The sequence below is a fragment of the Paenibacillus sp. FSL H7-0942 genome, from assembly GCF_045040715.1.
Taxonomy (GTDB): domain Bacteria; phylum Bacillota; class Bacilli; order Paenibacillales; family Paenibacillaceae; genus Paenibacillus; species Paenibacillus amylolyticus.
This window is the reverse complement of sequence record NZ_CP150279.1, coordinates 980412-1038082: the sequence shown is the minus strand read 5'-3', so window position 1 is coordinate 1038082 and position 57671 is coordinate 980412. Positions and strand designations below refer to the sequence as shown.

The following is a 57671-nucleotide window of genomic DNA, read 5'->3' as shown; positions in this document are numbered from 1 at the left end:
CGCAGGGGTGGCGGAACTGCGCGCCGCAGGCATCGCAGTTCCGATTGTGGGTATCGGCGGCATTACGCCCGATACCACGACCGCCGTGATGGCGGCTGGAGCCGACGGAGTAGCCGTCATCTCCGCCATCGCGGGCGCGGCCGACGTGCGCGCAGCGGCTGCGCAGTTCGCTGCGGCAGTTCGCGGGATGCAGGCGTAGCCCTGCTCTCCCTGCACTGCCAGCCCCGTGGGCTGCACCGCATACATGGTGCAACCCACAACTGCTCACGCTCCTCTCCATAACAGAGGAGCCTCAAAACACCCCCGCGGCGCGGCAGCAACCCATGTCTTCGACATAGAAGCACAGCCGCTCCCCTACAGTGACTGTATAACACAATAATCCAGTCACATCCAGCCACATCTAGTCACCCAATCCATGATCAAGATGTAGCTTCCATGCTCGCATCTTGTTTTTTCATTTTCAACGGTTGACTCTCACGTAACGTGACACTGTACAATCGGTGTTGTAAGGAGGTTTCACACATGGCCATGAAGGTAAAAGAAGTTGCCGAACTTGCCTCGATCAGTGTGCGCACACTGCATCACTATGATGAGATCGGATTGTTAACACCGGACGAAGTAACTTCTGCCGGATATCGATTATATTCAGATGCCAACCTGGAACGGTTGCAGCAAATATTGTTTTTCAAGGAACTCGACTTCTCTCTGAAGGAGATCAAAAACATTATAACCAACCCCTCCTTCCATCCAGAAGAAGCACTTAAAATGCATCGACTTATACTGCTGGAGAAGCGCCAACGCTTGGACCAGATGATTGCTACCATTGATAGAACGGTTTTACACGTGAGAGGAGAAATTAAAATGACAGCCAAAGAACAATTCGAAGGATTTGATTTTAGCCAGAATCCGTATGAACAAGAAGCGCGGGAACGTTGGGGAGACCATGCCGTCGATCACGCAAATCAGAAGCTGCACAGTAAATCAACCACAGATCAGAAGGCTCTATCCAATCAAATGAACGAAATCTACAAACGTCTGGCTTCACTTCGTCACACAGAACCAGCATCTGCCGAGGCACAGGCCGGTATTCAAGAATGGTACACCTGGCTGAATCAGATGGGAAGCTACTCGCCTGAAGCCTTCAGAGGACTTGGTCAGATGTACGTGGACGATGATCGCTTCACGCGTAATATTGATCAGTTTGGCGATAGTTTGGCAGTATTTATGAGGGATGCCATGGCTGTATTTGCTGACCAAAACAAATAATATAGCCCTGTTTTCAACCACATACAGTATTATTCAACTCTCATTGCCGTCAGATGTGGATAGTAAAAAATAGTCTGGAAATTTAACCTCTGTCCGTAGTGGTAAAAGTAATCTCTCGTTCTCGTCATCAGCTTTATTCGCAGTAAATGACCATTCGGATATTTGAACCTACCTCCTGGGGTGACCATATCGTTCTTGTAATTAACCTTATGAACATGTTGATATATACTAGGGTTACGTTGTAAATAAATTAAATCGATCCGAATTGTTGCAAAAGTTATGAGCAATATCCCCCCTACCCGGTGGATACACAAAAGGGACGTACACCCTCAGGCGTATCGTCCCTTTTATGTATGCAAGTAACTCAGCCGCAATGTGAACAAGCCTAACTGCTGCTCACTCTGAGTACTTTATAAATATCTTTTAAAGTAGATGCTCTTTACTACGTTTTTCTTCTGCTCCCAGCCCTTCGATATAATCGTTTCACCAGATGCTTAGGATGATGAGCATTAAGTTTCTTCTGTCAAACGTTCTTCATTTTACTGCCAAGCGTCCACCGTCTATCCGATTAAGCTCTTGGTGCGTGATCCGATGAAGATGCATCCGTAGCTAGACTGGTTCTCGCCATCCGGCCAGGAATCTGCCATGCAGACACAATCGCAAGCACGATGAATAACAAATCAATCGGTTGACTGAAGTACTCCTGGAAGGTTTCCACAAACGCACTGATCATCTCGCTATCAAACACAAGTTCCATCACGCCTACATCACCAAACAGTTCGGAAGTAAAATAAACCACCGTCAGATATTTCCCCAACAAAATGCCGACAAGTGCAAACAGTACGGCAATAATCTTATGTACCGTCGCAATTTGTTTATTGGAGAACAACACAACTGCGTAACCAGTGAGCGCTCCAATCAGAATCGCAATTAATCCCACCTCATAATCGGTCATTGCAGCAATAGCTGCCCATACGATGCCTCCCAGAATGGCTGCAATTAAGCCACCAATGATCGGCATACCGATTTTAACTCCTTGTTTCTCTTCCACGTTGTCTTTCCCTCCTGAGTCATGCATATGCTTCTTTTCCAGAATTCACCTTTCCTATGAAACCACAAAAAGACTTATTATTCAACATTTTTCTACTTTTGGTTCCATGTATTTACATAATAGAAAAGATATATTAAGCATCCATTTCCTTATTCGCTCGAATATCATTTTAGTTTTGTCCACAAACCTCTCATAATCATTCCCTTGGCACATAAAAAAACACCCCTCCAACAGCATAATAGCCGTAGAAGGGATGTTGTCCATATCTGTATCATAGATATAACCAATGTAACCGAGAAAACTACATTGAAAAGCTCTCTCTATCTTACCTTTGCACTTCCTTGGAAGGCTGAATGACAGCTGCAATCTGTGCCAAAATGGCATCCACCGATGCCGGATCATGCACATCATACTCATCAATGTTCAGACGCAGCACAGGGCAAGCTGTAAACTGATCAATCCACACGGAATAGCGCTCGTGCATGTGTTCCCAGTACGAACGGTCCGTCTGAATCTCCATCTCGCGTCCGCGTTCCGTAATACGGTTTAAAATCGAAGGCAGACTGCCTTCCAGATAGATCAGCACGTCTGGATGTGGGAAATACGGTGTCATTACCATTGCTTCAAATAAACTGCTGTATGTCTCGAAATCTGTAGCAGACATGGTTCCTTGATCTGCATGCATTTGTGCAAAAATGCCCGTATCTTCATAGATGGAACGATCCTGTACGAATCCCCCACCTAGTTCAAAAATCTTTTTCTGTTCCTTGAAGCGCTCTGCAAGGAAATAAATCTGCAGATGGAAGCTCCAACGCTCAAAGTCATGATAGAACTTCTCCAAATATGGATTATGATCAACTTGTTCCAGAGAAGTCTTGAAATTTAAACGCTGTGCAAGCGCAGCCGTTAACGTGGATTTACCCACTCCAACCGTACCTGCTACCGTAATTAATGCATTCGTTGAAATGCCATAGTTATTCATATGATATACTCCTTTACCTGATTAACAATTTGCCTGAAGTGTTCAGGATGTTCCACAAAGTCGAGTTGCTCTGCATTGACCTTAATGATTACTGGCGGATTTGTGCTATTTGCCAGATAATCCATGCCTGTTTTGTAATCGGCGATCAGTTGTTCCATATATGCCGGGTCCATATCCTGCTCAAATGAGCGTCCACGCTTGTTAATGCGGTACATCAACGTATCCAGTTCAGCTTCAATATAGAGCACCAGGTTGGGCTTTGGCAGATCATCTGTTAACAGATGATAGATTTGACGATATTTATCCCGTTTCGTTCCCTTTAAGGTACGATCGGCAAAAATCATATTTTTATAGATATGATAGTCTGAAATGACTGGGGTATTCTGCTCTACATAATGAACGCCCGTGTCTTCAAGTTGTTTAAACCGATTACACAGAAAAAACATTTCCAATTGGAAACTCCACTCGTCGATATCCTGATAAAAGGAAGCCAGAAATGGATTCTCTTCTACGATTTCTTTAACTAACGGAAGATTCAATTCATGGGAAAGCATCGTTGCCAGCGTTGTTTTCCCCGCTCCGATCGGACCTTCCACGGCAATAAACGGGGCTGATTTCATCGTGTTCACTGTTCCTCCTCGTACTTATGCGTGTTTCCGTTTTCTATATAGACCTCACCTATTGTATCACAGCTTTAAGGATTGGAACGCCAGTATTTTATGTATATAACAAGTCAAATCGGAACTTATGAATTACATTAAAATAAAAAAGACACACTCGATATCATCAAGTGTGTCTTTAGATTGCTTGGCGGCGTCCTACTCTCCCAGGACCCTGCGGTCCAAGTACCATCGGCGCTAGAGGGCTTAACGGTCGTGTTCGGGATGGGTACGTGTGGAACCCCTCCGCCATCGCCACCAAACGCGTAGCTTAGCTTACATTTCAGAGATCGTTCTCTGAAAACTAGATTCGAAACGAAACATGCGTATTACAACTTGCTATTGGATAAGCCCTCGACCGATTAGTACTGGTCAGCTCCATGCATTGCTGCACTTCCACCCCCAGCCTATCTACCTCGTCGTCTTCAAGGGGTCTTACATACTGGGAAATCTCATCTTGAGGGGGGCTTCACGCTTAGATGCTTTCAGCGTTTATCCCGTCCGTACATAGCTACCCAGCGGTGCTCCTGGCGGAACAACTGGTACACCAGCGGTACGTCCATCCCGGTCCTCTCGTACTAAGGACAGCTCCTCTCAAATTTCCTACGCCCACGACAGATAGGGACCGAACTGTCTCACGACGTTCTGAACCCAGCTCGCGTACCGCTTTAATGGGCGAACAGCCCAACCCTTGGGACCTACTTCAGCCCCAGGATGCGATGAGCCGACATCGAGGTGCCAAACCTCCCCGTCGATGTGGACTCTTGGGGGAGATAAGCCTGTTATCCCCAGGGTAGCTTTTATCCGTTGAGCGATGGCCCTTCCATGCGGTACCACCGGATCACTAAGCCCGACTTTCGTCCCTGCTCGACTTGTAGGTCTCGCAGTCAAGCTCCCTTATGCCTTTGCACTCTTCGAATGATTTCCAACCATTCTGAGGGAACCTTTGGGCGCCTCCGTTACTCTTTAGGAGGCGACCGCCCCAGTCAAACTGCCCACCTGACACTGTCCCCGCACCGGATTACGGTACCAGGTTAGAACCTAGATACGATCAGGGTGGTATCCCAACGTTGCCTCCACACAAGCTGGCGCTCATGCTTCAAAGGCTCCCACCTATCCTGTACAGATCGTACCCAAATTCAATATCAAGCTGCAGTAAAGCTCCATGGGGTCTTTCCGTCTTGTCGCGGGTAACCTGCATCTTCACAGGTATTAAAATTTCACCGGATCTCTCGTTGAGACAGCGCCCAAGTCGTTACGCCATTCGTGCGGGTCAGAATTTACCTGACAAGGAATTTCGCTACCTTAGGACCGTTATAGTTACGGCCGCCGTTTACTGGGGCTTCGGTTCACAGCTTCGGGATTGCTCCCTAACCACTCCCCTTAACCTTCCAGCACCGGGCAGGCGTCAGCCCGTATACTTCGCCTTACGGCTTCGCACAGACCTGTGTTTTTGCTAAACAGTCGCTTGGGCCTTTTCACTGCGGCCCCCTCGTGCTATTCACACTACCGGGGCACCCCTTCTCCCGAAGTTACGGGGTCATTTTGCCGAGTTCCTTAACGAGAGTTCTTCCGCGCGCCTTAGAATACTCTTCTCGCCTACCTGTGTCGGTTTGCGGTACGGGCACCATCACCTGGCTAGAGGCTTTTCTTGGCAGTGTGAGATCATGACCTTCGCTACTACAATTTTCGCTCCCCATCACAGCTCAGCCTTACAATGTGCGGATTTGCCTACACATCAGCCTCACTGCTTAGACGGACATCCATCAGTCCGCGTCACTACCCTACTGCGTCCCCCCATTGCTCATAACGGCTTACGGTGGTACAGGAATTTCGACCTGTTGTCCTTCGACTACGCCTTTCGGCCTCGCCTTAGGTCCCGACTTACCCTGAGCGGACGAGCCTTCCTCAGGAACCCTTAGGCTTTCGGCGGATCAGATTCTCACTGATCTTTTCGTTACTCATACCGGCATTCTCACTTGTATAATGTCCAGCGCTCCTTACGGTACACCTTCAACCCTTATACAACGCTCCCCTACCCCTGATGCAAAGCATCAAGCCATAGCTTCGGTGGTGTGTTTAGCCCCGTTACATTTTCGGCGCAGAGTCACTCGACCAGTGAGCTATTACGCACTCTTTCAATGGTGGCTGCTTCTAAGCCAACATCCTGGTTGTCTGTGCAACTCCACATCCTTTCCCACTTAACACACACTTGGGGACCTTAGCTGATGGTCTGGGCTGTTTCCCTTTTGACAATGGATCTTAGCACTCACTGTCTGACTCCCGGAAGTAAGTCTATGGCATTCGGAGTTTGACTGAGCTTGGTAACCCTTGCGGGCCCCGCACCCAATCAGTGCTCTACCTCCACGACTCTGTTTTCCGAGGCTAGCCCTAAAGCTATTTCGGGGAGAACCAGCTATCTCCGAGTTCGATTGGAATTTCTCCGCTACCCCCACCTCATCCCCGCATTTTTCAACATGCGTGGGTTCGGGCCTCCAGTGCGTGTTACCGCACCTTCACCCTGGACAGGGGTAGATCACCCGGTTTCGGGTCTACGTCCACGTACTAAGTCGCCCTATTCAGACTCGCTTTCGCTGCGGCTCCGGCTCTTCACCTTAACCTTGCACGGGAACGTAACTCGCCGGTTCATTCTACAAAAGGCACGCCATCACCCCTAAAACGGGCTCTGACTTTTTGTAAGCACACGGTTTCAGGTTCTATTTCACTCCCCTTCCGGGGTGCTTTTCACCTTTCCCTCACGGTACTGCTTCACTATCGGTCGCTAGGAAGTATTTAGCCTTGGCAGATGGTCCTGCCGGATTCATACGGGGTTTCACGTGCCCCGCACTACTCGGGATCCGTCTCGGAGGGAACCAACTTTCAACTACAGGGCTTTTACCTTCTTTGGCGGGCCTTTCCAGACCTCTTCGCTTAACCGGTTCCTTTGTAACTCCATGTGAGACGTCCCACAACCCCAAAGAGCAAGCTCTTTGGTTTGGGCTTCTCCGCGTTCGCTCGCCGCTACTGACGGAATCACTATTGTTTTCTCTTCCTCAGGGTACTTAGATGTTTCAGTTCCCCTGGTATGCCTCTACACAACCTATGTATTCAGTTGTGAGTAACTGGAAATTACCCCAGCTGGGTTTCCCCATTCGGACACCCCCGGATCAAAGCTTGCTTACAGCTCCCCGAGGCAGTTTCGTTGTTCGCCACGTCCTTCATCGGCTCCTAGCGCCTAGGCATCCTCCGTGTGCTCTTAGTAGCTTAACCTCGTGCTCCGGTTTCGACTGCTCGCTTCCCTTGTTTTGCTTGCGCAAAGCCAAAAGTCGCTCCCATTCGATACCATCGTACGTGCAATCTACCTTATAAAAACACTTCACTTGTTTACACAAGATCAGCTTAAAGGAATGTTCTAATTCGCGTTTGTTTCGTTTCGATATCTAGTTTTCAAAGAACAAGCTCCATGCAAAAGCAAGCTGTTTGAGAGTTTGAGCTCTCAAAACCGAACAACGAGTGAGTGTTTTGCAGCTAAGCTGCATATTTGAATGTTTCCGTTGCAGGAAACGATTCTCCATAGAAAGGAGGTGATCCAGCCGCACCTTCCGATACGGCTACCTTGTTACGACTTCACCCCAATCATCTATCCCACCTTCGGCGGCTGGCTCCTTGCGGTTACCCCACCGACTTCGGGTGTTATAAACTCTCGTGGTGTGACGGGCGGTGTGTACAAGACCCGGGAACGTATTCACCGCGGCATGCTGATCCGCGATTACTAGCAATTCCGACTTCATGCAGGCGAGTTGCAGCCTGCAATCCGAACTGAGACCGGCTTTGTTGGGATTGGCTCCATCTCGCGATTTCGCAGCCCGTTGTACCGGCCATTGTAGTACGTGTGTAGCCCAGGTCATAAGGGGCATGATGATTTGACGTCATCCCCACCTTCCTCCGGTTTGTCACCGGCAGTCTATCTAGAGTGCCCATCCGAAATGCTGGCAACTAAATATAAGGGTTGCGCTCGTTGCGGGACTTAACCCAACATCTCACGACACGAGCTGACGACAACCATGCACCACCTGTCTCCTCTGTCCCGAAGGAAAGATACATCTCTGCATCGATCAGAGGGATGTCAAGACCTGGTAAGGTTCTTCGCGTTGCTTCGAATTAAACCACATACTCCACTGCTTGTGCGGGTCCCCGTCAATTCCTTTGAGTTTCAGTCTTGCGACCGTACTCCCCAGGCGGAGTGCTTAATGTGTTAACTTCGGCACCAAGGGTATCGAAACCCCTAACACCTAGCACTCATCGTTTACGGCGTGGACTACCAGGGTATCTAATCCTGTTTGCTCCCCACGCTTTCGCGCCTCAGCGTCAGTTACAGCCCAGAGAGTCGCCTTCGCCACTGGTGTTCCTCCACATATCTACGCATTTCACCGCTACACGTGGAATTCCACTCTCCTCTTCTGCACTCAAGTCACCCAGTTTCCAGTGCGATCCGGGGTTGAGCCCCGGGATTAAACACCAGACTTAAATGACCGCCTGCGCGCGCTTTACGCCCAATAATTCCGGACAACGCTTGCCCCCTACGTATTACCGCGGCTGCTGGCACGTAGTTAGCCGGGGCTTTCTTCTCAGGTACCGTCACCTTGAGAGCAGTTACTCTCCCAAGCGTTCTTCCCTGGCAACAGAGCTTTACGATCCGAAAACCTTCATCACTCACGCGGCATTGCTCCGTCAGGCTTTCGCCCATTGCGGAAGATTCCCTACTGCTGCCTCCCGTAGGAGTCTGGGCCGTGTCTCAGTCCCAGTGTGGCCGATCACCCTCTCAGGTCGGCTACGCATCGTCGCCTTGGTGAGCCGTTACCTCACCAACTAGCTAATGCGCCGCAGGCCCATCCCCAAGTGACAGATTGCTCCGTCTTTCCAGTTTCCTTCAGGCGAAGAAAACAATTATTCGGTATTAGCTACCGTTTCCGGTAGTTGTCCCAAACTTGAGGGCAGGTTGCCTACGTGTTACTCACCCGTCCGCCGCTAAGTATCAAGGAAGCAAGCTTCCTATCAACTCCGCTCGACTTGCATGTATTAGGCATGCCGCCAGCGTTCGTCCTGAGCCAGGATCAAACTCTCCAATAAAGTATTGAAAAGAGCGATAAGCTCATTTTGAATCTGACGAGATTAAAAATCTCATTTGTGCTCCAGTCGATTCAAGCCAAGGCTTGTTTCAAACTTTCGCGTTCATTCTGCAAGCAGAATGTTTACTCACTCGTTGTTCAGTTTTCAAAGATCAAACTTGTTTCGTTACTGAATGTCGTTCTCTTCAGCAACTCTTATATAATATCATGTCCGAACCAACTTTGCAAGCTCTTTTTTTAAGTTTCTTTCGAAGCTTATTTAATTCGCTTGCCACACCAGTGTTAAACCGTGTTTTCTTGGCCGGATTAATAATATATCACGTATAGATATTAATTACAATACTTAATTTAATAAAATTCATTTACCACAAATCAACTACCTTTACTGTGTTGCTCTCCTCTCTCCCAGTGAAAAGTTTATTATAGCTTAAATGACATTTTTTCCATTCATACATCGCAATACATGTCCAATTTATTTTAAACTTATTAGCCTAGATCTCCTCTCATATATTTTAGCTTCATTAATATGCTCAATTTAGGTTATCCTTTTATCAAGGTCATGCAAGATTACTGGGGGCACTGTAAGTTACCACGAGTATAAGTAGAAGTATTATAGAAGATACACAAAAAAAGTGATGCACGCATATAACTATACGTGAACCACTTTCTTGTGTGTGTTATTACATTATATATAGAAGGAAACTCTTAATGTTGTGCCTGCACTGATGCTGGAGGCGTCATCGTCATTTTTCCATTACCTGCTTTTTGCATGCCAACTCGTAGCAACGTAATTCCCCACGTAATAATCGAGATTAACAGAAGATGAACCATGTATCCCCCCACTGCTTCTCCACTATAGATCAAACGCATAAATCCCTGTACCCCATTGGAAGCGGGCAGAAAGTTTCCGATATAACGGTAGAATGGCGCCAGCATCTCGGCTGGAATGATATTTCCTGCTGTCATCAACTGGAGTGGAACCATCGCTACATTAAATAGAGGACCTGCATTGCCAAACAGGGCAAAACTCATTTGTGTAAAACAGATACAAGCCAGACTCACCAGCACATGATACAGATACAAAGCGCCGAAGGAGCTCGCAACATCTGTGAACTGAAGAGCTACTGTATCCACAATTAGGGGAACAATCAAAGCTATACACAATAACAGCAATTGCCGTCCCCAGAAGATTTCCCATTTGGAATGGGTACGCTTCATGATATTCGACGTAATATTAAACTGAATATTCATAGTCATCGAAGCAATATAGGTGATAAAACCCAGGATCATGGGCAGCATCGATGTTGCAAAATCACTCACGCTGTTCGTTTTATTAATTTCAGCCTTCACAGGCCCTTCATTCATCTTCGCCATCGCTTGTCCAATAGCTGCACTCAGTTCATCGCTGTTTATACTATCGTTATTGAGTGTCACTTGAACCTTGGATTCCAGAATCCCTTGACCCATTTGTGCAGTCATTCCGGTCGCAGCATGTTCCACAATGGATTTGGCTACATCGGCATTTCCCTGATTGATATAAAAGGGTAAGCTCGCCTCTGTGCCTCCTGCAATCTGGTCAGTGAATCCTTCCGGAATAACAATAACCATCGCATAGTTACCTGCATTCATCTGTTGCTCAGCTTCCTCGGCAGAACCCAGTACATTGACATGGAAAGGCGCGAGCGTTTCAATCTGCTTCTGCACCTCTTTTCCCTGTGTCCCGTCTTCGTTCACCAGAGCAACTTGAAGTTGATCCACTCTCTCCGTGGCTTGATGATAACCCGTCATCCAGATCACAACAAATAACAGCGGAACAATCAATGCAAAAACCAACCCTATTTTTGTCTGTGGCACTTTAAGAAAATCTTTGAAGCTTCTCATTCGTTCACGACTCCCATTAGTTAAAATTAAAATAATTGCACTACATATATATGCACATGCACATATTTGGTCAAAAAAATTTATTTCATCTTTTCATAGATGCGATTCATTACATTCATGAATGCTTCAAGCTCTTCAGGGGAACATTCGGCGAGTGCCTCTTGCTCTTGCTGTTTTGCCTTTGGTGTCAGAACGTTATTCATTTCCAGTCCTTCCGCCGTCAAACAAAGCAAAACCGCTCTGCGGTCCTGTGGATCTTCTTCTCTTGTCACCAGACCTTTACGAATCAACTTGTCTATAATTTTGCCTACCGTTGTCTGGTCCCGCACTGTTAATTCAGCCAGTTTTTTCTGTGATATATGGCTTCCAGCCTTGCTCAATTCATTCAGAACTGCAAATTGTTCCGGCGTAATATCCTGTTCACTCAGATTTCTGGTTGTTGTTTTTTTGTATGCCAGATACGTCCGTGACAGAATCAGTCCAAGTGGATTTTCATCCATATTAACAGGCATGCTGATGCTCCTTTCTCTATATAGTAGCACTACCATCTAATTTGCGTAAGCTCTATATTATTACCATATTTACATTACTGTCAATTTAATTTTTTATCTTTTCAAGCAAAAAGAGACCCACCCGTTAGTCAGGCAGCTCTCTCCTCTGGCATCGTCAAGCTATACTTACTCGGGCTTGCCACTTGAAGTTTCGGTATCGTCCTTCTTCTTTGTACCTTTACTTTTATAAGGCTTCGGGGCACTTTTCGCCCGGTTAGCAGCGGCTTGCCAACGGTTCCAGCCTTTTTTACCCGTACCACGGCCGGTGCCGCCTTTTCCTTTTGCATTGCTCATGTTATCACTCCAATAATCCTGTATATGCTTAAAAATGACCGTCCTCGGTAACTTATTATGCAACCCAGCCCATCTAATTCACTTCCAGCAATTCTTATTATACCAAAAATCCACGTCTTTACGTCCATTTCCATAAATCATTGTATTGTTATTCTGTTATGAAAGCGGTATAGTGGACATAATTGAAAGAGGAAGCTGCGTCTTCTTCGGGATTGTTACTGGTAAGCAGGCGATACCCAAACCAAGGCTGTCTATTAAGCCTTAGTTTGGGTTTTTTGTTTTTATTACGACCAATTGAGGTGAAACACATATATGATCATCCGTCAGATTTTTAACAACAATGTCATCCGGGCTGAGAACCAGGTTGGTCACGAATTTGTTGTCATTGGCAACGGTCTTGGCTTCAAAAAGAAAAATGGACAGCCTGTGGATGAGGATAAAATTGAAAAAACCTTTGTGCTTAAATCGGATAAAATACCACAAAAATTAATCGATTTGATTGGGGAAACATCTGTCGAATATTTGAAGTTAGCGGACGAAATTGTGGGCCATGCCAAACAGGAAATGGGCGATATTTTTAGTGATAATATCTATATATCATTGATCGATCATATTCAGTTTGCCATTACCCGGTACCGTAAATCCGTCGGGCTGAAGAATTCTCTTTTGTGGCAGATCAAGAAGTTTTACAAGAAGGAGTTTGGGATTGGCATGAACGCTGTGGAGCTGATTCAGGAACAATTCGGTATCCAAATGGATGAACATGAGGCCAGCTTTATTGCGATGCATTTTGTAAACGCTCGTCAAGATGCTCAGGGCATGAAACAAACCGTTGAAATTACCGAAGTTATTGATGATATCTTCAACATTGTGACCAACCATTACCACATCGCCCTGGATGAAAATTCATTTAATTATTCCCGGTTTATTACCCATCTTCAATATTTTGTGCAGCGAATGTTGAGTAATGAACAGGAGCAATTTGCTTCTGGAGATAACTTTCTGTATGAGCAGGTGAAGGACAAATATAGCAAGGCATTTGAATGCACGCAACGGATCAATCAGTACCTTGAAGACAAGTTTGAAAGTGCCATGTCCATTGATGAAAAGGTGTATTTGACGATCCATATTCAACGTGTCACTTCCCGTAACGAGTTGCTGGACACGGAATAAAAAAAGCTTGCAAACGATTTCGGCGTCATATATAGTAAGTCTCACAACTTAACGACAAGGATTGTTACTGCTCAAGCAGGCGATACCTAAATGATTGGCAACAGGTCATCTTTCCGATGATCATAGCCATTTGTTTAGGTATTTTTTTGTTTTCAGGCAATCTTAACAACAAAGGAGAATGAACATGGATCATAAAAAAATGGGGGATGACATCGTTCGTCTCGTCGGCGGAGAAGCCAATATCAATGGTCTTGTCCACTGTGCGACCCGGCTGAGATTCAACCTGAAAGATTCGAAAAAGGCCGAACGCGAAACGCTGGAAAAACACGATGGTATTATTACCGTTGTTGAAAGCGGCGGCCAGTTCCAGGTTGTCATCGGTAGTAACGTGGCTCATGTATATGCGGAGATTATGAAAAACCGGGATTTTGGAGGAGATTCCTCCTCATCGGCTGAGTCTACAGGGGAAAAAACCTCGCTATTATCCAAAGTTTTTGAAATTATATCCGGAAGTTTCTCACCGTTAATCCCGGCTATGGCAGGATCAGGTATGCTAAAAGCTTTGCTGACTGTCCTGACCATGCTCGGATGGATGTCGGATACAAGTGACACATACCTGATTTTATCTGCTGCCGGCAACGCTGTATTTTATTTCTTGCCTATCTTCCTTGGCATCACACTGGGTATGAAGCTGAAAGCCAATCCTTATGTAGCTGGCGTAATTGGTGCCGCTCTGATGGAACCGAGCTTCACCGGGCTGATGGATAAGGGCTCAGATGTATCGTTCCTGGGTATACCGGTTGTGATGATGAATTATTCAGCCAGCGTATTCCCAATCTTCATATCGATTAGTATCTACGCTGTTCTCGATAAATTACTCAAGAAAATCATTTTGAAAGACCTGCAATTGTTCCTTGTACCAATGATTGCTTTGATGATTATGGTTCCGCTGTCCGCAATGGCCTTTGGACCATTCGGTACCACGGTAGGTGACTGGATCTCCTCCGGCGTAACTTGGCTCATTGGGGTCAGCGGTATATTATCAGGGGTTGTACTGGGTGGATTCATGACCTTCATGGTTGTGTTCGGACTCCACTGGGGCTTCACTCCAATCACGATACAGAATATCGGGGTTGGCGGCGATCCGATTGAAGCCATGGCTGCTGCAGCTGTATTTGCACAAATCGGTGTAGCCTTCGGTATTTTCCTGAAAGCCAAAAAGAACAAAACCCTGCGCACTCTTGCTGGCTCAACCAGCCTTACAGGTTTACTTGCAGGAGTCACTGAACCAATTGTATACGGTCTGATCCTGCGTTATAAACGTGTGATTCCTATCGTGGTTATCGCAGGTGCGATCGGCGGTGCCATCAATGGTCACTTTGGTGTTAAAATGACTGCTTATGTGTTCCACAATATATTTGCCATTCCTGTCTATACACCAACGGTTGTCTACGTGATTGCGATTGCCTGCTCCTTTGCGGTAGCAGCAGTATTAACGGTGATGTTTGGTTATGAAAGCAAAAGCAAAGATACAGATTCCGAGAAAAATAATTCTGTCTCCAGCACATCGGCTGAAAGTACGCCGGTAGAGCTTCCTGTCGTACCTGAGACCAAAACAACGGAGATCAAGAAAGAACAAATTTATAGCCCACTTACAGGTAAAGCCGTAGCACTGAATACCATTAACGACCCAGCCTTTTCGACTGGTGCTATGGGCAAAGGTTTGGCGATTGTCCCTGAGATTGGCGAAGTTGTCGCTCCCGTAGATGGCGTTGTAACTTCCCTCTTCCCAACTGGACATGCCATTGGATTAACAACCAACGCAGGAACGGAAATCCTGATTCATATCGGCATCAATACAGTAGCGCTAAAGGGAAAACACTTCTCTCCAGTTGTTCAGGAAGGTGATATCGTCAGACAGGGCGATCTGTTGATCCAGTTTGACATCGATAAGATCAAGGAAGCCGGATACGAAACCGTAACCCCTGTCATTGTGACCCTAACGCAGCAGGAAGTGGATGTATTCGAAACAACTCAGGAACAGGTACAGAAAAATGATGTCCTGCTGACTCTCGTAGTCTGACCCAACTTATATTATACGAATTCAATTTAGGAGGAACTAACTATGAAACATACTCAACTGAAACCATTTCCTAAAGATTTTTTCTGGGGAGGTTCAACCTCTGCCTATCAGATTGAGGGAGCCTGGAATGAAGATGGTAAAGGCCCTTCTGTCATCGACATGGGGAATCATGTGGAAGGTGTAACCGACTTCAAGGTAACCAGTGATCACTATCATATGTACAAAGAAGATGTGGCGTTGCTGGCTGAAATGGGCTTCAAAGCCTACCGTTTCTCGATCGCATGGACACGCATCTATCCGCAAGGAGCAGGTGAAGTGAATCCGAAGGGCCTCGCCTTTTACGATTCCCTCATTAATGAGTTAATTAAATACGGTATTGAACCCATAGTGACGATGTATCACTTCGATCTTCCTTATGCGCTTGAGGAAAAAGGTGGCTGGTCCAACCGTGCAACGATTGATGCTTTTGAACAATATGCCAAGACCCTTTATGAGAACTACGGAGATCGGGTTAAATATTGGCTGACCATCAACGAACAAAATATGCTAATCCTGCATCCTGGCTCTCTGGGTACACTGGATACAACACTTGTTGATCCGCAAAAAACACTGTATCAGCAAAATCACCACATGCTGGTTGCTCAAGCTAAAGCTATGGTCCTGTGTCATGATATGCTGCCTGAAGCCAAGATTGGCCCAGCTCCTAATATCGGTGTAATTTACCCGGCGAGCTCCAAACCGGAAGACACACTCGCGGCTGATAACTATGCTGCCATTCGTAACTGGCTCTATCTCGATATGGCGGTATATGGACGTTATAATCATATTGCCTGGAGTTATCTCGAAGAGAAAGGATATACGCCTGTCATTGAAGACGGAGATATGGATATCCTAGCTCAAGGAAACCCTGACTTTATTGCGTTCAACTACTACACTTCCCAGACGGTTGGTGAAAGTCTGAACGATGGCAATGACTTCTCCCATACAGGAGACCAGCATGAAATCGTAGGTGAACCGGGCGCATATAGAGGATCTGTGAATCCCAATCTGCAAAAAACGGAGTTTGGCTGGGAAATTGATCCCGTGGGCTTCCGCTCTACCCTGCGCCAGATCTACTCCCGTTATCACCTGCCATTGATTGTTACGGAAAATGGTCTGGGTGCCTTTGATAAACTGGAGGAAGGCGACGTGGTTAACGATCCATATCGTATTGAATTCTTCAATAAACATATCGAACAGATTCAACTGGCGATTACGGACGGCGTGGATGTATTTGGCTTCTGCCCTTGGTCTGCGATCGATCTGGTCAGCACACATCAAGGGTCGAGCAAACGTTATGGATTCATCTATGTGGATCGTGAGGAATTCGATATCAAGGAATTGAGACGTATCCGCAAACAGAGTTTCCACTGGTATCAAAAACTGATTGAAACGAATGGAGAAATTCGTTAATACACGCACTAATAAAAAAGTCGACTGCACATGAAACATGTGTACTCGACTTTTTTGGTGTTGATGCATTGATATGGAAGCTTTCTTTTCCAATTATAAAATTACATTTCAGCCTTCGGTTGTTTTACCGCTTTGGCCCCTCTGAGTACTCGTAGGGATAACAGGAAACAGATCGCCAGAACGGCAGCTGCCGAAACATAAGGATAGTTAATATTCACATCGAACAGCGCTCCAGCTACGATTGGACCTGCGATATTCCCCAAACTGGTATACGCCGAGTTCAGTCCGGCCACAAAGCCCTGTTGTTCTTGTGCCAGTTTGGACATCTGTGTACTGATCGCCGGACGTAAAATATCCATACCCAGAAAGACGATAAACGTTACGACGAGAATCATCCAGTACGTACTTACAAACAAGGTCAACAGTACAAATACGGCTACAAATAACAGACAGACTGAAATGACCATCTTTTCACCAAATCGATTGAGCAACCAACCGATCAGGGATACTTGCACAACCGCACCTGCGATGGAACCAAATGTAATAATAAATGCAATGTCTTTGGTCGTGAAGCCAAACTTGTGATCCACAAATAGTGAAAATACCGTCTCATAGTTCGCCAGACCAAATGCCATAACAAATACAATAATCAAACTGAAAAAGTACGGTTCACGGTATGAATTCAGCAATTGGGATACCATACCCGGAGCTTTGAACTTCTCTGCGCCAGCTACAGGTTTAGTTTGCTCTCCTGTGCTTCGCGTGGATTCCGGCAAAATAATCAATGTAATGATGGATGCCAGCAAACCGGCAACCCCAGCGGCGTAGAATGGAATTCGAATGCCAAAGTCCGCAATGTATCCACCAATTCCCGGACCGATGATAAATCCGGTTGTAATCGCTGCATTAATCAATCCCATACCTTTGCCGCGTTCTTCCTCTGTTGTAATATCTGCGGTGTAAGCCATAACCGCCGGGAAGATCATCGCCGCACCAATACCACCAAGCATCCGGGCTGCGAAGAGCAAGACTGGTGCATTGACCGCACCAAACATAAACTCGGATACGGCAAAGATCAGCATTCCACCAACGATAATTTTTTTACGTCCCCATGTATCCGACCAACGACCCGCAAGCGGGGAGAACAGAAACTGGGTGAAGGAAAAGGCCGCTACCAGCAATCCAACCGTGAATCCGGTGATATGCAGTAGATCCATATACGCAGGCATGATCGGTACAACCAGACCAATACCCGTAAAAACGAGAAAAATATTAAACATTAACAGCAGCAGTGCGCCCCTGTTCCGTGTTAGTAATGCCATGATTCCATCCTCCGTAGTTGTCAAAATGTTGCTTAAGCTTTATCTTTTGCAATCCCATGTAAGAATACACTGGCAGCCTGGCGGTATAACGCAAGAGCCTGATCAGGCTCCATCCCCCGTGACATCTGACTAAGGCCAATAATGGTACTTTCCAATATCAGTGCGAGATTATCTACATTGCCTGCTTTGAACTCACCGCTCTCAATGCCTTGCTCTATCATTTGTTTATTAAATTGAATATGCCGCTCAAACATTAAGGAGATTCGCTCCTCAATATCATTTTCTTTCTTTTCCCCTGTGAAGAACTCATCAGCTGCCTTCGTCAGCGGGTGATTCATATCATCCAGAACTAATTGTTCCGCCAAACCATAAACCTTCTCCGTGGAGGTGCGATAGAGATGTTCTTTAGCCGCCCAGCTCTCTTCCCACTCCCGGTCCCACTCATCGATTAGATAGAGGAACAGGCCTTCCTTACTTTTAAAATGGTAATATATATTGCCTTTGCTGCTGCCCGTCGCAGCTACAATATCCTCAATGGACGTTGCTTTATAACCTTTTTGTACAAAAAGGGCTTTGGAAGCATCCGCAAGTTTTTTCTTGGTCTGCTCGGTTTGAAGTTGCTTTTTATTCATATTCATTCCATTTCACTCCGTCCCATGCATACTGAACATTCGTTCTGTATTTTAACAGATGCACCCGATATAAGCAATGAAAAAGGAGAATTGGCACGCATGCCCACTCTCCCTCCACAATCATTTCACTTTTTTACCTTTACCATGCAATATTTTCAGTTGACCATTCTCATAACCTAACTGATACTCGACCCGATATTGCGATAGTATATATTCCCCATCTTTGCGTTCATTTGCTGTAATCATTGCCTTCACTTCCATCTCGTCATCGCCTTTGTTGACCGAGGATACCTCACTGATGGTCACCTCACTTGTATTCAGATATCCTTCTCTGAACTTGGCATATGTTGTAGCACTCTGCCACTCGCTTCCGAGCAGTGCATAAGCGGTGACATAATCACTCAGATTAAGGCTTGTATAAAAGTCCGTTACTATTCCTTCTGCTTGCAATGTCTTAGTGGCTGAACCCAGGTGAGTATCTCCAACCGTCCGCACCGACGTTGTGCCAGAAGGATTTTTGGACCACGCCTGCACCTGCTTGAGCACACTAGTCATAGGGATGCTGAATCCTATTCCCCCCTCCTGCTCCACGACCGCCGAATTAATGCCGATCACTTCACCAGTCTCCGCACTAATGAGTGGTCCACCACTGTTGCCATGGGTTATTGGTGCCGAGATCTGATAGAGGTTACTATAGATGTAAGGCGCTATTTCAAAGCTACGCCCCAATCCACTGATGATTCCGGTCGTTACGGTGTTCTCTAGCCCAAGTGGACTACCCAATGCCAGAATCTCGTCTCCGGTCTCAGCTTTGGATTTGGCGATGATTAACGGCTTAACTTTTTTCAAATCAGGAACCCTGACTACAGCTACGTCTGTTTCATCCCCAATACCAATAACCGTCCCCTTATATTCCTCATGGTTCAAGGTCCGAATAGTTACTTCATTCGCCCCCTCCACCACATGCGCATTGGTCACGACATCTCCCTGATCATTGTAGAGAAAACCGGAGCCCAATCCGCTGCTACTCTCGATCGTTACAACTTTCTTCTGGCTTTCTTCTATAATCTGTTTGCGTGTCTTCTTCACAGGTTGCTTGGAGGCAGTCGTCGCTGCCGCATTTTCCGTTTCCTTCGCGGCAACAACTGCCAGTCTGGGCCCATCCTGCAACTGATCTGCTGAATGCTGGTGTATCCAGAACACGCCTCCTGCTCCAGCACCAATGATAATAGCACTGGATATGATCATACTCCATGTTCGTTTGGTCATTCCAACCTGTCCTCCTATTCGAGATACCACGTTGCATTCACAACAGAGATTTCCGCTTCCTCGTACACACCATAATAATAGGTTTCAAAGAAACCTTCTTCCCCCACATCCAGCCAGCTTGGATACACATCTGCATAAGTTTGGCCCAGATATATACCGTCTATATTATAAATATCAATCAACACTGTAATGGAAGAGATCGGACGAGTTGCATTATTGATCAATGAACCGCTAATATAAAGATCCCCGTACATATCAAGCGTCGCATCAACGTTCACGACACTTACTGCCGCCGTTCGATTCATCAGATCTTCTTCTGCAGCCTGTTGCTCCGCCAGTTGAATCCGATCCGCTTCCGCTTTTTCAAATGCCTTTTTCTCAGTGAGCACCCGTTCACGATACGAAGTCAGTTTTTCATTTTCCGGCGCATAGGACAATCCCTGGTCGACCGTTTGTAACGCAATTGTGAAATTCTTTTGCTTTACTTGCTGTTCCGCCTCTTTATAACTTATGCTTGCGAGCTTGTCGACAATTTGCTTCTCTACTGTCTCAGCTTCCTTGCCTTTCAAGTCTGATATGGTTTCCAACTTCTCGGCTAGTGCCTCAATTGTTGTCAAACTGTCGATTTCCTTTTTCACCTTCAATACGGCCAGCGTTACCTTTCTGTTGTTGAATGCGGCACGCACTTTGGCAAAAACAGGTTCTTCCCGCTCCATCAACGCTTTGGCTACAGCCTGAATGGTCTTGTCTCCTGCGGACAGCCTTCCTGTCTTCAGACTTGTGGACGCCTCATCCAACTGATTCATCAAGTTGAACGCCTTCGCCGTAATTTGCCGATCCTGTATAAGTGCATCATAGTTCGGTCGTTTCGTTAGAGCGCTGTCCAGCAGTTGGAGAGCCTCTTTATATTTCCCCTCTAGTGCAGCCCGTTCCGCCTGTTGGTGCAGTGATTTAACCTCTGCATTTATACCTGTTTCCTGCTTGTAATAATACGTTAGCAAAGCTCCCACAACTACTGCCAGAAGTATGGGAATAATCCAGCTAAATGCAAGGCCTTGACCCGTATTTCCCTGTTTGGAAGCTGGTTGCTGCTGACGGGACAACGAATCAATTGCTTTTTGCGTTCCTTTATCCAAGTCAATGGCTGTTTCTGCCCAGATCTGTTCCTCTGTAGAGCTTGTTTCTTTCAATTTGGTTCTACACTTTCTGCACGTGTTATCCGCCGGACTGTTTTTGGTCCCACATACATGACAATACACCCTGATCCCTCCACTTAAGAACATATGTATACTTCGCTTTCCCGGGGTTCGCCTATCGCATCAATTGCTAAAAAACACCAACATGAATCGATAATTATCATATAGCAAAAAGGAATATTACACCATATGTTCTGTAGATATCATGTTTAAACGAGTCATACTGGATGCAAAAAAACCTTCCTATTAATCTAGGAAGGCTCTAGTTATTTTCATTTTATTACTCCGAAGGAAAAGCGCTGAGATCCATATAGGAAACTTCCCACAGGTGATCATCCAGATCCTGAAAACTCCATCCGTACATAAATCCGTGATCCTGTGGTTCGTTGGATGGCTTCCCTCCTGCATCGAGGGCAGCTTGTACAATCACATCTACCTGCTCACGGCTATCTACAGACAGGGCAACAATGACTTCGGTTGTATCGGCGGCATTGGAGATTTTTTTTGAAATGAAGGATTGGAAACGTTCCTCCACCAGAAGCATGGCATAAATATTATCCCCGATGATCATACAAGTAGCAGACTCGTCCGTAAAATTGGCGTCAAACTCAAATCCCACCTTAGTAAAAAACTCAACGGATTTCTTCAAATCTTGAACAGGTAAATTGACAAAGATCTGCTTAGCACGAATAGCCACCATCGATCACCTCGAACTCATAGAATACATTCCACCTCAAAATAACACCTCGCGAATACGCTGTCAATTGAATATAATGGAGACATTCCAACTTGTGAGGTGACACGGATGTTGCTCCGTATTGTTCGAAGTAAGTAGTCGTCGGGCTGGGTCAAAACGCGTACCAGCTATCAAGGGACACGTCTGTCCATTTGATCCTATTCGACCATTTACATTAGAACGATTTGGCATAACTCTTTTGTCCTGTTCAAACAAATCACATTGGAGGAATATGAAAATGAAAAACAAAATAGATTACGATGACTTTTATGAACGCGTAGGCCGGACGAATGGCTGGAACTTCAGCTCCATGAACGTTGTCTCGGAGAACATCGGATGGAACTTCTATGAGGAAGTTGTTCGCCATACGCGATCGTCCGATCTGTTGCTGGATATTGGAACAGGTGGTGGAGAAGCTATTCTGTCCATTGCGGAAGATGCCTTATTACTGGTGGGAATTGATCTCGCTCAAGGAATGATTGAGACCGCACAGCATAATCTTCAGGCTACGGACGGTCATTCCAATGTACGCTTTCTTCATATGGACGCAGAAAAACTGCATTTTCCAGATTACTTCTTTAATGTGGTATCTTCCAGACACTCTAGGTTCTCTGCTTCAGAAGTATTTAGAGTTCTTGCTCAGGGTGGGATATTTCTAACCCAGCAGGTCAGCGAACATGATAAATCCAACCTTTCAGTAGCTTTTGGCCGTGGCCAAAGTTTTGGCATTCAACCTGGCACATTGATGGAACGATACAAGCATGAACTTCAAATAGCAGGTTTCCGTGACATTCAGGCCCGTGAATATAATGTGGTGGAGCATTACGCTACACCCGAAGATTTCATGTTTCTCCTAACCCATGCACCCATCATTCCTGATTTCGGAAAGGTAGACACTGACTTCGAGCGATTCCAGCAGTTTGTGAAAGAACATCACGACGAGAAGGGCATTCGTACCAACTCGGCACGCTTCATGATTACTGCTCGGAAATAAATGATTCCATATTGAATAAAATGAAACAATAAAGACCCGGTCACATGTGAGAACCATAACATGGTGACCGGGTCTTTATATTATGCTTTCGAGGCTATATTAAATCGGAGTTACTGCGTAATCTCCAACTTTTCCAAAAAAGGCTTTAATTTATCCACGACATAGTGGCTTCCACCTCGGCCGTTCACCTCTTCAATTACAGCGGATAACAGAAAGCTCGGAGAATCAGTATCAAACACTACGAAAAATCCGTTTTCCTGACCCTTCTCTCCCTTTTTTGCTTTCAGTTCCGCTGTTCCCGTCTTGCCCGCGAGCCCTCCAGGTATTGAATTCAAGGTGTGGGCCGTACCTCCCTGCCGGGAAACAACTTCTCCCAAAGCATCCTTAACCGTATTTGCGGCTTCCGGAGTAATAATTACCTCAGGCTCAGTGCTTTCTTTTCCCTCGATCAGAACAGGTTTCACCAGTTTCCCTTCATTAATAAAAGGTGTAAATGACGATGCCAGATGAATCGGGGACATCAACATCTCCCCTTGCCCGTAGGACGTATCAGCGAGCAACACCTCGGAAGACAGATCCAGATGTGCTTCGTTGGCATATTGGCTTGGCTTCAGATACAGTTCATCCAGTCCAAAGTTATCGCCAAAACCAAACTTCTGGATCCCATCAATAAACTTGGCGCTACCCATCTCGATCGCTTCCATCGCAAAGTAAATATTGTCCGAATACACCAGAGCATCGACCATGTTAACCGGGGATAAACTCTTCACACGCTTAACATAATAACCGCCCCAGCTATCGTCTTTGCGCCATTGCAAGCCAGAGATATCATGGGTTTTGTCCGCTGTAGTCACCTTCTCCAGCAGTCCCGCTGCGGCTGTAATCGCTTTGAAAGTTGATCCTGGTGCATACCGGGTAGTGACTCTGTTGATAAAAGGAAGCTTCTCATTCGCCGAATAAGCATCCCACTCTACCTGAGTAAGTCCTGTAACCATTTTGTTCGGGTTATAGGAAGGCGCACTGACCAACGCCAACAGGTTGCCGTCCGTCGGATCCATCAGAACCATTGCACCGGCATCTCCACCACTGGATAATGTCTGATACAATTTCTTTTGTTGTTTGGAGCTAATCGTCAGTTGAACATTCTGTCCATCTACAGCATCCTTACGAATAAGCTCAGAACGGGAGTTACCGGATTCATCTGTGATTTCAATCAGACCACCACGTTCACCACGCAGCTGCTTCTCCATGGACTGCTCCAAACCCGCTTTGCCAATCCAATCTTCTGCGCGATAATATCCTTCCGTATCCTTATCCAGATCTTCCTTGGTGGCTTTGCGCACGTATCCAATCAGGTGTGCAGCCGCATTGCCGAGTGGATAATAGCGGATTTCCTTGCTTTGCATCGTAACCCCGCTTAAAGATTCTGGTACGTCAAACTCCTCCGTTGAACCAATCGGGACAAAATACTCCGGCTTCACCCATGTCTGCGCAAGCGCCTTCTGAATGGCATCTTCCGAAACCTGATAATGGCTCGCGATTCGGGCAATCATCTGGTCCGGGTTATCACCAAGTTTCTCAGGTACAATGCCCCATTCATTCATCGTACCCTTGGTAGCGAGCGGCAAACCATCACGATCCACAATGTCTCCACGATCCGGGAACAGTGTCCTCACTCGTACCTTACTGCCCTTAACCATGTCATTCAGGATCAGTGAAGGCTGCCAGTTAATTTTCCAGTTTTTGCCCCCGTCCTCAAGCTCCTGCCGGACCAGTTTTAATGTATGCGTCTCACTGACTTCACCCAAAAAAGTTGTCAGTTGCAGGTTGTAATCCACCTCATACGTATCCGGGTTTTGTTTCTCTGCATCGGTCTTACTGCCATCGGAAGTCGTTTCGGCAACCTCCACAGGTTTAACCTCCGCCTTGACGGTGGATACTTCCATACCCGAATAGATCGCATTGTATTTCTCAACAAATTGTTCCTTGTTCATGCCCGACTCTTGCAGCGAAGCAGGTGTCATCAAGGTGTACAACTGGTCAAATTCTTTTTTTTGCAGATGCTCTATGTACTGATTCACGGTAGTCTGGGGCTTAGCCTCTGCTTCTTTGTTATTCTGCATGTATAGATACATTCCGATTCCACCTGCAAACAAGATGGGCAGCAGTCCGTACATTAATTTACGTTTGGATTTCATGGTTACATCACCTCTAATATACACTATAGATTTCCAGAGCCATTTAAACAATGAAACAAATCTGACGAATTTATCATTAAAAATAGCCGAAAGCTCACATAATATGTTTAAATAAGGAGAGTGAGATTACATACTAAAGCTTTTTTGCTATGCAAAAGGCTGAAAAGGAGCCCGATGATGGAAATCAGCTATTTTTTACTCCCCAAAGCCGAAGTGGCCTATATCAAGTCTACCGCTTCCATGAAAGATGCTATTGAGCAATTGGAATCGCAACACTACACCGCCATTCCCGTGATTGACCAGGATGGAAAATATGTTGCTACCCTGTCCGAAGGCGATTTGTTATGGAAAATGCGAAATACACCCGGATTGACTTTTGATACGATGGATCAGGTTCAGGTCCATGAGATTAACAATCGGGTATATAATGAATGTGTATTCATTGAGGCTGAAATGGAGGATATGCTGACACTTGCAGCAGACCAAAATTTTGTGCCCGTGGTGGATGTCGATCGTGTCTTCCTCGGTATTATCCGTCGTAAGGATATTATTGAATACTATACGCGTAACATTTCGGATTAGATGAAGCCAAACATCCCGTAATAATCGAAAGGGTACTCCTGTGGTCATATTTTGGCCAAACCGGGGTACTCTTTTTGTTTCATGGTCTGGTCGGAATCACTCTACTTGCGCTTAGCCCGCTCTTCAATGTAATAACTCAACACGTCCCTCGGGCTTCCCTGAAATGCACGCTCTCTGCCGAACTCATACGCCTGATGCAAATACGAATACGCCTCGTCATGCTGTTCAAGTCTCATGCAGATCATACCGAGATCGATCAACGGACTTGTACTTCTATCCGAACTCCGCGTACTTAACGATATCTCAGCCCACGGCTTCGCCAGTCCATACTGCTTCAGATCGATATGTGCATTCGCATGACAGGATGCAATCCAGCTTGCAATCTCCCATTCCATCTTCGGCTCGGGCAACATGCTCCAAGCCTGATCATAATAGATAAGTGCTTGTTCATGTTGTTGCGTCTCATCCAGCACATTACCGGCTTCTACCGTTTCTACAATTTGTCGCTCCAGTTCGGCATGTTCCGGTGTCAGATCTTTCATTGCACCGTCTCCTCCTCCAGAACGAAATACCACTCCAGAAAAGCATTGAAATCAGCCCACTGCGGCTCACTCTCGCCATTAAGAAACCGTTCAATCGATTCACCCAGTTCCACCAGTACCACTTCTCCCGTCTGACGGTTGTAGAAAAATCCACCTTCACCTTCAAAACTGTCCAGTGGAATATACGCCTCGGGAAGTCCCAGTGTAAGCTGTGCTACATCCATGTCTTCCATATATACGGTGTTCTCCATAAACCAGCAGATCTGATACAACTCCTGATGCCTGCTGTAGAAAGTTGGTCCATCCTCTGCATGTAAATAAAATTGTGCAAAATCCGATTGAAGATCAATTCCAAGCTTCCGCAATGCTTCTTCGTAGGCTGCTGGAACATCTTCATGCCACCAGCCTTGCTCCTGGCAATGATCAATCACTTTATTGGATAACATCGCAGACCTCCTAATTCAATTTTGCTCATAATACCTGTTCAAAAAGATTGGTTTTCAGTACCGAGAAGATGGGATGAAGCTAGAAATGGAGTAGCGGAGCGTAGGGAAACTACGTGAGCAACGGACATTTCGGCTGAATTCCATATTCAATGCTGATGATGCCTCTAGGCATCCTTCGTAATCAAAAGCGGACTTTTTGAACAACCTCTTATAGTGATTTTACAGGTATCCAGACTTGGGGAGGTGTGCCATCACCTTTGTACACTTCAAGTTCTGGAATCCCTGCATGCTGATATGAAGTGGAAGGAAACCACTCTGTCATAATATAGTGCCACAACCGTTGTATCGCTTCCGGCTCTAGTTCATCAGCTTCAAATACGACCCAATGGGACTCAGGAAGTTCGATGGACACCAAACCTTCAGGCACTTCACCTGAGTAAGAGGTAGCAATCCAATACTCCATTTGATTGTCATGCAGCTCTCGCTGATCTACACAGATGCCCACCAGACCGGGAATAGCTCCGTTGTTGAACCCGTTTAAACGTTCCTCAATGCCGTCTGCCAAAGCATCCTGCCACATCTTTGGGATTTCTCTTAAATTCTCTCCATCCACACAAGAGAACGTTCGTTTGATTCCCACAAAGGTAAGAGACTGCTGTTCGATCACATGTTCATTCACATTCATTAGATGGACTCCTCTCCGAGAGCGATACGGGGCACGGTTCTCCATGACCCATTCATGAAGACATTGTCCCATACATGATATATACCTCCGATATGTCCTACAGTTACTGTATCAAAAGAGTAAGTAGATTGGAAATAGTGCCAGTACTCCTGCAAATAAAAAAAAGCCCGCAGGGACTGCGAACCTTATTTCTCAAAAAAGGAATCACTCATAGCTTCACTCAAGAAAACACTTCCCGGCTATGGAATATACGATATGTGGCAAGTATAGTCGAAACAGTCATGAAAGCCATCACAACTATATATAAGGTTAAATAAGACATATTCAGCCCGAATAAGGAATAGTTTATTGGTGTTTGATAAAGCCCTGTTACCCGTATCATGGTACTTATCGAAAATTTTTCGACCCATTTTAATGACCCGGAATTCAAATTTAATACGTCAAAGGCCAAGTATGGCAGACCTACTATCACAGTATTCACAATTATAGCTATAAAGGATGTAGAACTGAGGACGGATACCAGTAAAACAATAGATGCAAAGACCAAGCTACCTGCTATATGAGTAAACAATTGAACTAAATAATATTGAAAAGCAGTAAACGTATATGGTGAGAACTCATAATCAAAGCTGTAAACATACATGCCCACGCTCTGTATGGAAGTATCCGCCCCAGCCAGATTACCAAACCTTAACCAATATAAAACCAAGTTTACCCCAGTAAATAAAACGGCACACATCACAACGTACAATATGGAAGCAATGCATTTTGCTGATACAAGCTTGCTTTTGCCTCTTTTGCTGCTACGCAGTAATGATGCTGTACCTAGTACATATTCTTCGGTAAATACCGGAGCCAACCCTAGCAGAATCATAATCATCATAAAAAATACACCGAATTGATCAATGTATTCCAGTAGGTAACCCCAAGGTTTATTATAATAAATTTCGGATACATTCACTGTTCGCTCCATGATGTTGCCACGATCATCATATCGTGTGCTGTTCTTAATCGTCTCTGGAGAAAAAAACACAATATCGTACAATGCACCATATTGGTATCTACCTTTGGTACTATCCCAAATGGAATCATATTGATTATGTGCGACTTTTACCTTCTCTGTTGTAATAGGACCTTCATAAGGTTTGTAAAAGGCGGAACCATCCATTATCCCAGGATGCCTCCAAAATGAGTATACGACTAGAAAAACAATTAAAATAGACAATGCTATGCCAATACTTTTACGCGTTAAAATTTTATAAAATTCGAATTGAGTTAAACGAATCAAGACTTCGTCTCCTCTCCAAAATAGTGCATATATACATCTTCAAGCCGAGGTGATTCTCGTACGGCTTGCGGGACAGGCTGTTCTTTGGCCAGTATTCTGGCTACGATTCCATCAGACTCATAAGACAAACCACTTACTTTGAAATGAGAGGTAAGATCAGCAAGTTGTTGCGGATTTAATTTCGCTTTCCATACGTTATTTTTCATCCGGTTCATAATCTCTTCCGGAGTATTATGGGCGATGAGCTGCCCTTCATTCAACAAAATCATCTCCTTACATGAAAACTCCAAATCAGAAATGATATGCGTAGATAACATTACAATACGATCTCTTCCCAGCTCGCCGATAATGTTACGAAATCGAATGCGCTCTTTGGGGTCCAATCCAGCTGTAGGTTCGTCAAGAATCAAAATTTGTGGATCATTCAACAAAGCTTGGGCAATTCCCAATCGCTGCTTCATTCCTTCGGAGAATGTGTGGATTTTATGTTGTGCTTGATTTTCAAGGCCCACCGTCACTAGCGTTTCCTGCACACGTGCTGAAGCTTGACTAATACCGATCCCTTTCAAAGAGCACATATACATGAGAAATTTATAAGCACTGAATCGGTTATAAAATCCAAATCGCTGGGGCATGTAGCCCAACAAACTTCGATAACGGTCTCCCATGTTTTGGATAGACTGCCCGTTCAACAAAATTTGTCCAGACGTGGGCTTGGAAATGTCTACAATCATGCGAAGCAATGTTGTCTTCCCTGCTCCATTCGGCCCAAGGAGACCGTAAACACCACCACTGGATAGTTCTAGTGAGACTTCTTTTACAGCCAACTTGTTCCTGTATTTCTTGGATACGTTATCCATGGTCAGTATCAAAGGAGTAACCTCTTTCTGTCTGTGATGTATATTTCCTTGCCATCTCATATATCTGACTGATTAATAGTAAAAATCCGCATAGAGCCATCGCTATAAGTACTGTGGGCTGGATCGATTGAAGTAGAGTCTTCAATTCGGGATTACTTAGTACAAGCCAAACCAGCGCGAACCATACAATTAAAAAGATACTGACGGCTGTCCCACCTCTGACACGCATCGCAAGCCATAGACTTGTACCTGCTGCTATCATAAGCTGTGTATACGAGAGGCCGATAGCACTCCATGATATGGAAACATCTTTTTCGCTTGATATAAGTAAATTAAGCAAAACAACAAACGCCATATTCCCAATAAGTACTACGATTAGACGGGTAAGCATCAGTTGCTGTGCCGTGATTTTGCAGGTCAGTTCGATTTCCATTAATCCTTGATCTCGACCTTTAAAAACTTCTAGCAAACCAAGTACAAATGGAACAGGAACTATAAAGAGCACACTCATGTACGGGTCTGTCGTACTGTGAGTACCTAGCCAATAGCCGAACAACAAGAGCATTGAACAAACTAACCAGTAAGATTTGTGGAAGACAGCAACCTCACCATAAACTAACTGGAACAATTCCTTAACTGAATTCCCAGATGATTTTTGTTTCAGGTGAGCATTCATGGGATCTGGCATATATGTATCCAGTATTCTAATTGTCTTGTCAATCTCCATCTCGGATGGAAATTCGACCGGATACTCATCCAGATATGAAGCAATTTCGTTGTACTCTTCTATTTCCAACTCTGTTACAGGATTCAGTTCATCTCCGTTTCCTCTGCTTTTCATCCCGTTCACCTCCCACAATAATCTCCTTTAATTTCGTTATCCCCAATCGAATGCGCGACTTCACGGTCGATTCGTTGGTTCCCGTAAGTTCAGCAACTTCCCTGATCTTCAATCCATTGTAATAGTTTAGAATGACTGCATCTCGCTGGTGATCAGGCAAACTTAATACTGCGCGCCTGACTTGCTCATTCTGAAATCGCTTATGAAAAATATTCCAAACATTCTGTTGTTCACTGGCAGGGAACGCATCCTCAGTTAATTCACTCTCTCTTTGTTGTTGCTTGAACTCCCGCCCACGATAATAATCTCTACAATGGTTCACTGCAATCTTCAGTAGCCAGTGACTGAATTTACCTGTGTTCTGATACTTGTCCAAGGAATTCATCATTTTTACAAATACCTCTTGTGTTAGATCATAAGCAGTATGGTACTCTCCGGTTTTCCGGTAAACATAAGCAAATATCGACTGATAGTGCCGCTTCACCAGTACTTCCATGGCAGCACGGCTACCTTCGCGAATCTCTTGAATAAGCTCTTCATCATTCAACGCTCCCTCACCCCCTCTATAAACAATTAACGAAATTTGGATAGTAAAAGATCAAAAGCATAGAAGTATATTTTTCTGAATATAACAAAATTTCAAAAAAGAAGTATTAATACATTGGCTCTGATCCAAATTTACTCAGGCGTGCGAACTACTGGCTTCATCCTTCATTTCCTTATTCTGGTGCAACTTTATTGTTACTCGTTCGTCTAACTACTGACCAACAACTAAGGAGATGACTATGCGAATAACTTGCAGCCCCGGTTTCCCAGGAAGCATGATTGGATCGATTGATCTTCAGCCATCGAAGTATTACACCCCACCTTCCAGTAACAGTAAGATCACAGAATATGTTGACCCCGAACTCGTTACCATTCCCTATGTAGAAGATCCGGAATTCGGATCACACTTTGACAACATGAAGGTTATGAACGGAACTTATAAAGATGAAATGCATGTGAGCTATGATGTCGAATTTACGATTGATGTAGATAAAAAAGGTTATATTACGCAATTTGAGCATACGTTCCAGCTGGAACGTTATCTGGATCTGGTTCGCACAAAGTCCTATAAAGTGATCAAGACAAACTGGTGCGGACAAGTATTTCACGTGATGACGTACAGTTACCTGGAGGAAGTCATTCATCCGAAAAATGTTCTTTTTAAATGTAACATCGCAGAAGACGTTTTTGTGGTAGCTGAACTTGTCTCCAATCGCTCAGATGAAAGTGCAACTGGGCACGGTATCAGGGATCTGCATTTCCGTGCATTAATCTCGGCACGAGATGATCTTTACCCATTAGATTATATGTGTGAGCCTGATTTCGACCTGAGTCTCGACTAAAAAGTAGATACATATGTAGAAAGAGCATAAGCTGTCCCGAATCAGCGGGGTGGCCTGTGCTCTTTTTTCAACAAATGAACCACCAACTCCCTAATTTAAACCCCCTCCTTCACACGCTCGGCCTTATGCTCCCATGCCTGACTCTAAGCAAAATCAACTGTAATGTCGATGAATATACCATAATGCTGAACATGCATATGTTCTTCGTACGTTCAGATATGAGAGGGGTTGGAAACATGGTTTACCGGAAAAATAAAATACATTCACTGTTCACTCTGCCCTTGGCAGGTTTGCTGTTTCTGTTATGGGGTGCTCAAGCGGCACATGCGGAACAGGTCGACAGTTTGTTACCTGAGCGAAGTCAGCAGGAGATTGTCCAAAAGTGGAATCAGTGGATGAATGGCAATGATACATCTCCCCTGTATACAAAGACACCTTCGACAAGTGCTCCCTACTCTGCTGGTGTGGTAAGTGACGCCTATCTGGAACAAGGGCTGAATGCAGCCAACTTTTATCGTTTTATCACGGGGCTACAGGGCGATCTTGTCCTTGATCCGGCATTGAATCGTCAAGCCCAGCATGGGGCTGTTGTGGTCTCCACGGGTGGATACCTGTCCCATTCTCCAAAACAGCCAGGAGATATGCCAAAGGATTTCTTTGACACCGGTTCAAAGTCTGCCAGCAGCTCCAATCTGTACGTTACCAGCAGTGCAAAGAATAACGTCCTGACAAAAAGCATACAGGCCTACATGAATGATTCAGACGCCTCCAATATTGATCGACTCGGTCATCGGCGCTGGATTTTGAGTCCACAACTGCAACGAATCGGATTTGGACTCGCCACTCGTAGTGAAGCAGGCAAGACATATGATCAGTACTATAGTGCCATGCAGGTATTTGATAAAAGCAGAACGGGGGGAACTTCGTTCAACTACAGCCTGTTCCCGAATCAGGGCGCATTTCCAATCGAAGCCTTTGGCAGCACACAGGCCTGGTCTGTTCAACTGAATACAGATGTATTTGCGAAACCAACACTATCTGAGGTACAGGTCGAGATGACTCGGACTTCCGATCAACGTACATGGACCTTTAATGCAAAGAATCAGAACAGTGGCTTTCCAACCCGTTATTACAACGTGGACCCTGCGGATAAACAATGGTTTAATCAAGCCTATTTCAATGTAGAGACAGGTGGATATGGATATGGTTACGCCATTATCTTCCGTCCCGACGATGTGCAATTGTTAAAAAGCGGCGATACGTTCAACATTCGAATTACAGGTCTGCAAAAGAAAAACGGTACAGCAGCGGAAATCTCATACTCCACACGTTTCTTCCATGTGGACGGTGTTCAAGATACAACGCTTACCCGTATAACGCCAGGACAACCAAACCTGAAAGTCCGAGCAGGAGAACAGATTGATCTGCCTTCAATCACTGCCGTGAATGATAACGGAACATCCTATGTTCCACAGTCTAACGTTTCCTTCACCACGACGTCAGATCGCATTGCCATCAAGGATGGAAAAATCATTGGACTTCAGGCTGGTAAAGCCGAAATTCGGATTCGTTTTGAAGGGAAAGAAGCGGTTGTCTCTGTTACGGTAACGGGAATTCCCCAATTAACTGATATCCGTACACATTGGGCAAAAGATGCCATTCAATGGGCCGTTCAACAGGAGATGGTCAGTGGATACGAGGATGGAACGTTCAAACCCAACAATCAGGTGAGTGAAGCCGAATTCCTCTCCATGTTGTTCAAGCTGTATGCTAATTCCCATGTCATTCAGAGCATCGAAGATGCGGAGGGACAAGCTATTAAAGGAAACATCTGGAGTGATCGTTATTATACCTATGCTTCCGCGTTGAATCTGAAACTGGATGCCAGCAAACAGAATCCGAAGCTGCGCAATCATGCCTTGAACCGAACAGAAGTAGCCGTAATCGTGGCGGGGCTTGGCGGTAAAAATTATACCCAGGATGACGATGCCATCCGGTATCTGCTGAACATGGGATACTCTTCAGGCAAAACCGCAGCTACGGTGCAAGGTTATGCGGGACAAGAATCCTTGACCCGGGCAGAGGCCGTTGTTTTTCTCCAGAACCTAAAGGAAAAAGGCTTCGAACTATGGAGCAGACCGAAGAATGCCACTGAAGCTACCGAGAATGAAAAGAACGGCGGACTACCGGATCAGACCATGAAAGCAGTATATTCTGCCGATCACACGCTGGTCCTTCAAGGTACGTTCCCGGCGTATGCCAACCAGACGATGCCAATTAAAATTCATGGTCCTTCGCCTGCTGTAGAGCACATCCAGACGCAGCAGGTTACAACAGATGCCTATGGCAATTTCAAATTAACGGTAAGTAACCTTGATGCGAAGGAACTTAACCTCTATGTGGACGTGCGCGAAGATCATTCCTACTGGATCAGTGTAGAAGCGGGGCATACTGCGATAAGTGATTATACCGAGTAACATGTAAAAAACCAGCTTAGGAATTCTACATGGAATTTCCAGTTGGTTTTTTTTCTCGAAACATATTATTTCTGGTGTGAACATGACATATTTTTATGGAATTGGAGAAGCGTCGGCTGCACTAGAAATTAAATCGGATAACCGAATTGCTCTGCCTTTTCTGTCATTATCCTCGCTAACCTCGCTCTTAGTCCGCTCATCCACTCCGGCTCATATGACCACTGCTCTGCAACAGATCGAAGCATACGCACATAACCGTACAAGTTGGCAAAACGACGACAAGCGGGGAACATACTCTCCAGATCATAACGTTCTCCCACCTTGGACCAATACCCGTTCAGGAACAATTGATTCTTCTGCTCCCATTGTTCAGGCTCGATCTCCTCACGTAGACTATCCAGACTCTGTTCCACGTCCATTGCGTACCAGTGATACATCGAGTCATCAAAATCAATGGCATAACAAGACTGGTTACCTTCGTCATAGAAGACATTGTCCAGTTCAAAATCGTAGTGGATGAGACCGAAATTTTGCTGGGTCATCGGCCAAGTCGCAAAATACGTTCGAAGAAACTCCACCTCATTCAAAGCAGCCGTTTCACCAGAAAAACCCTTCAGGATCTCCTGCATCCAATCCAAAACATCCGTATAGGTCCAGCGTTCCTCCTTCTGCTCAGGCATGAATGCGCGCGATAGATGATGCAGCTCACCCAATGCCTGACCATAGCTGTACAGGATGGAGTCATTCAAATCAATGCTTCCTAACTGCGATCCAGATACTCGCTTGAATACGGAAGCATAGTACGTTCCCCATGGGGTGTGAGCCTCTACAAGTTCCGTCCCTGAATGAGAAGGTACAGTCTCCATGGCTCCATACTGATTCGTTCGAAGATAACGGAGGAAATCCAATTCCGCGCTAAGGTTGATTTGATTTTTTTCCTCTACCGGGGCAAAACGAAGCAATCTCACTTCCCCCTGATCTCTGAACGGATACACGGCATTGGAGGATATGCGATAATACTGAAACATATCCAGCGACTCAGGATCATAACTCCAATTCTTTAGAATCATCTCGGCAAGGTCTTTATTTTGGAATAAATATTTTAATTTTAACATGGACATTTCTCCTTTTTGATCGTTTTAGGTGCATTGCTTGTAACCACCGAATGCCTATTTTTGCGCGCAAAAAGCCGCAGGCTATGCCTGCGGCTTTTAAAAATTCTGAGTGTATGAGAAATTTGCACAAGCAAATAAACCTCGCATACGCCAGAAAAAATGAGCAGTTATATCCCTATATATCGGCAGATCTCAGATCGGACTGGGAAACTGGATGTTTTCACCCTGCATCTGAATGGTCTGCCGGAATTATTCAGTTTATGCTTACCTTCATTGTAGTAATAGAACATACCATCTTAGACCGTCGTTTCATGACGCTCACTCCCTTCAAAAAACCAGTTGTTACCATAATAGCCGATAAGCCAAATGTAAGCAATTACAAAATGACGATAATCCCATCATTTTTTACTGGACAACCCTCACCCGTTCCACCGTCTCGGTGTTGTCCTTATACCACACCATCACGATGTTTTCTTTTTGAAGATCAGACACTTGAATGGACGAATTCGCACGTGAGCTGGAATTGCCCGAGCCCGGCGTCCCCATACCTTCAGTGATAACAACATCATCACTTATATTCAATTTCATCTCCATTCCGGTATCCTTCCACTCCATGCTTGGGGATGAGTTGTCCTGCACCTCAAGTAACGCCAGCGTAACTGTGTTTCCATTCACGGAGATGACTCTACCAGTAATGTTGGCATTCATCATCCCCTGCGTCATGCCAGGACTGCCTGATCTATCATTCATGCCCGCGGTGCCTCTTCCACCTCTCGGTGTTCCTCCATTCATTCCCAGGCCACCACCATTCGGCATACCACCACCGTTCATGCCTTGCGCAGAACTGGTCTTGGTAATATTCTGAGCGGTTATCACATCGCAAGCCGTTAGCATAACCGAACATCCCAGCAGTAGGAGTAGCGTAACCGATGTAAAATATTTATTTTTTCGCATATGATCACCTTTTTCTCTGGGAATATTTCTCCAAGGTACCTTTACGATGGAATATGAAATCATACGTATCTTTGAAACCCATATAGGACAGCACAACCAACAACGGATATACAGGGTAGATGTATCTGGACTTAATCTCCCACAGAATATAAAATCCGATGAATCCGAGAATGACCAGGATTAAGGAGACTTCATCATACCGTTTATGACGAATTCCACCGACCAACCGAATGAAAATAAAACAGTACATCAAGAAATTCATCACATATACAATCCAGAGCAAACCTGTCCGATAAGCGGAATCCCCCTGCAACAACTCGGTTATCGCATTGGTATAACTATAGGAGCCTGCGATTCCGCCTCCCCTTCCTCTTCCGGCACCCATGGAACTTTCATTGCCGATTCCATAACGGTCCATCTGGTATGTCCCTTCGGTCCAGGTCCATATGATCTTTTTGTAATACATCTGCACCAACTCACTCGCACTTGCTTCAGACAGCTTATTGCCAATCTCTTGTTTAAATAATGCTGTGCTCTCAGCCTTACTGTAGTTGGCCTGTCTCTGATAGATCTGATAACTCTCCATATTGTCCCAGAAGCCAAAACGCTCCAGATTAATCCCCATATTCAGCCACATATAGACCGGTGCAGCATTCTCTCCGACAGGTTCGCTCACAGCACCGGAGGATTGAAGAACCGCATTCTGAGTCCAGGTTGGTACATTAAACAACATAGCCAGCACACCGATGGAAATGACAACTTTCTTCATTCCAATGCTCCGTAAATTCAGCAGGATATATATGATGGCAGCGATCAGCACGATCACGCCAATGCTTCGGAAGTAATTGCCCATCGCGAGAAAAACGGCGGCAATGACGATGGTTTTCCAAGACTTTTCACGTACAAAACGAAGAACAAAGTATAAACACGATGTCAGAAAAGCTGTGGCAATCACATCGTTATAGATCAGGTTGTTCAGGAACAAGGACGGTAGGTACGTGGCTGCAAAGATCAACACACCGTAATCACGCTCCGTAGATCTGTCATTCACTTGTTTGTAGATAAGATAAATCATGAACGTTGTTAACGTTGAAAACAAAATATTAAATAGTTTGATAACCAGATAGTTGTCCGGGAACAGGTACAGCAATGTCTTCAGGTACAACACGATCGAGTAGTTAAACGGGAACATGTGCAGATAACCACCCGGTTCAAACGACGAGTAGTCTTGGTCATACAGCATGTTCATGGCGAGTGAGAGAACGGTCTGTGAATCATCGGTGGGTACTCTCGGAAATACGAAAATGACGATGATCTGAATGGCCAAAGAACTTAGCAGCACAATCGGAATGACAACCTTCGGACTGTATTTGTTCAGCTTCAGACATAGAGCATATAACCCAGCACCTGGACCAAGAAGCAAAAGAATGACCGGGAGAAAAACACTCCACTGCTGCATGCCCAAAATGGGATTGTCCCCATATAAGGCGTAGTTGTACTGTGCCCGAACCAACAAGGACGAAGCAATAAACACCGCAACAAACACGAGCAAAATGAGATAAAACGACTTATGCAGCACCTTAGACATGCAAAAACTCCTTTTCGATTACAGGATTCCGTGAGTATTATAATGGCTCTGGCTGAAAAATCGCTGAAAAGGAGTAACGCTTGCGATCGGTGCAGCTCAGTATGTGTATACAAACAGAAAAAAACCGTCCCTTCGATAAGGTAACGGTCTATATGTCCAATTTTTTAAAAGTATAGGGCCTTAGCTAAATGTTGAAGATCACTTCTCGTCCTTGATAAACTCAATGATATCCTGGATTTCACAATCCAAAGCCTCACATATTCGATTCAGCGTATCGAACATCACACCATCGGTTTCTTCATTATATAATTTGGCAATCCCATTTCTATGTAATCCGGTTAGTCGGGATAAATCAGCAATATTAATTCTTTTCTCACCCATAATACGAGATAAATGAACCTTGATCATACGAATTCCCCTCCAAACTAAAATGCACACTGTGATGTTGACAAAGGATGCCTTATTCTGTCCAATACACACAAATAGACCGCCCCCCTCGCAAAAGGATGCGGTCTATTGTTGATCATCTTTCTAAGCGAAGCCCACCGCCCTTAAAAGCGGCTATTGCTCGGAGGAGTCGTGTTACCAGCGCGGCTCTCTTTGCATTTTACGTCTCATCTGCTCTTATTATACCATACTCAAATCTCCGGCGTCACTTGTAAACCACGCTAGATACGATACATTTCTTTATACTCATCCACATATAAAACTTCAATACAATTCGACCAATTCAGAATCGAACCGACAAAATCCTGAATGTCCAGACCCGGCATCTCATACGTCTCCGCTGTGTTCACCGAACCTGTTGCGTCCTCAATCAAGGTTACCTTAAACCCTTCGTGTTCCGCAGTGATTGCTGTAAACAGACAACAATATTCCATGTTGAATCCAACAATAAATACATGTTCTACCTGATGCTCTTGTAGCCAAGTTCTTAGCTCTGGATTGCTGAAGGCACTTGGTTTGCTTTTCTCCATAACGGGATACTGACCGGTATCCATTATAATTTCCAGGTTCTCAACATTTTTATAGAACAGTGAAGAGCCCTCCTGATCGTAATCTACATGTTTCATGTATATGACTGGCTCATGTTGCTGTTCAAAATCAGCGATAACCGCTTCAATCTTGCCCAACTGAACTGTGAAATCCTTCAATGATGTAATCCCATACTGCACATCCAACACGATTAGTGCTTTGTTCATCTGCACTTCCCCTTCAGTACACTAACAGTTTTTTACCATTTACTCTTCTTCTGCTTCTTCTCCAGAGCTTTTTCCACATTTTCTTTCACCCGAAACGCCACAATCCGGCGGATGAGATCCTCTGGCAATGGCTGATCCAGCGGAAACTGGACAGATCCCTTAGCCCCTTTGTACTTGGAGAGTTCCTCCTTGAACGCCAGAACCCCACTCGGAGCAGGGTAAAATCCAATATGTTGCTGGTATGCGGCAAAATGAACCAGATTCCCATGCTGTGCATACGTAGGCATCTTGTAACTGATCTTCTCTTCGGCGTTCGGAGCCGCTTCACGAATAATCTGTCTTAACGCCTGTAATCTCACCTGTACATCGGGTGCAAACTCCGAGATATATTCATCTACCAGCACCGAATAATGGTTACTCTCAGCCATCTTGGACTCCTTCCACCACGGAAACATTAATGGATTCGTGGTACGGGCATATTTGCTTATATTGTACTTCAAATGGACAAGCGGAACAGCTAATTTCCTGCAACTTGGAATGTTAAATTTGATTTTTAAGTGAACTAAGCCTTATAATACGTTTAAACAATTAAACATTATAACGGAGTGAGCCATGAAGGAATCGATGGGTAACCAAAAAGTTATTGATATTTTCGAGAATCTAAGTCCTTATCTTCAAGGATTGGGAGACCCCGTTCGCCAGCGAATCATATCGCTGCTCATTGATCAAGAGAGCATGAACGTATCGCAGATTGCAGAGCATGTCCCCATGTCACGCCCTACGGTCTCTCATCACTTGAAAATATTGCGTCAATCCGGGCTGTTATCGGTTCAGAAAAAAGGTACGGAGATGTATTACAAGCTGGAGTTCAACGATGCGATCGAATTAATCAAACAGCTCGTTCATCTCGTGGAAGTGGAATGTCAGAGCTAGCGCATACCGCGCTGGTGAACCGCATTCCTTTTCTTCACTCTATTATGTTCATTAGTTTAAACATATAAGTACATAAACATATCAACGGAGGTTTATCGAATGAATAGAAAAAGAGTTCTTATCGCTGGGGGCTATGGTGCTGTAGGTGCACAGCTTGCTCGCATTTTGCATGACAGGCATCCTGATCTGGAATTGGTACTGGGAGGCCGTTCTGCGGGTAAAGCAGCACCTTTTCCATCCAATCGTGTCCAAACGGTTGTTGTTGATACCAATGCAGACGATCCACTGATTCACGCAGGAGAGAATATATCGTTAATCATTAATGCAGTGAACGATCTGGATGATCGACTACTGGTGTCGGCCGTACGGAGAAAAATTCCCCTCATCGATATAACACGCTGGACTGAGGTGTTCAATCAAGCGATCCGTACAATAGAGCAGGAAGAGCTTCATGCTCCGGTAGTCCTGTCCTCTGGATGGATGGCAGGAACGGCGTCACTCTTTGCCATGATACTTTCTAACTCTCTGCAACATGTCGAAGTAAACATTCATGCCCTATGGTCGCTGCGGGATAAGGCCGGCCCTGATTCGGCAGCCTTCATGGACCGGATGAGTATTCCTTTTCAGATATCCGAATCCAATACACATCGACTCGTCTATCCCATGACAGATCCGATCAAAGTTCATTTCCCGAACGGGTATACGACTCCATGTTACAGATTGGATACACCCGATCACGTCACATTACCTCATACCAGTCATATTGATTCAACCAGCTTCCGCATTGCATTCGATAGTAAAGTATCTACCTATGCACTCGCCGGATTGGTCAAAACCGGAGTATGGAAGATGATCAGTGGTGAACGTTTCCAGCCATTCCGGCGGAAATTGCTCTATAATCCAGGAACTGGGAGTGCACATCATCTCGTCATTCAATTGAAAGGGCTGGATGCAAAAGGAAACGAAGTTAAACGAACGATGACAGTCTCTGACCCACTCGGTCAAACTCATATGACTGCACTCGGCGCTGCGGTGCAAGCCGAGAAGATACTGATGATGCCAATGGACAAACCTATGGCTCCAGGCATCTATTATCCTGAGCATCTGTTCGATGACCGAATGGACATGGATGCGGTTACTCATTTTTTCAAACATTACGGCGTTCAAGTATCCCATTCCTGATCCAGACAAATACAAAAAATCCGCGAAGCCGCTCACTGCTACAGTGGGATCTTCGCGGATTTTACGAATAATATCAGAGGGGTATGGCGTGTCCAAGTGAAGGCTTAAGCTTGTTATTATAGTGTCATGGCCCGACCATTTCGCATCAGGTAATCTTCTTTTGTTTTGTAATCCGGCATGATGCTGCCGATCCGCCGCCAGAAAGAGCGGTCATGATTCATGTGGTGAATATGGCAAAGTTCATGAATAATGACATATTCGATCACTTCCAGTGGCGCCATCGCCAGGCGATAATTGAACGTAAGTTTTTTGTCCCAGCTGCAACTGCCCCACTTGGTGGGAGAATCTACGATCTCTACTGACTTCGGCTTCACCTTCAACTCTTGCTGGTAGCGACCGATACGCTCCCCAATCATGCGTTTACACTCGGCAAAATAAAATTTCTTCAGATTCGCTCGCAGCTCTTCTTCTGTAAGCCCCTCTACAGGGATTAAGTCATGCAGTGCATGCTCCTTGCCAAAAAGCAGAAACTTCCCCTTGCCTTCATCTTCGTATTCCTTGGCTTGAGGACCGTCGAGCGCCCGCTGCATGAGAGCGGATTTCTTCAAAATTACATCCCCATGCTGCTCTACAAGTTGCCGGATCATGTCTTCACTGGTACCATTGGGTGCTTTGATCGTTACCATATAAGGCAAGTCCATCGTGATGGACACCTTCTTGCGTTTGCCGTATTGGATATGACAGTTAATGCTGTGATTATTTAATTCTATAGTTAACATAATGCGCTCCGCTTCTGAAGTTATTCATTCAACCAAATCAAATTGTATACCATCTCCAGCTATAATGCATACTGTTCGACGATATATATGTTTTTATTGTATTTTTATACACAATTATGTATTATTATTTAATCATAAAATCGGAGGTTGGATATGACGCATACCATAGATTCAGAACACAAAACCATTGAAGAACTATCCCTTAATCACTGGCAACCCTTGTCTACCTTATTATATGACGGATGGGTACTGCGTTTTGCCAAAGGATATACCAAACGTGCCAACTCCGTTCAACCTATCCATTACTCCACTCTGGATGTGCATGAAAAGATTGAGGAATGTGAGCGCATCTATGCTTCCAATCAGTTAAGTACCATATTTAAAATCACACCGTTTATTCAGCCGGATCATCTCGACCAGCTTTTGCAAGAAAAAGGGTATGGCGTTGTCGATCTGACCCGTATCCAGATTAGGAGCCTGGAAGAGATCAAAGAGCCTGTGCACCAAGCTGTACAGATCGACGAACAGTTGACCACAGCGTGGCTGGATCATTTTTGCAGGCTAAATCAGGTGAATGATCTGCAACGGGAAACGACGGAATTAATGTTGGACAATATCCGGACAAAGGTAGGTTTCATCTCGCTGTTGATCGATGGGCAAGTCGTCGCTTGTGGGTTTGGTGTAATCGAGCGTGGCTATATTGGATTGTATGACATCATTACAGACGCTAACTTCCGGAATCGGGGACTTGCTGAACAGATGATCCTGCATCTATTGCATTGGGCAAAAAAACAAGGCGCTACGTCTAGTTATCTGCAAGTGGTTGCGAATAATGCACCTGCCTTGAAACTTTACGCCAAGCTGGGTTATTCAGAGATTTATAGCTATTGGTACAGAGTCAAAGAATAGAGTGTTTGCTAATCAAGCTTAGCTTGTGGATTCTTTCATCATATTCAGTCTGACAAACAGATTAATTCAAAACAACATCTTGAAGCAAAAACTGCCCTCCTTCTATAAAGGAAAGGCAGTTTTTAATTTGTCTTCGTAATTTTCCAAAACTCTTCAGATCGTTCAGCATTACTCCTTGCGCTTTTCTACAAAGGCAGCTTCACCAGCACCTCATATTTCACGCCGCCCTGTATATTCTTGATGATATCGCCTTCAATCCGTTGGCCGTCAACATGCACCTCAATTGTCTGGACAGTTGCATCCTTCTTCATGTTCACATGCAGCTCAGCCCCGCGGAACAACCGCGTGACCGACGCCTCGTTCCAATCTTCTGGCAACTGCGGACGCACCTGCAGCCCTTGCGCGTGACCCTGTAAGCCAAACAATCCGTCGATCAGACAACGATACACCCAAGGCACCGTGCCGGTGTTGAACAGATGACTGGAGCGCCCAGCTGTACGTGGGAATTGACGATAGGCTCCGCGATAATAATTCGGGATAAATACGGGTAGCTGACCCCGCTGAAGAATATCCTCGGCATCGGGGCCCGGAATCATTTTACGCAACAGACGGTACGCCTTCTCCTTCTCGCCCACCAGGTACAACGCATATATATAGAACGCCGCCGCGTGATTGTACACTGCACCATTCTCCGCACTTCCCGGATGTTTCTGCGTAACTCGACCTACATCTTCCCGCATCGCTGTGAAAGACGGCGCGAGCTTCTCGACACCATATGGCGTCTCCAATTGCTCCTCTACAGCACGGATTAACCTCTCCTGTTTCTCCTGATCCGCAGCACCGCTCATGAGTGCCCAGCTCTGAGGATTGATATAGATGCGTCCTTCCACGTCTTTGCTTACACCAAACACTACGTTATCATCCGTAATGCCTCGCGCATACCAGTTCCCATCCCACAGATACTCATTCGCTACCGCATTGGTCTGAGTGGCTTCCTGACGGAATTCCGCTGCAACCTCGCCATGCCCTGCCTGTTCACCAATATCTGCCCACACATTGAACGCATATGCCGACGCAATGGTTAACCAGCCGGATACGCCTTTGCCTTTGTACCCCACCATGTTCATCGGATCACACCAGTCACCCTGATTGATATAGTTCAACCCACGCGCATCACGCTCATGGATCAACCAGCGCATTGCAAGATTCATATGCTCCAGTACGGAAACCTTTTGTTCACTGTCTGTAAAAGCAACCTGTTCCTCCAAAATGCTATAGTCATTCGTTTCATCCAAATAGGTCTTCATACAGACCGGAAGCCAGATGCAGTGATCAGTATGAGGAACCTGGTTAATATATTTCAGTTCTGCGTCCGGGTGCAAAATAATGCCGTCTGGCATCGCGCCGCTTATATGCTGCTGAGACAAAGCGGTCAAGAACGCAGCTCGTGCAATCTGCGGCTGAATATAACTCATGCCCATGTTGTCTTGCAAATAATTCCGCGTCTGCGGATCGGTTGTCAGACGGTTGGTTTTGCCATGATAGTACATCTGGCGAGGCAACCAATGATTCACGACATTATCTAGCCAGCTGTCCGGTGTCTCAATCTGGATGTTCCCTTGCCCTTCCGCAATATAACCAGCATACTCCTGCTCGGCTGCGGTGAAACCATCCTGTCCTTCCTCATTCTGCTTCACAAAATAATGCTGACGAATGCCCTCAATCTCTGTCTCATCATGAGCCGGACCAAAGATGAATCGATACGCCTGCTCCGCTCCTGCTTCCAGTTCGACTCTATATTGCAATACAGCTACAGGTGTCTCGTACCGTGCATCTCCACCAGCCAGTGTCTCCGACTGCAGGGCCGAAGGATTATGTAGTCCACCTTCGCCTTCAAAAGTCTCATGATTTACTTCCCAGCCAGTCGGTTGGTGATCTGCAAGCAGATAGGTTTTGTCGCTGTAATTTTTGATTTTGCTATAATCCTGATATTTCTGATACGGCGTAATCGCCGAGCAGACAATGCCCTGCAAATCTTCCAAATACGAACCGGACTGGTTCATCCATGACATATAGCCGACCGTATAATACGGGTAGATACTAAGCTTGCGTTTTCTCGAAGACAGATTGGTTACCTTCACACGCCACAGCTCCATGACATCTTCCTTCGGCAAACGCAGGGACATCTCGATGCAAATGTCGTCCTGAATCACTTTCCAATGAATATCGTGTTTACCGACAGCGAACGTATAGCTATCCGCCTGCTTGCGAACGGGTTCATACGGGGCGGAGAAGATTTCGCCACTTACTTCATCTTTAATGTAGACAAACCGTCCCGGATGGTGGGCATAGTATGGCTGCTCCGGTTGCATAAACGTCTTGGCTTCCAGGTTGGGCGCATACGAGTATTTAGCAGGTTCGGGCTGCATGAATTGGGCCACCGCGTACCCCCGGCAATTCACATGAATCATCATCTTTTCATTCCAAAGGAATCCGGATGCCTTCGGTAAACTTGTCGGGCTTGTTAGTTCAACATATTGATTATCTTCCGTTGCTTTAATCATCACTGAACCTCACTTTCAGATTATGGAGTCAAAAGACAGAAAACGTTTTAGGTAACTTGTATACAACTTTGTTCATTATAACACGGGAACGCTTACAAAGAACTGAAAACTAAAAAAGAGCTGAGAAACTCAGCTCCGATTACGTTCCAATTGTTTCTCGATGCCCAACCTGTCGATCTGTATCCAATACTCTGCAATTTGTTCTTTTTCCACTCGGTATACCGCACTCGCAATTTCAATCACCGGGAGGTTGGTTGGACTGTATCCGTCCACTTTGCCGATATGGGTACCCGTTTGTCTCCAGCGCACATAAACTTTATCACCTTGCGTCAGCAACTCCTGAATTTCGAGTGAAAATTCCCCGTAAGCTTCGATCATTTCTCGCACATGATCTGCATAATCGGAAGGGGTTCGGGTCACTGTGACCTCTTCTTCAGATATCACTTGATGGGCCAGTACTTGTTCCGCCATGACGCTGCTTGCATAATCAGGATTCCGGCCTGATCGGACTTCTTCAAAAAAGGTTCTGACAATCTGTTCTGCTGTCATACGCCAATCCAGCCTATTCAAATGTTTCGTTTATATATATAAATATGTAGTAACTCTTGTATTTTAACATGGTCCCCCCGCTACAGAATTACAACTGTTCTATTGTTCTACAGGACTTAAAACCTACCCTCTCACCTTGACAATGCGTCAATATGACCATAAACTAGCAAAGGATATTAGGAAATTAATGGGAGGTTTGGCTGTTAAGAGGTTCGTGTATGGGTTTTAACCAATTTTGATAGTCTTTCGGTGTGTAGAAACGTAGCCATTAGAGCAACTCAGAAAAACAAGAAAGCGGTGTATCATGAAACGTCTATTTTTCATTATGTTTGCGCTCACCCTGTTACTGGCTGGATGCCAGAGTACTGAGCAGGAAAGCAGTCCGTCCGAAAATAATCCAACAGAAATAGTAGAAGGTTCTACCATTTTAAGTTTGAAGCAGAAATACGGCTCTGAATTGGAACAAGCGATCATGCCGATGTACAACGTAGCTCAGGATGAAGAATTTACGTTCAAGTTTAAAGCAGATTTACGGAAGAATAACCTGTCAGCTATTGACATTATAAGTGTACATACCGATATTAAAGCACTCAAAGCAAGCGATGTACATGCCCTTCGCGATACCAATGGCAACAACGTTTCTATTAGACCTCTTGGATGGGGCGTTTTAAGTTCAGATTCCATGATGAACAAGGATCAAAGTTCTTGGGGCGGTGCCCCCATTTATTACATTCGTCTGAATTATGATCCAGATGCTGAGAAGCTAACACTACTCGATCAGCCCATCATTATTCCGTTTACAGTGAAATCGGAGTTACCCGTACCTAACCTAAGATACGAAATTGACAAAGATAGACGGTTCAAGTTGGTCTGGGACAAGGTTGAAGGTGCCACCGAATATAAAATTTATAAACGTTCTGACCTAACCAACTTCGATACAAATGTACCTCTAACTGGCGCAGAGGACGCTTTCAGTAATAGTCTGCCTTTAGATATTGCGGTAACGACAGAGACGTCTTTCAATGATTTTTTGAGAGACGGAAAAGGCGGGCTAGGCACTTATAATGAAATGATAACTACCACTCAGAACCATGGTATACGAGGAGAATATTACGTCACTGCAATCGGCGGAGGCAAAGAATCCAATTTTAGCAGAGGTGTCCCTACAGCTCCGCTTGCTTCCCAGTTGCCAACATCTCTGAAAGAACAATTGTATAGGGAAAAATTAAAGAATATAGATGTACTTCCTCAGAAAGCAACAGTTGAGTACAATGACGGCTCTCTAGCTCGTGAAACCATTGTCTATGATACCAAAAGCGTAGAAATTTCAGAGTTCAATGAAACGAATATTCCTTTTCATATTAAAGGAACAGCTTTGAAAAGTTACGTGCGCGTAGAAAATGTGACCCAAGCAGACCTGGACAGACTTGCTCAGCAAACCGTAGCCGATTCCAGCAACGGACTGGTGGAACCAAAGAATGACACACCTTACGTTCCTGCACCTGATGTGCCAACAATCATCAACAATCATGATGCACCTGAGTCTGCAACGGAAACAGAAGAAGCACCGGCTTCGGAAACTTCAACTCCAGAGTCTACAACCGATACTGGAACGTCAGAAGATGTAACTGATCCTCTATCTACTGAGGCTTCCGATGATACTTCTGATAATTCTTCAGATATGGCTTCTGAAGAAGCTTCCAATGAAACACCTGCTCCAGCTCCAGAAGCTGTAGAAGACAACCTGGTAGATGAGCAGAAATCGAATACACAGCAAAATGTAGAACAAGGTAATCAGGAAACCGTGCCTCAGCCTGCTACAGGTGATGCAATGATCAATGCAGATTCCGCATTGGAAGAAGTTTTAGCCAAAAATATGATTGCTGCACAAGATAAAATTTCGTTAAAAGCTTTTCCTGAAGCTCAAAATTTCACAACACTCTCAGATGTTGTTCTGAAAGTGATGTACCAGAATCCATTGATTCTTGGTGTGGAAGGTTTCGAATACAACTATGGTACACTTACCCTTTCCATTTATTACAATGAATCGGCTAGTGGAATCCAGAAGAAGCAAGATGAGATTATTGCCAAAGCGAACGAAGTGGTGGCTTCCATTATCAAGAATGGTATGAACGAAGACGAGAAACGGAAAGCCATCTACGATTATCTGAACGATAACGCGAAGTATGATGATGCAGCGCTGGAAAATGCGGAGCAAAACAACTTCAAAAATGTCGATCCACAGTTTAATGACTCGTTTACCACATACGGTATTCTGGTCAAAGGAGTTGGGGTATGTGCCAGCTATGCTTCCGTTTACAAATTGCTCTCCGATCTCTCGGGATTGGAAAGTATCGTTGTAACGGGCGCTTCCAGCGGCGTTCCACATGCATGGAACAAGGTCAAAATCGGGAACGAATGGTTCCATGTAGATGCCACCAACAACCTGACGAACTCCGGCATCCCGTATTTCCTGTACAATGCCAATGATGAGACTGCTGCAAGTCAGAAAACGATAGCGGATCAAGATTATTGGCTTGATTCCGAGCTCGCGTTGTTTAATGGCGAGAGCGATGCCAATGATTATTATGTACAGAATAATCTCGAAGTCGCGTCCATTAATGAGTACAAAACCAAGGCTGAGAGTGAACTCAAAAAAGGAGAGAACCGGGTCATTCTCCGTTTCGCCTCACCTGTTGACTCTGATGAGCTGATGACAGCTGCCGGTGAAGCCCTCGCTGCAGTGGATGAAGCGCTTCTGAATACAGCACAATTAGCCATGCTAGGCAGTTATGCCATTCTGGACCCGAAACCAGAGCAGAAGTAACTTAGTTACACAGCAATCCCCTTTGCTTTTTCACGAGCAAAGGGGATTTTTTTTCTATTGTTAGATGACTTCAAGCCATTGATTTAACCTGTTGTAATCTGGTAACAAAAGAAGAAATAAATGCTTTCTCTTTCATGAGATTCTCTTGTAATCTCTCACTTATTTTACTGAGTGTACTTGCATCACGCGTTATATTGTATTTCAGAACTATATTTCTCAATTTAAAGTAGTCCTGTTTCAGAATAGTGCTTAATTCCATAAAAGTTGCATCTGGCTCAATGATTAATTTCTCCATTAAATAAGATAAACGCAACTCCATAAGTAGCTTATGTTCATACAAGAGATGAAAGACTCGTGAATCCAATGCTTCTCCAACTAGGGCTGCCTGCTCAATATCGGTAAAGATGCGTTGAATGGCTTGCATTCCAAAATCGTATTTCTGATCTCTCACTAAGTCATATGTCTCGCTTGAGTTAAGATAGTTTTCCATCGCCGTTATAATCTGCTCCACATGAATTGCATAATTGATATTCTGAATTGGCTTGAGGAATCTCACTTCTGTCCAAAAACTGTACTCATTAGACATGGTCCAGTAGCCTTTCTCAAGTTCATCCAGACTACATACGCTTTGTATGAATTTACCATCATCAAGATTATCAGCAATGTATATCAAATTTTGATCCAGGTCATACCCATACACCAATAATTCATGCATGAGATGTTCCTTTTGATAATAGTCTGTACACGCAATGTAGTATCTGTCTGCGTAAATATATAGATAATATCCCATATCTATCGCTTCCGTAATCACTTGTTTAAGTGATGTTCCCCATTTGCTGATCACAATTTCTTGTGGCAGGTTGTAAAAGGAAATTCCCGGACAGGTACTTAACAGAAACTGATGAGAATCAAACGAAAAAATTCCCCATCCATGTGCATACCTGATTTGTATAAAGTTATTGAAAATCCATGGCCATAAATCTTCGTGCATAACGGATGTTAATGTCCCATATGATGTGTACGTGCTTATGACAGGGTCACCTAGTTTAAGTACATTCTTGGCCATTACAGAATTCCTCCTTCGATTCCTAGGCATAGTGTATTGTTCTGAACAGATTCATTGTATAAGCAACGCACTCTCAGAGCTGGGAGCGAAGATCATGTTCTTGAATATATTACCATGTAGCTTATCCGTTTTATATAAGAACGCTTTCATATATAAAAATATTTTATTTCTCTCATCTTAATGACAAAAAAGAGGATACCGCCCCCAATATGGAGACCGTATCCTCTGATACCTTGATCGGATTACCTAAACTATTTACGGGCTAACCGTACCGCCATTTGCATTCAGTGTCTCACCGCTCACATAGCTGGATTCCTGGCTTGCCAGGAACACAAATGCCGGAGCCATCTCGGCAGGTTGTCCTGCCCGACCAAGCGGTGTGTTGGAGCCAAAATCGGCCAGCTTCTCGACTGGTTGTCCACCCACGACCTGGAGCGGTGTCCATACCGGTCCTGGTGCAACAACATTGACACGTATCCCTTTGCTACCCACCTGTTGGGCTAGCGCTTTGCTGAACGTGTTAATGGATGCCTTCGTTGTTGCATAATCCAGCAGGATTGGCGAAGGTTTATACGCCTGAATCGATGATGTGTTGATAATGGAGCTGCCCGGCTTCATGTGTTTCACAGCTGCTTTGCAGAGCCAGAACATGGAATAGACATTTGTTTTGAACGTTGCATCGAACTGCTCGGTGGTCAGATCCGCAATCTGCTCTACAAACTGCTGTTTACCTGCCACGTTAGCAAGGATATCAATCCCGCCAAGCTCTTTTACCGCAGATTCAATGAGTTCTTCACAGTATTTCTCATCCTTCAGGTCACCTGGCATCGTAATTGCTTTGCGACCGGCTTCCTCAATCAGCTTCACAACTTCCTGCGCATCTGCTTCCTCTTCCGGCAGATAGGCCAGAACAACATCTGCACCTTCACGGGCAAACGCAATCGCTGCCGCCCGGCCAATTCCGCTGTCGGCCCCGGTCACAACTGCTTTGCGTCCCGTTAATCGTCCGCTGCCTTTATAACTTTTCTCACCCGCATCGGGAACAGGGGTCATCTCACGCTGGAGCCCCGGCTCATCCTGTTGCTGTTTCCACTCCGGTGTAGCCTTTGGATATTGGGTCGTTGGATCTTGCATGGTGTGCTGATCTTGATTAGCCATGTTCAATTTCCTCCTTGGTTATTTACACGATATCCATCGTATAAACGTATTTTTTTATTTGTTGTGAATTTAATTTTCATAAAAGTTGCACTCTTTCCTTTGTAACCGAGATGGGTGGAATTTAAACTAAGCTAACTGGATTCCCAGACAACTGTCACACATTGAATCTCCCCTAACTGGAGATTGTATAATAGAACATGAGGTGATCTCGTTGAATGCAAATAAAGAACCCTATTCCATCGGTGAAGCAGCCAAACTGATCGGCTCCACGGTGAAAACGATCCGTTATTACGATGAGATTGAACTGTTACAACCCTCCAATCATACGGAAGGCGGGCATCGACTTTATACAACGCAAGACCTGTGGCAACTCGAACTCATTACAACGCTTCGTTATCTGAATTTCAGCATATCGGATATTCGAAAGCTCATGTCGGGTGAACTGGCGGTAGCACAGGCGTTGGATCTACAGATTGAAGCGTTGGAAACCCAGATCGGCACGATGAATTCCATGCTCTCCGTTTTGCAGCAAGCGAGGCAGCATGAAGAAGAAACTTCACTGCGCTCGGAGCAGTCTCTTACCTACATCTCCAGTCTGGTAGAATCCCTGACGGCCAATGCGAGCAGGCGAAAACAATTTGTTGCTGCCAAGGTGGATGAATCCCATCTGCTGGACAGCATTCCGCAGGATTGGAGAGTGTCGTTTCTGCACTTTTTCGATAAATACATGATGAAAGATACCAAACTGACGGCTCAGCAAACACTGGCCTGGAAGGAAATTCAGGAACTGATCAATGATCCGGCCTATTGGGCTGATCTGGCTCGGCTGGAGGTTCCATTCTTCATTATGGCGAATCAGCCACAAGTCGAAGCGGACGTCTGGGTGAAAAAAATGGAGGCTATTCGCATTCGCACTACCGAAGCGCTGGACAAGCGTTGGGCAATCGATAGCCCTGCTGTGCAAAGCATGGTGTGGGACTTTGTGTTGATGTATGCAAGTGCTGAGCATGCGGAAGCACCAGAAATATTTTTTCGCAAACAGGCCCGATATATGCTGGACTCTGTGACGGATCGCATTCTGCGTTTTAACAAGCTGTGCAAGGTGATGAATCCCGAATGGAGCCAAATTGTAGATGGCATTAACCTGTTGCAGGAGGGCATGCGGTTACGTTTAAACCAAATGGAAGAAGACTGAACTTCAGTCTCCTTCCATTTATACGTTTAGCCTTTTTTCAACGAATAGGATTCATGTTCTCCCACTTCCTTGTCCATATGGAGCGTTTGCCCTTTCAAGTAGTGGTTGAAGAAATCAATCGTTGTATCGTTGACCAACTGTTGTGTCCCCCGCGCATCTACACCCTGTGTCCATTCGAGCAGTGGAGAGATCAGGTAGAGGTCGGAGAAACTCAGATGTTTGGTGTTGGTCAGCTCCATCCAGAAGTTCCCTCCTGCGGTTACCGGCTCATAGCGCTCGTACACTTCCTCGTAATATTTCTCGGCTTCCGGACGGGTCGTGCCCATCGCAGCAATCTCTTCGTCACTCATCACACTTGTGCCTGCAACGGTTGAGTCTGCACTCATCATCAGGAACGGCTTGCCCACGCCTTCCGCAGGAATACGCTTCTCGCCAAACAATACACCGTCCATATTCATGCCTGCTTTCACACGTGGATCATTCATTAACATCTGTACTGTCGTTGCTCCGCCAAATGAATGCCCAAACATGCCGATATTGTCCAGATCCATTCGTCCGGTAAAGCGTCCGCTCGGATCTCCCGTACCCAACTTCTCTACCTCATCCAGTACAAACTGTGCATCCTGCACCCATGTCTCATTCAACTTGTCCATGTAACTGAATTGCAGCTGTTCAAAGCCTTCTTTTCCTTCCGATTCAAACTGCGCCACACGTCCATCCGGGAATACGGACACCAGACTGCTGTACGTGTGATTAATGCCTACAACAATGTAACCTTGACTGACCAGCTGCTCGACCTGGAACGTATTCTGATTTTCATAGCCATGCAGACCATGAGAGAAAAGAACAACCGGATACTTGGCTTCGGCATCAGACAACTGAGCTTCCTGTATCGCATGTGTTTTGACCTGACTCAGACTGGAAAATAAAAGCTTTGGCAGTTTCAGCACTTCATTGAAGGCTGTCCCGTAGATCTCCGGCTTATTAACATAAGGGGCTGTTGCTCCCTCTGCGTCTGGATTCGTTGGGTACCAGATCTGTACCATCAGCTCCCGTTGATCACCAACAGAACTCGTCAGCAACTCCTCACGGCTGTTATCTGTCCAGTCGTAGGATACTGTTCCGATTCCATAAGGACCTGCTGGCTTGGCAAACGAAAACACCGGGAACAGCAGCGGCAAGCCAATGCTCACAATAGCGTATACCAACACCAGAAGAGACGTTGCGATGATTCGAACACGTCCGAATTTCCTCGTCACAGTCGATGTGGAAGCAGATGCCCCGGAACCTTTGCTGTTCAGCGAGGTTACACCTGACTGTTGCTGGCGTCTTGCCTTTGTAAATAACACAACCAGTGGAACCAACGTGAGCAGATACGCCGGAATCATCGGCCAACGAAGTCCTTCGACCACACCATGGATGATCAGCAGCACACCTGATATGGCAAATCCACCCCATACCATTTTCCGAAAATGTTGACTCTGTCTCCCAATCCCGATTCCCCCCACGAATATAAGCAGGTTGAAAATAAGATAAATCCATTCTATTGTCCTCATATACTTAAAGCCTCCCATTCTGCCACGGATTAAATCGGAATGATATTATTGCGCAGCAGCTATTATATAAATTGAACTAAACATTTACACGAGAACGTAGAGGACAGAAATAACCTGAAGAAGCGGATGCGTTCGCCTTTATCCCCAGATTTTCACCTTTGTAAAATTAAATCAAAAAAATCAGGGGATAACAGCGATCAGAAGGTTGTTCTGTCATCGAAGTGGCAAGTGTAAATAGGATTTAGTGCAATCTTTATAATTCCAATCTTAAAACCTCCAGTTACAGGAGATTCAAGCATGAATTTTTCGAATAAAAAAATGCACTCCCTGAATGACGCTGAATCACCCTCAGGTTCTCCAATCGTTTCAAGGAATGCATGTATGATATTACGATATAAGTTGATTTTTGAATATTAGACTAGCGATCTTCGCCGCCATCTATCCGTTGTCTTTTTCCGATGCCAAATGCAAAATATCCAGCCACCACGATTGCCATGAACGTAGCTCCAACAACCAGAGGCAAGCGCGTATCCGGGTTAAACGCCATACCGATAATGACGAGAATCAGATACACAATAATGATGTAATTGCTGATCGGGAACCATTTGGACTTGAAGTTATGATCCGCCATCTCGTTGCCCCAACGCTTTCTGAATCGGAACTGGCTGAACGCCAGGGCGAACCATGGAACCATACCCGGAAGAACACTTGCACTGTAGATGTACAAGAACAGCTTGGAGTCCGGCATCAGGTAGTTCAGCACAACCCCTATCAGCAGCAAGGAGATTGTAATGACGATACTGTTGCGGGGAACCCCGCCTTTGGACAGCTTTTTGAAAAAGGCAGGTGCCTGCCCATTCTCAGCCAGCGTGTATAACATCCGTCCTGCACTGTAGATCCCGCTGTTACATCCCGACATGGCCGCCGTGAGCACCACAAAGTTAATGATCCCCGCTGCAGCAACAATACCAACTTTGGCAAAGGTGAGCACAAACGGGCTGCCCGTCTCGCCTACTTCGTTCCAAGGGTACAAGGTTACGATAACAAATATGGCACCAACGTAGAAAATAAGAATACGCCACACGATATTTTTGATCGCTTTACGCAAAGTGTGTTTCGGATTCTCCGCTTCGCCTGCTGTAATACCGACCATCTCCACCCCTTGATACGCAGCCGTTACGATACACAGCGCGAAGAGGAAACCTTTGATGCCCCCAGGGAAGAAGCCACCATGGCTGAACAGATTCGACAGACCAATGGCCTGACCCCCATTCCCCCAGCCGAAGAAAATGAGTCCTGTTCCGATCACGATCATCGCAACAATAGCCGTCACTTTGATCATCGCAAACCAGAATTCAAATTCCCCATAGAACTTCACCGCCGCCAGATTTGCCGCCGCAATGATGAGCACCCCAGCCAGTGCAGGCAGCCACTGTGGAATATCCGGGAACCAATACCCGACATAGATGCCAATCGCCGTAACTTCCGCCATACCAACCGTAACCCACAGGAACCAATAGCTCCAGGCGGTCAGAAATCCGGCAAGCGGACTAATATATTTGTGAGCAAATGTTGCAAACGAACCCGTGACCGGCTCCTGAATCAACATTTCCCCCATAATGCGCATGACAAAAAAGATAACGATACCAGCCAATAAATAAGCCAGCAGCACGGATGGACCTGCCCATTTGATCGTACTTGCCGATCCCATGAACAAACCAACGCCGATTGTACCTCCGAGTGCAATCAGCTCTACATGGCGGGGCTTTAGCCCTCTAGATAGTTGCTTTGATTCCAAACGATTCTCCCCTTTTCTTGTGTACAGCTTCCTGATGTAATCTTTAATTTTCACATTCACATTAACGCAATGCAGAATTACTTCACCAAATTGTACGAGATGTGCCGCAGAAATACAACAAGGAATGTGAGGAAACGGATTCACTACCCATATAGGTATAGGATAACCGCTTAATGAAAATGGCAGTCAGATGAGGCAAGGTCTGATTGTACAGGCTGAGCCATTTCAAGGTGTGGAGTAGAACGATAGTACAAAAAGAACAAAAAGAATCCCCTTGAACAGGAGGCTCTCGACTCTACTACTTATTACCGAACTATTGCTGCTTCATCATGGCAGGCAGTTCATTCAAAAATTCATGCATCGTGTAGGCATCACGTTTATTCCACTTTTGCTCCACTACATATACATGACCGTTCTTAACCGCATGAAGGTCCTTCCATATGGCTGACTTCATCAGTTCGTCATTCTCAGCGGAATCTTCTCCTGACCCAGCTGCCATAAGGAATACGTGATCCCCGGCAAATGATGGCAGACTCTCAAGTGATATTTGAGCCCATGGCATTTCTTCATCAATCGTTACCTTTTTCACCTCATCAGGTATATCCAGTCCATAAGGTGAGTATAAATCTGCAGCTAACCCTGTCGTCATAACATACAGCGTACGATTTGTGTTTAAAAATATCGTTGCCGTCTCATCCGGACCGATGTTCGCACTCTGTTTGAACGCATTCCAGGCTTGCTCCGATTTCGCATCATAATCGACCAGCCACTGCTGTGCCTCTGCCTCCTTATTCACCAGGAGACCAAGTATAGGCAGGCGCTGCTCCAATGGAGCATCTACGTCGATTCCGACCGTCGGCGCCACTTTCGCAATCTGATCCAACTCCTCCCCTTGAGCGTGAAGACCTGTGATGATCAGATCTGGCTCAAGCTCAACCAGCTTTTCCAGATTCAACGGCGCACCAAGATCTTCAATGTCCTTGACTTGATCCTGATATATTGATTCGAATCGGCTATCCTGACCGACTGCATCTGCTCCAAGTACCAGCATGTCCCCGAAGGTTTTATTATCATAATAGACGATCCTCTGTGGATCAGTTGGAATCTCTACCTTACGTCCCAGATAATCCACGTAATCTTTGGTTTCCGGTTTCTCCGCAGCGGCTTCCTTTTCTTTTACGGTTGTCTGCTGCGTTGTTCCGTCATTTACCGACGCACCTTCATTGCTACTGCAAGCACTCAGGCCGATACTCAGCACCAGAACCGCACCAATAGACCATCCCCATCGTTTCACACTATACATGACGTTCTCCCCATTCACTCTGTTTTAGTGATAATCATTATCACTATCTTCTACCTATAGTAACGATCCCGCATAGGCGCATCAATGGACAATTCCAGGGCTTTTCAGACAATACTTAGCAGGTGTAACACCAAGTTATGTTCTATCTCGCCTATCAATTGGTTGAAAAAAGAGCGTATTTACACTATGCTATTCCATGAGAATCGTTATCAATTAGTAAGGGGATTGTGGCATGAAGCTTCTATTACATACCGATCAGGTACATGGAATCTATTCGCTTAGCGAGATTGATTTTATGGAGGAACCCGTCAGCATACTGCCTTCGCAAGAGCATCGTCTCCTCATTGTCGTTTCGGGAAACTTCAGGTTGGATCTGGGGGAAGAGACCCTTACTGCCATTGAAGAACAGTGTTTTTATATTCGACCCGGAGGCAACATTGTACTAACCAGGCAGGATCATGAGCCGTTCGCTGTCTATATGTTTTCTTTTCATGTAATTAAAGTTCAGGCTTCGTCCGTCTGGTTTGACACAAGTCCTGCCTTTGATGGAAGTACGTTGCGATCCGATCGTTCCTATTCCAGCGTGCACACCATTATTCAGGATATGACTCGTCAACGCCCCTATATCAACAAAGCAGAAAGCAATGCCTATCAACCTATGTTCCATATGCTGATGCTGTCTCTCTCTGAACAGAATATGAAAGCTCCCTCTTTGGAAAATACCAGAGATGCCGTTAAACGCACCCTTATCTATTTGCAGGAACACTACGCCGAGAAAATTAAAGTGCAGGAACTATCCGATATATCCGGGGTCTCCTTATGGCAATACAATGAGCTGTTTCGCTCACTGACAGACAAAACCCCGATTGAATATCTAACCGAGATTCGTTTGAATCGAGCCAAGGAATTGCTTTTACAGACAGAAGAAACCATTGAGTCCATCGCCCATCAGGTTGGATTCAATGATCATTATTACTTTGTCAGACGTTTTCGTCAGAAGACCGGGTTGCCTCCTA

At 45.3% G+C, this 57671-nt stretch carries 48 protein-coding genes and 3 rRNA genes (2 of these 51 cut by a window edge); 15 read left to right on the top strand and 36 right to left on the bottom strand.

The window, feature by feature from the left end:
- Positions 1 to 199, top strand: the 3' portion of a protein-coding gene (gene thiE / locus MHI48_RS04700; RefSeq protein WP_076329812.1) for a thiamine phosphate synthase. It extends 467 nt beyond the left edge of the window; 199 of the gene's 666 nt are visible here — the last part of the coding sequence; its start codon lies beyond the left edge, outside the window; its stop codon occupies positions 197 to 199.
- Positions 200 to 522: 323 nt separating this feature from the next.
- A complete protein-coding gene (locus MHI48_RS04695; RefSeq protein WP_076329813.1) occupies positions 523 to 1266 on the top strand; it encodes a MerR family transcriptional regulator in 744 nt (247 codons plus the stop codon).
- Positions 1267 to 1834: 568 nt separating this feature from the next.
- Here MHI48_RS04695 and MHI48_RS04690 read toward each other — a convergent pair.
- From MHI48_RS04690 to MHI48_RS04650, 9 genes are all read right to left on the bottom strand, one after another.
- Entirely contained in the window at positions 1835 to 2317 is a 483-nt protein-coding gene (locus tag MHI48_RS04690) for a hypothetical protein (RefSeq protein WP_053061447.1), read from the bottom strand.
- Positions 2318 to 2642: 325 nt separating this feature from the next.
- Positions 2643 to 3299, bottom strand: coding sequence for a deoxynucleoside kinase (locus MHI48_RS04685; RefSeq protein WP_076329814.1), 657 nt, complete (start codon positions 3297 to 3299; stop codon positions 2643 to 2645).
- A complete protein-coding gene (locus tag MHI48_RS04680) occupies positions 3296 to 3919 on the bottom strand; it encodes a deoxynucleoside kinase (protein WP_076329815.1) in 624 nt (207 codons plus the stop codon). The genes MHI48_RS04685 and MHI48_RS04680 overlap by 4 nt, the downstream gene beginning before the upstream one ends.
- Before the next feature lie 185 nt (positions 3920 to 4104).
- Positions 4105 to 4221 (bottom strand): 5S ribosomal RNA (gene rrf / locus MHI48_RS04675).
- 79 nt (positions 4222 to 4300) lie between these two features.
- Positions 4301 to 7228: ribosomal RNA gene (locus MHI48_RS04670) — 23S ribosomal RNA — on the bottom strand.
- A 307-nt stretch (positions 7229 to 7535) separates the two neighbouring features.
- A 16S ribosomal RNA gene (locus MHI48_RS04665) occupies positions 7536 to 9088 on the bottom strand.
- Together the 16S, 23S and 5S rRNA genes form the textbook arrangement of a ribosomal RNA operon.
- Before the next feature lie 704 nt (positions 9089 to 9792).
- Positions 9793 to 10968, bottom strand: a complete 1176-nt coding sequence (locus MHI48_RS04660) for a YhgE/Pip domain-containing protein (protein ID WP_076329488.1) — start codon at positions 10966 to 10968, stop codon at positions 9793 to 9795.
- Between the two features lie 80 nt (positions 10969 to 11048).
- Positions 11049 to 11480, bottom strand: coding sequence for a MarR family winged helix-turn-helix transcriptional regulator (locus MHI48_RS04655; RefSeq protein WP_036605963.1), 432 nt, complete (start codon positions 11478 to 11480; stop codon positions 11049 to 11051).
- 165 nt (positions 11481 to 11645) lie between these two features.
- Entirely contained in the window at positions 11646 to 11813 is a 168-nt protein-coding gene (locus tag MHI48_RS04650) for a DUF3934 family protein (RefSeq protein ID WP_074093608.1), read from the bottom strand.
- A gap of 312 nt (positions 11814 to 12125) precedes the next feature.
- Between MHI48_RS04650 and licT the strand changes: the two genes are divergently transcribed.
- The 3 genes from licT (at position 12126) to MHI48_RS04635 (ending at position 16521) form a co-directional block, all read left to right on the top strand.
- Entirely contained in the window at positions 12126 to 12986 is an 861-nt protein-coding gene (gene licT, locus MHI48_RS04645; protein WP_076329489.1) for a BglG family transcription antiterminator LicT, read from the top strand.
- Between the two features lie 184 nt (positions 12987 to 13170).
- Positions 13171 to 15069 (top strand): beta-glucoside-specific PTS transporter subunit IIABC, encoded by a 1899-nt coding sequence (locus tag MHI48_RS04640; protein WP_076329490.1) that lies wholly within the window; start codon positions 13171 to 13173, stop codon positions 15067 to 15069.
- A 42-nt stretch (positions 15070 to 15111) separates the two neighbouring features.
- Positions 15112 to 16521 (top strand): glycoside hydrolase family 1 protein, encoded by a 1410-nt coding sequence (locus tag MHI48_RS04635; RefSeq protein ID WP_076329491.1) that lies wholly within the window; start codon positions 15112 to 15114, stop codon positions 16519 to 16521.
- Positions 16522 to 16622: 101 nt separating this feature from the next.
- Here MHI48_RS04635 and MHI48_RS04630 read toward each other — a convergent pair whose 3' ends face one another.
- The 5 genes from MHI48_RS04630 to MHI48_RS04610 all read right to left on the bottom strand — a co-directional run bounded on the left by MHI48_RS04630 (position 16623) and on the right by MHI48_RS04610 (position 21637).
- A complete protein-coding gene (locus MHI48_RS04630) occupies positions 16623 to 17843 on the bottom strand; it encodes an MFS transporter (protein ID WP_076329492.1) in 1221 nt (406 codons plus the stop codon).
- Between the two features lie 32 nt (positions 17844 to 17875).
- Positions 17876 to 18475 (bottom strand): TetR/AcrR family transcriptional regulator, encoded by a 600-nt coding sequence (locus MHI48_RS04625; RefSeq protein ID WP_076329588.1) that lies wholly within the window; start codon positions 18473 to 18475, stop codon positions 17876 to 17878.
- 120 nt (positions 18476 to 18595) lie between these two features.
- On the bottom strand, positions 18596 to 19744 hold the full coding sequence (locus tag MHI48_RS04620) for a S1C family serine protease (RefSeq protein ID WP_405143187.1): 1149 nt from the start codon (positions 19742 to 19744) through the stop codon (positions 18596 to 18598).
- Between the two features lie 14 nt (positions 19745 to 19758).
- Positions 19759 to 20934 carry an FxLYD domain-containing protein gene (locus tag MHI48_RS04615; RefSeq protein WP_179086589.1) on the bottom strand — a complete coding sequence of 392 codons (1176 nt, stop codon included), beginning with the start codon at positions 20932 to 20934 and terminating at the stop codon, positions 19759 to 19761.
- A gap of 286 nt (positions 20935 to 21220) precedes the next feature.
- Positions 21221 to 21637, bottom strand: a complete 417-nt coding sequence (locus MHI48_RS04610) for a VOC family protein (protein WP_036606080.1) — start codon at positions 21635 to 21637, stop codon at positions 21221 to 21223.
- A 277-nt stretch (positions 21638 to 21914) separates the two neighbouring features.
- Between MHI48_RS04610 and MHI48_RS04605 the strand changes: the two genes are divergently transcribed.
- The gene (locus MHI48_RS04605; RefSeq protein ID WP_076329495.1) at positions 21915 to 22670 is read left to right on the top strand and encodes a class I SAM-dependent methyltransferase; all 756 of its coding nucleotides are present in this window, start codon (positions 21915 to 21917) and stop codon (positions 22668 to 22670) included.
- 110 nt (positions 22671 to 22780) lie between these two features.
- Here the strand turns inward: MHI48_RS04605 and MHI48_RS04600 are convergent, their stop codons facing one another.
- Positions 22781 to 24868 carry a penicillin-binding transpeptidase domain-containing protein gene (locus tag MHI48_RS04600; protein ID WP_076329496.1) on the bottom strand — a complete coding sequence of 696 codons (2088 nt, stop codon included), beginning with the start codon at positions 24866 to 24868 and terminating at the stop codon, positions 22781 to 22783.
- A 177-nt stretch (positions 24869 to 25045) separates the two neighbouring features.
- Between MHI48_RS04600 and MHI48_RS04595 the strand changes: the two genes are divergently transcribed.
- Complete coding sequence (locus MHI48_RS04595) at positions 25046 to 25450, top strand: CBS domain-containing protein (RefSeq protein WP_047840578.1); 405 nt, start codon at positions 25046 to 25048, stop codon at positions 25448 to 25450.
- A gap of 101 nt (positions 25451 to 25551) precedes the next feature.
- Here the strand turns inward: MHI48_RS04595 and MHI48_RS04590 are convergent, their stop codons facing one another.
- The 7 genes from MHI48_RS04590 to MHI48_RS04560 all read right to left on the bottom strand — a co-directional run bounded on the left by MHI48_RS04590 (position 25552) and on the right by MHI48_RS04560 (position 30659).
- Positions 25552 to 25992 (bottom strand): hypothetical protein, encoded by a 441-nt coding sequence (locus tag MHI48_RS04590; RefSeq protein ID WP_076329497.1) that lies wholly within the window; start codon positions 25990 to 25992, stop codon positions 25552 to 25554.
- Positions 25989 to 26438 (bottom strand): SMI1/KNR4 family protein, encoded by a 450-nt coding sequence (locus MHI48_RS04585; protein WP_036605971.1) that lies wholly within the window; start codon positions 26436 to 26438, stop codon positions 25989 to 25991. The genes MHI48_RS04590 and MHI48_RS04585 overlap by 4 nt, the downstream gene beginning before the upstream one ends.
- A gap of 208 nt (positions 26439 to 26646) precedes the next feature.
- Entirely contained in the window at positions 26647 to 27123 is a 477-nt protein-coding gene (locus MHI48_RS04580; RefSeq protein ID WP_076329498.1) for a GyrI-like domain-containing protein, read from the bottom strand.
- A gap of 220 nt (positions 27124 to 27343) precedes the next feature.
- Complete coding sequence (locus MHI48_RS04575; RefSeq protein WP_405143183.1) at positions 27344 to 28411, bottom strand: hypothetical protein; 1068 nt, start codon at positions 28409 to 28411, stop codon at positions 27344 to 27346.
- A complete protein-coding gene (locus MHI48_RS04570; protein WP_076329500.1) occupies positions 28408 to 29283 on the bottom strand; it encodes an ABC transporter ATP-binding protein in 876 nt (291 codons plus the stop codon). The genes MHI48_RS04575 and MHI48_RS04570 overlap by 4 nt, the downstream gene beginning before the upstream one ends.
- Positions 29264 to 30112: a hypothetical protein gene (locus MHI48_RS04565; protein WP_076329501.1), complete on the bottom strand. Its 849-nt coding sequence runs from the start codon at positions 30110 to 30112 to the stop codon at positions 29264 to 29266. Before MHI48_RS04565 ends, MHI48_RS04570 begins: the two co-directional genes overlap by 20 nt.
- Positions 30087 to 30659 carry an RNA polymerase sigma factor gene (locus MHI48_RS04560; protein ID WP_036668294.1) on the bottom strand — a complete coding sequence of 191 codons (573 nt, stop codon included), beginning with the start codon at positions 30657 to 30659 and terminating at the stop codon, positions 30087 to 30089. The genes MHI48_RS04565 and MHI48_RS04560 overlap by 26 nt, the downstream gene beginning before the upstream one ends.
- A 238-nt stretch (positions 30660 to 30897) precedes the next feature.
- On the opposite strand from MHI48_RS04560, the gene MHI48_RS04555 reads away from it, so the two are divergent.
- Both MHI48_RS04555 and MHI48_RS04550 read left to right on the top strand, forming a co-directional pair.
- A complete protein-coding gene (locus MHI48_RS04555; protein WP_076329502.1) occupies positions 30898 to 31500 on the top strand; it encodes a hypothetical protein in 603 nt (200 codons plus the stop codon).
- Between the two features lie 236 nt (positions 31501 to 31736).
- On the top strand, positions 31737 to 33977 hold the full coding sequence (locus MHI48_RS04550) for an S-layer homology domain-containing protein (RefSeq protein WP_076329503.1): 2241 nt from the start codon (positions 31737 to 31739) through the stop codon (positions 33975 to 33977).
- 128 nt (positions 33978 to 34105) lie between these two features.
- On the opposite strand, the gene MHI48_RS04545 is transcribed toward MHI48_RS04550, so the two are convergent.
- From MHI48_RS04545 to MHI48_RS04520, 6 genes are all read right to left on the bottom strand, one after another.
- A complete protein-coding gene (locus MHI48_RS04545; RefSeq protein ID WP_036605979.1) occupies positions 34106 to 35092 on the bottom strand; it encodes a phosphotransferase enzyme family protein in 987 nt (328 codons plus the stop codon).
- 405 nt (positions 35093 to 35497) lie between these two features.
- On the bottom strand, positions 35498 to 36046 hold the full coding sequence (locus tag MHI48_RS04540) for a hypothetical protein (RefSeq protein WP_143781144.1): 549 nt from the start codon (positions 36044 to 36046) through the stop codon (positions 35498 to 35500).
- A 4-nt stretch (positions 36047 to 36050) separates the two neighbouring features.
- A complete protein-coding gene (locus MHI48_RS04535; protein WP_076329504.1) occupies positions 36051 to 37634 on the bottom strand; it encodes a glycosyltransferase family 39 protein in 1584 nt (527 codons plus the stop codon).
- Between the two features lie 198 nt (positions 37635 to 37832).
- Positions 37833 to 38042, bottom strand: a complete 210-nt coding sequence (locus MHI48_RS04530) for a helix-turn-helix transcriptional regulator (RefSeq protein ID WP_076319973.1) — start codon at positions 38040 to 38042, stop codon at positions 37833 to 37835.
- Between the two features lie 260 nt (positions 38043 to 38302).
- On the bottom strand, positions 38303 to 38836 hold the full coding sequence (locus MHI48_RS04525; RefSeq protein WP_076319974.1) for a cysteine hydrolase family protein: 534 nt from the start codon (positions 38834 to 38836) through the stop codon (positions 38303 to 38305).
- 32 nt (positions 38837 to 38868) lie between these two features.
- Positions 38869 to 39264: an iron chaperone gene (locus tag MHI48_RS04520; RefSeq protein WP_076329505.1), complete on the bottom strand. Its 396-nt coding sequence runs from the start codon at positions 39262 to 39264 to the stop codon at positions 38869 to 38871.
- Positions 39265 to 39448: 184 nt separating this feature from the next.
- Here MHI48_RS04520 and MHI48_RS04515 point away from each other — a divergent pair, with 184 nt between their 5' ends.
- A complete protein-coding gene (locus MHI48_RS04515; protein WP_076329506.1) occupies positions 39449 to 39769 on the top strand; it encodes a helix-turn-helix transcriptional regulator in 321 nt (106 codons plus the stop codon).
- A gap of 99 nt (positions 39770 to 39868) precedes the next feature.
- Positions 39869 to 40951 (top strand): saccharopine dehydrogenase, encoded by a 1083-nt coding sequence (locus tag MHI48_RS04510; RefSeq protein ID WP_076329507.1) that lies wholly within the window; start codon positions 39869 to 39871, stop codon positions 40949 to 40951.
- A gap of 116 nt (positions 40952 to 41067) precedes the next feature.
- Here MHI48_RS04510 and MHI48_RS04505 read toward each other — a convergent pair whose 3' ends face one another.
- On the bottom strand, positions 41068 to 41730 hold the full coding sequence (locus tag MHI48_RS04505) for a M48 family metallopeptidase (RefSeq protein ID WP_076329508.1): 663 nt from the start codon (positions 41728 to 41730) through the stop codon (positions 41068 to 41070).
- 153 nt (positions 41731 to 41883) lie between these two features.
- On the opposite strand from MHI48_RS04505, the gene MHI48_RS04500 reads away from it, so the two are divergent.
- Positions 41884 to 42639: a GNAT family N-acetyltransferase gene (locus MHI48_RS04500; RefSeq protein WP_076329509.1), complete on the top strand. Its 756-nt coding sequence runs from the start codon at positions 41884 to 41886 to the stop codon at positions 42637 to 42639.
- 185 nt (positions 42640 to 42824) lie between these two features.
- Here MHI48_RS04500 and MHI48_RS04495 read toward each other — a convergent pair whose 3' ends face one another.
- Both MHI48_RS04495 and MHI48_RS04490 read right to left on the bottom strand, forming a co-directional pair.
- Positions 42825 to 45203, bottom strand: a complete 2379-nt coding sequence (locus MHI48_RS04495) for a GH36-type glycosyl hydrolase domain-containing protein (RefSeq protein ID WP_076329510.1) — start codon at positions 45201 to 45203, stop codon at positions 42825 to 42827.
- Between the two features lie 129 nt (positions 45204 to 45332).
- Positions 45333 to 45752, bottom strand: coding sequence for an ester cyclase (locus MHI48_RS04490; protein ID WP_036605991.1), 420 nt, complete (start codon positions 45750 to 45752; stop codon positions 45333 to 45335).
- A 304-nt stretch (positions 45753 to 46056) separates the two neighbouring features.
- On the opposite strand from MHI48_RS04490, the gene MHI48_RS04485 reads away from it, so the two are divergent.
- A complete protein-coding gene (locus MHI48_RS04485; RefSeq protein WP_076329511.1) occupies positions 46057 to 48579 on the top strand; it encodes a transglutaminase domain-containing protein in 2523 nt (840 codons plus the stop codon).
- A gap of 70 nt (positions 48580 to 48649) precedes the next feature.
- On the opposite strand, the gene MHI48_RS04480 is transcribed toward MHI48_RS04485, so the two are convergent.
- Positions 48650 to 49645, bottom strand: a complete 996-nt coding sequence (locus tag MHI48_RS04480) for a hypothetical protein (protein WP_076319980.1) — start codon at positions 49643 to 49645, stop codon at positions 48650 to 48652.
- A gap of 255 nt (positions 49646 to 49900) precedes the next feature.
- Complete coding sequence (locus MHI48_RS04475) at positions 49901 to 50803, bottom strand: SDR family oxidoreductase (protein ID WP_017690578.1); 903 nt, start codon at positions 50801 to 50803, stop codon at positions 49901 to 49903.
- A gap of 211 nt (positions 50804 to 51014) precedes the next feature.
- Between MHI48_RS04475 and MHI48_RS04470 the strand changes: the two genes are divergently transcribed.
- Complete coding sequence (locus tag MHI48_RS04470) at positions 51015 to 51998, top strand: MerR family transcriptional regulator (RefSeq protein WP_179086590.1); 984 nt, start codon at positions 51015 to 51017, stop codon at positions 51996 to 51998.
- A 26-nt stretch (positions 51999 to 52024) separates the two neighbouring features.
- Here MHI48_RS04470 and MHI48_RS04465 read toward each other — a convergent pair whose 3' ends face one another.
- The 3 genes from MHI48_RS04465 to MHI48_RS04455 form a co-directional block, all read right to left on the bottom strand.
- Complete coding sequence (locus MHI48_RS04465; protein ID WP_076329513.1) at positions 52025 to 53554, bottom strand: acetylhydrolase; 1530 nt, start codon at positions 53552 to 53554, stop codon at positions 52025 to 52027.
- 418 nt (positions 53555 to 53972) lie between these two features.
- Complete coding sequence (locus MHI48_RS04460) at positions 53973 to 55352, bottom strand: amino acid permease (RefSeq protein ID WP_076319983.1); 1380 nt, start codon at positions 55350 to 55352, stop codon at positions 53973 to 53975.
- 313 nt (positions 55353 to 55665) lie between these two features.
- The gene (locus MHI48_RS04455) at positions 55666 to 56655 is read right to left on the bottom strand and encodes an ABC transporter substrate-binding protein (protein WP_076329514.1); all 990 of its coding nucleotides are present in this window, start codon (positions 56653 to 56655) and stop codon (positions 55666 to 55668) included.
- 232 nt (positions 56656 to 56887) lie between these two features.
- Here MHI48_RS04455 and MHI48_RS04450 point away from each other — a divergent pair, with 232 nt between their 5' ends.
- Positions 56888 to 57671 carry the start of a helix-turn-helix domain-containing protein gene (locus MHI48_RS04450; protein ID WP_076329515.1) on the top strand. 908 nt of this gene lie beyond the right edge of the window, so 784 of the gene's 1692 nt are visible here — the first part of the coding sequence; it begins with the start codon at positions 56888 to 56890; its stop codon lies beyond the right edge, outside the window.

What these genes read in the sequence shown, in the direction of transcription:
- MHI48_RS04695 (WP_076329813.1), top strand. Translation starts at nt 523, where the DNA reads ATGGCCATGAAGGTAAAAGAAGTTGCCGAACTTGCCTCGATCAGTGTG.
- MHI48_RS04685 (WP_076329814.1), bottom strand. Translation starts at nt 3,299, where the DNA reads ATGAATAACTATGGCATTTCAACGAATGCATTAATTACGGTAGCAGGT.
- MHI48_RS04680 (WP_076329815.1), bottom strand. Translation starts at nt 3,919, where the DNA reads ATGAAATCAGCCCCGTTTATTGCCGTGGAAGGTCCGATCGGAGCGGGG.
- MHI48_RS04660 (WP_076329488.1), bottom strand. Translation starts at nt 10,968, where the DNA reads ATGAGAAGCTTCAAAGATTTTCTTAAAGTGCCACAGACAAAAATAGGG.
- MHI48_RS04655 (WP_036605963.1), bottom strand. Translation starts at nt 11,480, where the DNA reads ATGCCTGTTAATATGGATGAAAATCCACTTGGACTGATTCTGTCACGG.
- MHI48_RS04650 (WP_074093608.1), bottom strand. Translation starts at nt 11,813, where the DNA reads ATGAGCAATGCAAAAGGAAAAGGCGGCACCGGCCGTGGTACGGGTAAA.
- licT (WP_076329489.1), top strand. Translation starts at nt 12,126, where the DNA reads ATGATCATCCGTCAGATTTTTAACAACAATGTCATCCGGGCTGAGAAC.
- MHI48_RS04640 (WP_076329490.1), top strand. Translation starts at nt 13,171, where the DNA reads ATGGATCATAAAAAAATGGGGGATGACATCGTTCGTCTCGTCGGCGGA.
- MHI48_RS04635 (WP_076329491.1), top strand. Translation starts at nt 15,112, where the DNA reads ATGAAACATACTCAACTGAAACCATTTCCTAAAGATTTTTTCTGGGGA.
- MHI48_RS04630 (WP_076329492.1), bottom strand. Translation starts at nt 17,843, where the DNA reads ATGGCATTACTAACACGGAACAGGGGCGCACTGCTGCTGTTAATGTTT.
- MHI48_RS04625 (WP_076329588.1), bottom strand. Translation starts at nt 18,475, where the DNA reads ATGAATAAAAAGCAACTTCAAACCGAGCAGACCAAGAAAAAACTTGCG.
- MHI48_RS04620 (WP_405143187.1), bottom strand. Translation starts at nt 19,744, where the DNA reads ATGACCAAACGAACATGGAGTATGATCATATCCAGTGCTATTATCATT.
- MHI48_RS04605 (WP_076329495.1), top strand. Translation starts at nt 21,915, where the DNA reads ATGAAAAACAAAATAGATTACGATGACTTTTATGAACGCGTAGGCCGG.
- MHI48_RS04600 (WP_076329496.1), bottom strand. Translation starts at nt 24,868, where the DNA reads ATGAAATCCAAACGTAAATTAATGTACGGACTGCTGCCCATCTTGTTT.
- MHI48_RS04595 (WP_047840578.1), top strand. Translation starts at nt 25,046, where the DNA reads ATGGAAATCAGCTATTTTTTACTCCCCAAAGCCGAAGTGGCCTATATC.
- MHI48_RS04590 (WP_076329497.1), bottom strand. Translation starts at nt 25,992, where the DNA reads ATGAAAGATCTGACACCGGAACATGCCGAACTGGAGCGACAAATTGTA.
- MHI48_RS04585 (WP_036605971.1), bottom strand. Translation starts at nt 26,438, where the DNA reads ATGTTATCCAATAAAGTGATTGATCATTGCCAGGAGCAAGGCTGGTGG.
- MHI48_RS04580 (WP_076329498.1), bottom strand. Translation starts at nt 27,123, where the DNA reads ATGAATGTGAATGAACATGTGATCGAACAGCAGTCTCTTACCTTTGTG.
- MHI48_RS04565 (WP_076329501.1), bottom strand. Translation starts at nt 30,112, where the DNA reads ATGAAAAGCAGAGGAAACGGAGATGAACTGAATCCTGTAACAGAGTTG.
- MHI48_RS04555 (WP_076329502.1), top strand. Translation starts at nt 30,898, where the DNA reads ATGCGAATAACTTGCAGCCCCGGTTTCCCAGGAAGCATGATTGGATCG.
- MHI48_RS04550 (WP_076329503.1), top strand. Translation starts at nt 31,737, where the DNA reads ATGGTTTACCGGAAAAATAAAATACATTCACTGTTCACTCTGCCCTTG.
- MHI48_RS04545 (WP_036605979.1), bottom strand. Translation starts at nt 35,092, where the DNA reads ATGTTAAAATTAAAATATTTATTCCAAAATAAAGACCTTGCCGAGATG.
- MHI48_RS04540 (WP_143781144.1), bottom strand. Translation starts at nt 36,046, where the DNA reads ATGCGAAAAAATAAATATTTTACATCGGTTACGCTACTCCTACTGCTG.
- MHI48_RS04535 (WP_076329504.1), bottom strand. Translation starts at nt 37,634, where the DNA reads ATGTCTAAGGTGCTGCATAAGTCGTTTTATCTCATTTTGCTCGTGTTT.
- MHI48_RS04530 (WP_076319973.1), bottom strand. Translation starts at nt 38,042, where the DNA reads ATGATCAAGGTTCATTTATCTCGTATTATGGGTGAGAAAAGAATTAAT.
- MHI48_RS04525 (WP_076319974.1), bottom strand. Translation starts at nt 38,836, where the DNA reads ATGAACAAAGCACTAATCGTGTTGGATGTGCAGTATGGGATTACATCA.
- MHI48_RS04520 (WP_076329505.1), bottom strand. Translation starts at nt 39,264, where the DNA reads ATGGCTGAGAGTAACCATTATTCGGTGCTGGTAGATGAATATATCTCG.
- MHI48_RS04515 (WP_076329506.1), top strand. Translation starts at nt 39,449, where the DNA reads ATGAAGGAATCGATGGGTAACCAAAAAGTTATTGATATTTTCGAGAAT.
- MHI48_RS04510 (WP_076329507.1), top strand. Translation starts at nt 39,869, where the DNA reads ATGAATAGAAAAAGAGTTCTTATCGCTGGGGGCTATGGTGCTGTAGGT.
- MHI48_RS04505 (WP_076329508.1), bottom strand. Translation starts at nt 41,730, where the DNA reads ATGTTAACTATAGAATTAAATAATCACAGCATTAACTGTCATATCCAA.
- MHI48_RS04500 (WP_076329509.1), top strand. Translation starts at nt 41,884, where the DNA reads ATGACGCATACCATAGATTCAGAACACAAAACCATTGAAGAACTATCC.
- MHI48_RS04495 (WP_076329510.1), bottom strand. Translation starts at nt 45,203, where the DNA reads ATGATTAAAGCAACGGAAGATAATCAATATGTTGAACTAACAAGCCCG.
- MHI48_RS04490 (WP_036605991.1), bottom strand. Translation starts at nt 45,752, where the DNA reads ATGACAGCAGAACAGATTGTCAGAACCTTTTTTGAAGAAGTCCGATCA.
- MHI48_RS04485 (WP_076329511.1), top strand. Translation starts at nt 46,057, where the DNA reads ATGAAACGTCTATTTTTCATTATGTTTGCGCTCACCCTGTTACTGGCT.
- MHI48_RS04480 (WP_076319980.1), bottom strand. Translation starts at nt 49,645, where the DNA reads ATGGCCAAGAATGTACTTAAACTAGGTGACCCTGTCATAAGCACGTAC.
- MHI48_RS04475 (WP_017690578.1), bottom strand. Translation starts at nt 50,803, where the DNA reads ATGGCTAATCAAGATCAGCACACCATGCAAGATCCAACGACCCAATAT.
- MHI48_RS04465 (WP_076329513.1), bottom strand. Translation starts at nt 53,554, where the DNA reads ATGAGGACAATAGAATGGATTTATCTTATTTTCAACCTGCTTATATTC.
- MHI48_RS04455 (WP_076329514.1), bottom strand. Translation starts at nt 56,655, where the DNA reads ATGTATAGTGTGAAACGATGGGGATGGTCTATTGGTGCGGTTCTGGTG.